The 43,945-nt window shown below is 58.0% G+C and carries 41 protein-coding genes, 2 tRNA genes and 4 pseudogenes; 19 read left to right on the forward strand and 28 right to left on the reverse strand.

Annotation, left to right across the window (positions count from 1 at the left end):
* Positions 1–82: 82 nt before the first annotated feature.
* The 7 genes from trmA to def form a co-directional block, all read right to left on the reverse strand.
* Entirely contained in the window at positions 83–1,180 is a 1,098-nt protein-coding gene (gene trmA, locus HMPREF9371_RS04605) for a tRNA (uridine(54)-C5)-methyltransferase TrmA (protein ID WP_009118773.1), read from the reverse strand.
* A 117-nt stretch (positions 1,181–1,297) separates the two neighbouring features.
* Positions 1,298–2,572 (reverse strand): sigma-54-dependent transcriptional regulator, encoded by a 1,275-nt coding sequence (locus HMPREF9371_RS04610; RefSeq protein WP_009118774.1) that lies wholly within the window; start codon positions 2,570–2,572, stop codon positions 1,298–1,300.
* Positions 2,559–4,667, reverse strand: coding sequence for a HAMP domain-containing histidine kinase (locus HMPREF9371_RS04615; RefSeq protein WP_040660805.1), 2,109 nt, complete (start codon positions 4,665–4,667; stop codon positions 2,559–2,561). Before HMPREF9371_RS04615 ends, HMPREF9371_RS04610 begins: the two co-directional genes overlap by 14 nt.
* 13 nt (positions 4,668–4,680) lie before the next feature.
* Entirely contained in the window at positions 4,681–5,220 is a 540-nt protein-coding gene (locus HMPREF9371_RS04620) for a DUF4390 domain-containing protein (protein ID WP_232203075.1), read from the reverse strand.
* A 103-nt stretch (positions 5,221–5,323) separates the two neighbouring features.
* Entirely contained in the window at positions 5,324–6,583 is a 1,260-nt protein-coding gene (rsmB, locus tag HMPREF9371_RS04625) for a 16S rRNA (cytosine(967)-C(5))-methyltransferase RsmB (RefSeq protein ID WP_009118777.1), read from the reverse strand.
* Positions 6,580–7,512 (reverse strand): methionyl-tRNA formyltransferase, encoded by a 933-nt coding sequence (gene fmt / locus HMPREF9371_RS04630; protein ID WP_009118778.1) that lies wholly within the window; start codon positions 7,510–7,512, stop codon positions 6,580–6,582. The genes rsmB and fmt overlap by 4 nt, the downstream gene beginning before the upstream one ends.
* A 22-nt stretch (positions 7,513–7,534) precedes the next feature.
* A complete protein-coding gene (gene def / locus HMPREF9371_RS04635) occupies positions 7,535–8,038 on the reverse strand; it encodes a peptide deformylase (RefSeq protein ID WP_009118779.1) in 504 nt (167 codons plus the stop codon).
* 187 nt (positions 8,039–8,225) lie between these two features.
* Between def and HMPREF9371_RS04640 the strand changes: the two genes are divergently transcribed.
* The gene (locus tag HMPREF9371_RS04640) at positions 8,226–9,479 is read left to right on the forward strand and encodes a LysM peptidoglycan-binding domain-containing protein (RefSeq protein WP_009118780.1); all 1,254 of its coding nucleotides are present in this window, start codon (positions 8,226–8,228) and stop codon (positions 9,477–9,479) included.
* 133 nt (positions 9,480–9,612) lie between these two features.
* On the opposite strand, the pseudogene HMPREF9371_RS13865 reads toward HMPREF9371_RS04640, so the two are convergent.
* The 3 genes and pseudogenes from HMPREF9371_RS13865 to HMPREF9371_RS04650 all read right to left on the reverse strand — a co-directional run.
* Positions 9,613–9,840, reverse strand: a pseudogene (locus HMPREF9371_RS13865) (hypothetical protein); the annotation flags it as partial.
* Between the two features lie 187 nt (positions 9,841–10,027).
* A complete protein-coding gene (locus tag HMPREF9371_RS04645; protein WP_009118782.1) occupies positions 10,028–11,437 on the reverse strand; it encodes a dihydrolipoyl dehydrogenase in 1,410 nt (469 codons plus the stop codon).
* Positions 11,438–11,609: 172 nt separating this feature from the next.
* Entirely contained in the window at positions 11,610–12,356 is a 747-nt protein-coding gene (locus HMPREF9371_RS04650) for a glutathione peroxidase (RefSeq protein WP_009118784.1), read from the reverse strand.
* A gap of 256 nt (positions 12,357–12,612) precedes the next feature.
* Between HMPREF9371_RS04650 and HMPREF9371_RS04655 the strand changes: the two genes are divergently transcribed.
* The 4 genes from HMPREF9371_RS04655 (at position 12,613) to ubiD (ending at position 16,219) form a co-directional block, all read left to right on the forward strand.
* Positions 12,613–13,182 carry a disulfide bond formation protein B gene (locus HMPREF9371_RS04655; RefSeq protein ID WP_009118785.1) on the forward strand — a complete coding sequence of 190 codons (570 nt, stop codon included), beginning with the start codon at positions 12,613–12,615 and terminating at the stop codon, positions 13,180–13,182.
* 10 nt (positions 13,183–13,192) lie between these two features.
* Entirely contained in the window at positions 13,193–13,771 is a 579-nt protein-coding gene (gene pth / locus HMPREF9371_RS04660) for an aminoacyl-tRNA hydrolase (protein WP_009118786.1), read from the forward strand.
* Between the two features lie 117 nt (positions 13,772–13,888).
* Complete coding sequence (locus HMPREF9371_RS04665; RefSeq protein WP_040660170.1) at positions 13,889–14,593, forward strand: hypothetical protein; 705 nt, start codon at positions 13,889–13,891, stop codon at positions 14,591–14,593.
* A gap of 147 nt (positions 14,594–14,740) precedes the next feature.
* Complete coding sequence (ubiD, locus tag HMPREF9371_RS04670) at positions 14,741–16,219, forward strand: 4-hydroxy-3-polyprenylbenzoate decarboxylase (RefSeq protein WP_009118788.1); 1,479 nt, start codon at positions 14,741–14,743, stop codon at positions 16,217–16,219.
* An 87-nt stretch (positions 16,220–16,306) separates the two neighbouring features.
* Here ubiD and HMPREF9371_RS13220 read toward each other — a convergent pair.
* Positions 16,307–16,488, reverse strand: a pseudogene (locus tag HMPREF9371_RS13220) (ATP-dependent exonuclease).
* A 267-nt stretch (positions 16,489–16,755) separates the two neighbouring features.
* Between HMPREF9371_RS13220 and HMPREF9371_RS04675 the strand changes: the two are divergent.
* From HMPREF9371_RS04675 to capA, 3 genes are all read left to right on the forward strand, one after another.
* Positions 16,756–18,117, forward strand: a complete 1,362-nt coding sequence (locus HMPREF9371_RS04675; RefSeq protein ID WP_009118790.1) for a purine-cytosine permease family protein — start codon at positions 16,756–16,758, stop codon at positions 18,115–18,117.
* 100 nt (positions 18,118–18,217) lie between these two features.
* The gene (capB, locus tag HMPREF9371_RS04680) at positions 18,218–19,957 is read left to right on the forward strand and encodes a caprolactamase subunit beta (RefSeq protein WP_009118791.1); all 1,740 of its coding nucleotides are present in this window, start codon (positions 18,218–18,220) and stop codon (positions 19,955–19,957) included.
* A 126-nt stretch (positions 19,958–20,083) separates the two neighbouring features.
* Complete coding sequence (gene capA, locus HMPREF9371_RS04685; protein ID WP_009118792.1) at positions 20,084–22,165, forward strand: caprolactamase subunit alpha; 2,082 nt, start codon at positions 20,084–20,086, stop codon at positions 22,163–22,165.
* 45 nt (positions 22,166–22,210) lie between these two features.
* On the opposite strand, the pseudogene HMPREF9371_RS13225 reads toward capA, so the two are convergent.
* Positions 22,211–22,413 (reverse strand): annotated as a pseudogene (locus HMPREF9371_RS13225) (signal peptidase).
* A gap of 128 nt (positions 22,414–22,541) precedes the next feature.
* Here HMPREF9371_RS13225 and HMPREF9371_RS04690 point away from each other — a divergent pair.
* The 7 genes from HMPREF9371_RS04690 to recX all read left to right on the forward strand — a co-directional run bounded on the left by HMPREF9371_RS04690 (position 22,542) and on the right by recX (position 27,309).
* Entirely contained in the window at positions 22,542–23,507 is a 966-nt protein-coding gene (locus HMPREF9371_RS04690; protein WP_009118795.1) for an AraC family transcriptional regulator, read from the forward strand.
* 65 nt (positions 23,508–23,572) lie between these two features.
* Positions 23,573–23,764 (forward strand): lipoprotein signal peptidase, encoded by a 192-nt coding sequence (locus HMPREF9371_RS13230; RefSeq protein ID WP_232203076.1) that lies wholly within the window; start codon positions 23,573–23,575, stop codon positions 23,762–23,764.
* 92 nt (positions 23,765–23,856) lie between these two features.
* Positions 23,857–24,450, forward strand: coding sequence for a phosphoheptose isomerase (locus tag HMPREF9371_RS04695; RefSeq protein WP_009118797.1), 594 nt, complete (start codon positions 23,857–23,859; stop codon positions 24,448–24,450).
* Between the two features lie 26 nt (positions 24,451–24,476).
* Positions 24,477–25,082: a BON domain-containing protein gene (locus HMPREF9371_RS04700; protein ID WP_009118798.1), complete on the forward strand. Its 606-nt coding sequence runs from the start codon at positions 24,477–24,479 to the stop codon at positions 25,080–25,082.
* Positions 25,083–25,091: 9 nt separating this feature from the next.
* Positions 25,092–25,580, forward strand: a complete 489-nt coding sequence (locus HMPREF9371_RS04705; RefSeq protein ID WP_009118799.1) for a hypothetical protein — start codon at positions 25,092–25,094, stop codon at positions 25,578–25,580.
* Between the two features lie 573 nt (positions 25,581–26,153).
* Positions 26,154–26,867 (forward strand): phosphoglycolate phosphatase, encoded by a 714-nt coding sequence (locus HMPREF9371_RS04715; protein WP_009118801.1) that lies wholly within the window; start codon positions 26,154–26,156, stop codon positions 26,865–26,867.
* 43 nt (positions 26,868–26,910) lie between these two features.
* Complete coding sequence (gene recX / locus HMPREF9371_RS04720; protein WP_415752578.1) at positions 26,911–27,309, forward strand: recombination regulator RecX; 399 nt, start codon at positions 26,911–26,913, stop codon at positions 27,307–27,309.
* Positions 27,310–27,678: 369 nt separating this feature from the next.
* Here the strand turns inward: recX and HMPREF9371_RS04725 are convergent, their stop codons facing one another.
* The 3 genes from HMPREF9371_RS04725 to HMPREF9371_RS04735 form a co-directional block, all read right to left on the reverse strand.
* The gene (locus tag HMPREF9371_RS04725) at positions 27,679–28,872 is read right to left on the reverse strand and encodes an amino acid aminotransferase (protein WP_009118803.1); all 1,194 of its coding nucleotides are present in this window, start codon (positions 28,870–28,872) and stop codon (positions 27,679–27,681) included.
* 136 nt (positions 28,873–29,008) lie between these two features.
* On the reverse strand, positions 29,009–29,446 hold the full coding sequence (locus tag HMPREF9371_RS04730; RefSeq protein ID WP_009118804.1) for an META domain-containing protein: 438 nt from the start codon (positions 29,444–29,446) through the stop codon (positions 29,009–29,011).
* A 56-nt stretch (positions 29,447–29,502) separates the two neighbouring features.
* Positions 29,503–30,063 carry a DUF1543 domain-containing protein gene (locus HMPREF9371_RS04735; protein WP_198003612.1) on the reverse strand — a complete coding sequence of 187 codons (561 nt, stop codon included), beginning with the start codon at positions 30,061–30,063 and terminating at the stop codon, positions 29,503–29,505.
* Between the two features lie 329 nt (positions 30,064–30,392).
* On the opposite strand from HMPREF9371_RS04735, the gene HMPREF9371_RS04740 reads away from it, so the two are divergent.
* Positions 30,393–30,968, forward strand: coding sequence for a hypothetical protein (locus HMPREF9371_RS04740; RefSeq protein ID WP_156786994.1), 576 nt, complete (start codon positions 30,393–30,395; stop codon positions 30,966–30,968).
* 3 nt (positions 30,969–30,971) lie between these two features.
* Complete coding sequence (locus tag HMPREF9371_RS04745) at positions 30,972–31,301, forward strand: YadA C-terminal domain-containing protein (protein ID WP_009118807.1); 330 nt, start codon at positions 30,972–30,974, stop codon at positions 31,299–31,301.
* A gap of 341 nt (positions 31,302–31,642) precedes the next feature.
* On the opposite strand, the pseudogene HMPREF9371_RS13240 reads toward HMPREF9371_RS04745, so the two are convergent.
* Together HMPREF9371_RS13240 and fnr are read right to left on the reverse strand one after the other, a co-directional pair.
* Positions 31,643–31,830, reverse strand: a pseudogene (locus tag HMPREF9371_RS13240) (ATP-dependent exonuclease).
* A 61-nt stretch (positions 31,831–31,891) separates the two neighbouring features.
* Entirely contained in the window at positions 31,892–32,626 is a 735-nt protein-coding gene (gene fnr / locus HMPREF9371_RS04750; RefSeq protein WP_009118808.1) for a fumarate/nitrate reduction transcriptional regulator Fnr, read from the reverse strand.
* Positions 32,627–32,856: 230 nt separating this feature from the next.
* Here fnr and hemN point away from each other — a divergent pair, with 230 nt between their 5' ends.
* Complete coding sequence (hemN, locus tag HMPREF9371_RS04755; RefSeq protein ID WP_009118810.1) at positions 32,857–34,245, forward strand: oxygen-independent coproporphyrinogen III oxidase; 1,389 nt, start codon at positions 32,857–32,859, stop codon at positions 34,243–34,245.
* Between the two features lie 91 nt (positions 34,246–34,336).
* On the opposite strand, the gene HMPREF9371_RS04760 is transcribed toward hemN, so the two are convergent.
* The 11 genes from HMPREF9371_RS04760 to HMPREF9371_RS04805 all read right to left on the reverse strand — a co-directional run bounded on the left by HMPREF9371_RS04760 (position 34,337) and on the right by HMPREF9371_RS04805 (position 42,866).
* Positions 34,337–35,539, reverse strand: a complete 1,203-nt coding sequence (locus tag HMPREF9371_RS04760; RefSeq protein WP_009118811.1) for an acetate kinase — start codon at positions 35,537–35,539, stop codon at positions 34,337–34,339.
* Positions 35,540–35,660: 121 nt separating this feature from the next.
* Positions 35,661–35,736, reverse strand: a tRNA-Ala gene (locus HMPREF9371_RS04765).
* 7 nt (positions 35,737–35,743) lie between these two features.
* A tRNA-Met gene (locus tag HMPREF9371_RS04770) sits at positions 35,744–35,820 on the reverse strand.
* Between the two features lie 310 nt (positions 35,821–36,130).
* Entirely contained in the window at positions 36,131–36,547 is a 417-nt protein-coding gene (gene dksA / locus HMPREF9371_RS04775) for an RNA polymerase-binding protein DksA (protein ID WP_009118812.1), read from the reverse strand.
* Between the two features lie 69 nt (positions 36,548–36,616).
* Positions 36,617–37,186 (reverse strand): YggT family protein, encoded by a 570-nt coding sequence (locus tag HMPREF9371_RS04780; protein WP_009118813.1) that lies wholly within the window; start codon positions 37,184–37,186, stop codon positions 36,617–36,619.
* Positions 37,183–37,989: a pyrroline-5-carboxylate reductase gene (proC, locus tag HMPREF9371_RS04785; RefSeq protein WP_009118814.1), complete on the reverse strand. Its 807-nt coding sequence runs from the start codon at positions 37,987–37,989 to the stop codon at positions 37,183–37,185. Before proC ends, HMPREF9371_RS04780 begins: the two co-directional genes overlap by 4 nt.
* A gap of 49 nt (positions 37,990–38,038) precedes the next feature.
* A complete protein-coding gene (gene murU, locus HMPREF9371_RS04790) occupies positions 38,039–38,731 on the reverse strand; it encodes an N-acetylmuramate alpha-1-phosphate uridylyltransferase MurU (RefSeq protein WP_009118815.1) in 693 nt (230 codons plus the stop codon).
* A gap of 51 nt (positions 38,732–38,782) precedes the next feature.
* The gene (locus HMPREF9371_RS13870) at positions 38,783–38,941 is read right to left on the reverse strand and encodes a lipoprotein signal peptidase (RefSeq protein WP_083813981.1); all 159 of its coding nucleotides are present in this window, start codon (positions 38,939–38,941) and stop codon (positions 38,783–38,785) included.
* A 34-nt stretch (positions 38,942–38,975) separates the two neighbouring features.
* Positions 38,976–39,878, reverse strand: a complete 903-nt coding sequence (gene rarD, locus HMPREF9371_RS04795) for an EamA family transporter RarD (protein WP_009118817.1) — start codon at positions 39,876–39,878, stop codon at positions 38,976–38,978.
* Between the two features lie 255 nt (positions 39,879–40,133).
* Positions 40,134–41,369, reverse strand: coding sequence for a PilT/PilU family type 4a pilus ATPase (locus HMPREF9371_RS04800; RefSeq protein WP_415752587.1), 1,236 nt, complete (start codon positions 41,367–41,369; stop codon positions 40,134–40,136).
* 456 nt (positions 41,370–41,825) lie between these two features.
* On the reverse strand, positions 41,826–42,866 hold the full coding sequence (locus HMPREF9371_RS04805) for a type IV pilus twitching motility protein PilT (protein ID WP_156786995.1): 1,041 nt from the start codon (positions 42,864–42,866) through the stop codon (positions 41,826–41,828).
* 171 nt (positions 42,867–43,037) lie between these two features.
* On the opposite strand from HMPREF9371_RS04805, the gene HMPREF9371_RS04810 reads away from it, so the two are divergent.
* Positions 43,038–43,733, forward strand: a complete 696-nt coding sequence (locus tag HMPREF9371_RS04810; RefSeq protein ID WP_040660178.1) for a YggS family pyridoxal phosphate-dependent enzyme — start codon at positions 43,038–43,040, stop codon at positions 43,731–43,733.
* The last annotated feature ends 212 nt before the right edge of the window (positions 43,734–43,945 follow it).

Raw genomic sequence — 43,945 nt, forward strand, 5'->3', positions numbered from 1 at the left:
GAGCAGCGCACAACGCAGAAATGCGCCGCAGATGGGGGTTTTGCAAAGGTCTCAGGCTACCTGAAAGCCAAAACTAATACCCTTAACGCTTCTTCAACAGCAATCCACTCTCGATATGCGGGGTAAACGGAAACTGGTCGAACAAAGCCGCGCGTTCAACACGGTGGCTGGGCAGCAAGACATCCAGATTGGCGCGCAAGGTGTCGGGATTGCAGGACACATAAATAATGTGCTCAAAGCGGCTCAATAAAACCAGCGTATCGGCGTCAATGCCGGCGCGTGGCGGATCAACAAACACAGTGGAAAAACGGTAATCGGCCAACTCGATGCCCTGCTCTTTCAAGCGGCGGAATGTCCGCTGCCCTTGCCAGGCCTCGGTAAACTCTTCTGCCGACAAGCGGGCTAGCCGGATATTGTCGATATCGTTGGCCGCCATATTCCATTGCGCGGCCTGCACCGATGTTTTCGACACCTCGGTGGCCAACACCCGATTAAAATGGCGCGACAAGGGCAAGGTAAAATTGCCGTTGCCGCAGTAGAGTTCCAATAAATCACCACCCAAATCCTGTGCGGCCGAGCACGCCCACGCCAACATCAGGCGGCACATCTGTGCATTGGGCTGGGTAAAGCCGCCTTCGGGCTGGCGGTATTGCCATTGCCGCCCCTCCACTTCCAACACTTCGGTCACAAAATCCTGCGCCAACACCACCTTCTGCCCGCGACTGCGGCCGATGATCATGATGCCCAGCGCCTGTTGCAAGGCAGTGGCGGCAACCTGCCAAGACTCATCCAGTTTTTTGTGGTAAATCATGCTGACCAGCATCTCGCCGCTTAAAGTGGCGAGAAATTCGCATTGATACCAGCGGTTTTTCAACACCGGCACCTTTTTTACTGCCTCCAGCAAACGCGGCATCAGGTGGTTAATGGCTTCGGCTGCCGGCGGAAAATCCTGCAGACGGATCAGCGAAGCCGCCCCGGCTTTCTGGCCGGGTGCAAACATGGCATAACTGATTTCTTCGCCTTCATGCCAAATACGGAACTCTGCCCGCATCCGATAGTGCTGTTCGGGCGAGGCGTGCACGGCCCAATCCGGCATGGCAATGCCTGCAAACAATTCCTGCAGGCGGGCGGTTTTCTCGGCAAGTTGCGCCGCATAGCGCGGGCTGTGATGGGTGTTCATGAGCAGAAGGTTATCTCAGATTAAACAATACGGTTAATAAATCTTTCCGGCAAAAAATACAGCAGGCTACCTGAAAGCTTTCAGGTAGCCTGAGCGCCAAGCGCAGCAAGCGGCATCTTATTTGCCGGCATTGCGGCGGTTGAATTGGATGCCGAGCTGTTTGAGCTTGCGGTAGAGATGGGTACGCTCCAAACCCACTTTCTGGGCCACACGGCTCATATTGTAGTCTTCTTGCGCAATGTGGTATTCGAAATAGCGCCGTTCCAAATCTTCACGCAATTCGCGCAACGGCAGATCAAAATTGAAACCGCCCACCATCTCGGTCGGCTGATTCAGCGTGAACTGCTTGAGCACGGTTTGCACGGCATCCACACCGATTTCGTTTTTATCGGCGGTTAAGGTGATGCTTTTCACCACGCTGCGCAACTGCTCGAAATTGCCCGGCCAGTCGTATTGGCGCAGGGCATTGAGGGCGGCGGTGTTGAAACGCACCGACGACGCCACCTCACTGCCGGCGGAGAGCTCGTTGATGATCTGGCCGACTAAAAACACAATGTCATCGGGTTGGCTGCGCAGCGGCGGAATCGACACCATCAGCGCGGAAAGTTGGTTGAGCAGGCGGCTGTCCTGCTCGGGCTGCACCAACAGCTCCTGCAAAGGCTGGCTGCAGGCGCAGACGATGCGCACATGGTAGCGTTCGGCCTTGCCCAACATAAACAGAATGCCCTGCTGCACGGTTTTGCCGTACTGGGCGATGTCGCCCAAATACAGCACGCCGTTGCCGGCTTTTTGCAGCAGTTCGATGGGGGTGCTGCTGATTTGTTCGATTTTACCGGGCTCTACCCACGGTGTGTTGCCGTTGTGGAAGTAGCGGGCCACCATTTCAAACGGCGAACCGGGCTCGCCGGTCAGCAAAACGGGCGATTGAGTGCGGGCGGCGCGCTCCAACTGCTGGTTGAGCGCTTTGATTACCTCGCTGTTGCCCAGCTTATCCAGCGACATACTGGAAGCAGCCTGCACTTCGCCGTGTTTCAGAGCCCGTTCCACTGTGGCCAACAATTTTTGCAGGGCAATCGGTTTTTCCAAAAAATCCAAGGCGCCGATTTTGGTGGCCTCGACTGCGGTGTCAATGCTGGCGTGACCGCTCATCATCACCACCGGCATATTGAGCTGGCCGGATTTGGCCCATTCTTTCAGCAGGGTGATGCCGTCGCAGTCGGGCATCCAGATATCGAGCAGCACCATGGCCGGCCGGGTTTGGTTGCGCAGCTGGCGGGCCTCCTCGGCGTTCTCGGCCAAAGTCACCGTATAGCCTTCGTCTTGAAGGATTTCAGACAGCAAATCGCGGATGCCGACTTCATCGTCTACAATCAAAATATCACTGCTGCGCATCGTTCTCCACCAATAGGGGTAAGGTTATTTTCACACACGCTCCGCCGTCGCGGCGGTTGGACAGGCTGATCCGGCCGTTGTGTTCTTCCACGATTTTTTTTACCACCGGCAAACCCAGCCCGGTACCGGAAGGCTTGTCGGTCACATAGGGATCAAAAGCATGGTGCAGCATATGCTCGCTGAAGCTTTTTCCGTTGTTCAACACGGTCAGGACAATTTTGCCTTCTTCTTCCTGCGTGTCGATCTGTACTTCCGGCCGTTCGGCTTCGGCAGCGGCTTCGACGGCATTTTTGAAAATATTGTGCAGCACCTGCCGTATGGCGCCGGTATCCGCTTCAATATCGGCCTTTATATTACTCAAATTGGCTTGAAATGTACAACCCGCGCCCTCGTAGAGCAGCAGCAGCTCTTCAATCAAGCGGTGCAGATCGAGTTTTTCCAGATTCAGTTTCGGTGCTTTGGCGTAATTGCGGAAAGCTTCCACCATGTCTTTCATGGCGGCTACCTGATTGACGATGGTATCGGTGGCGCGCACCAGCATGGCGGCATCTTTGTCGGCCAGTTTGTCGGCCAGCTTCCACGCCAGACGCTCGGCTGAGAGCTGGATGGGCGTGAGCGGATTGCGGATTTCATGCGCCAGCCGCTGCGCCACCTCACCCCACGCCGCTTCTTTTTGGGCGCGTACCAAAGCCGTGACGTCGTCGAACACCAGCACCGTACCGGAACCGTTATCTTCCGGCAGCCGGGTGGCTTTACCCAATAAAATCCGGGCTTCGTCGGCTGAAGTATAAGGAATCTGCACGGCTTGATCGGCATCCACCGTATCCAGAATGGTGAGCAGCACCTCACCAACCAAAGCACGTTCGATACCCTGCTTGTGCCAAGCATGCACATCACTGCCCATCCAGCCCGACACGGCCTGCCCCAATATCTGCTCTGCGCTGTCGTTGCAGGTTTTCAGGTAGCCTGCTTCATCGAGCGTGACCACGCCGCTGGTTAAGCTGGACAGCACACATTCCAAATAATGCCGTGCCGCCTCCTGCTCACTGCGCGCCACATCCAATTGGGCCGTCATGTGGTTGAACAAAGTGGTCAGCCGGCCCAATTCGTCATTGCGGTACACCTTCTGCATCTGCGTGTAATCACCCTGCGCCACCGCACGTGCGCCGGAAGCGAGCGCCAGAATCGGCGCCACGAAGCGCTGGGCAAAATACAGCGCAATCACCAACGCCAATAAAATTGCCAGCAGGGTGGCCACCAATAAGGTAAACAGGAAAAACGTCTGCAGCCCTTCTTTGGCATAGCTCACTTCGGCATAGCGGGCGCGAGCAGACTCGATCAGGGTCACGTCATCCGCCACCTGCTCGGGCACCGGCTGGCGGAAAAACAGCACATACCTCTGGCCGTGGATTTCCGGCAAGGCCAGCCAGCCCTGCGCATACAGCACATTGCGGATGCTCTCCAAATTACGCACCGAGCCGTTTTGACGGATGGCCGCCAAAACTTCCTGACTCAGGCGCGGCGGCATCAAGTCACTTTGGCGGCGGAATTCGGCCGCCAATTCACGGGTAGCGGCGTCATACAGGGCCAGCTGGCTGAAAGCCTGCTCTTTGTCCACATACTGCAAAGCCGCCCGCGCATCCTGCTGCAAAGACATTTCGCCGATTAAGGCTACCTGAATACTGCCGGCCCGACGCACCGAAGTATCCAAAGACAAATCCAGCGCCGATTTGCTCAAACTCAGGCTGCGGGCCAGCGCTTCTTCGGTTTCGTTGCCGAACCAAGAATTGATGCTGTGGGAAATAAACTGTGCCGACACGCCGAATAAAAACAAGCCCGGTAACACCGCCACCAGCATAAACATCAGCGCCAGCCGGGTGGCAATCTGCGAGCCGAACACCCGCTTGCGCCGATTGCGCCACAATTTCCACAGCTGAACCAATAATACCGACAATAGAGACAACAGCAACAAGCCGCTGAGCCCCAGCACCCACCAAAAATACTGCGACAACTTGCTGCCATGTCCGGTGGCCAGGGCCAACACATACAGGGCCAAAGTTCCCAATACCGCCACCACCATTAAAAATCGGCGCATCTTTTCGGCCACCTCAGCGGGTATTGACGGTGAGTTTCTGCCAACCGGAATCCAGCTGCCAGTTTTTGGAGGTCACGCCGTTAATTTGGAAGGGGCGCGGCAAATCGCTGATGCTGAGGCTGAGGCGCACATCGGCGGCCACTTCTTCCGCTTTGACATCCGACAAGGCACCCTTGTTCAGCACCTGCCAGTTGGCCACCGCACCCACGGCGCGCAAAGCGTTTTGCAGGCTGCCGTACTCGGTGGAAAAAGTGCCTACGGTCACGCGGTAGCCGTCGGTCAGCGGATGGTAAGTGAGTTTGTAATTGATGGTTTGCGCCGAACCCACCAGTTGGCTGAGACGCGAACGGTAGGCCGCCCAAGTGGGCGACTGCAAACGGTAGCTGAGTTCGAAATTGAGCGGCACGCCTTGTTTTAAGGCTACCTGAAGCTGATCGGGCAGGTCGGTTTGAAAACGGCTGTTGATGGAAAGCTGCCCGTTTTGGGTTAAAGACGCAGTAGCGCGGGAGGCGTTGATGCCTTCTGCCGAAGCCGAGGCTGCGGCTAAGGCCAAACACAACGCCGCCAACCCCGCTCCGAAACCACGCCGGCGGCAGGCACATTCAGCCTGTCTGCCGTCCGGCAGGCGCGGCAAACGCAGCAGGGCGGGCCGTATTTCAACCCACTTTGTCGAGAAGTGCGTAATAAAAGCCATCTTGTCGGTCATTCGGTAACAGGGTCTCGCTGCGCCGGCACACCGCATCGGCATGCCCTTGTAGAAAATGCTGCAGCTGGCCGTCGTTTTCTTCATGAAACAGCGAGCAGGTGGCCAGCAGCATCCGTCCGCCCGGCTTCACCAGCTGCCAGAGCCGGTCGAGCAACAGCGTCTGCTGTGCGGCGGTTTTTGCCGCATCTTGCGGACGGCGCAACCATTTGATGTCAGGGTGGCGCCGCACCACGCCGGAAGCGGTGCACGGCACATCGGCCAACACGGCGTCAAAAGGAGGGCCATCATAACACGAAGCCCACGCCGCTGCGTCGGCCGCTTCAGTGTGCGCCTGCAGACCCAGGCGCTGCAAATTGTCACGCACCCGCTGCAAGCGGTAGGCATCAATATCCAAAGCAGTCAAACGGCAATCGGCCCATTCCAACAGATGCCCGCTTTTGCCGCCCGGCGCGGCGCAGGCATCCAATACCCTCTCGCCATCGTGCACATCCAGCCATTCGGCGGCCTGCTGCGCCCCCCAATCCTGCACCGAGACCACACCCTCGGCAAACAGAGGCAGAGCGTCCACTGGCACCGCCTCGGCCAACATCAGCGCATGGCTGCCCAACACCGTGCCGTCCATGCCGTGTTCGCGCAACACGTTCAGGTAGCCTTCCGCATCCATACGGCGGCGGTTGATCCGCAAAGTCATCGGCGGATGGCGGTTGAACGCAGCGGCAATATTATGCCAATGCTTCGGATAATCGGCACGCAAGCGCTGCAACCACCACGCCGTCAAATTATACTTGCCGACTTCATTGCCGGCCGCGGCACGCAGCAGCGCTTCGCGCTCGCGCAAAAAACGGCGCAGCAAGGCGTTACACAAAGATTTGTACTGCCCTTTGCCGATACGCGAAGCCGCCCGCACCGCCTCATTCACCACCGCATATTCGGCGTTGCGGCTGTAAGCCAGCTGATACAGCGCCACCAACATCAGACTGCGGATATCGGAACGCTGTAAAGGCTTATTCAGCATACTGTCCAACACCGCATTGAGGCTACCTGAAAAGCGCTGCACACCGAAAGCCAGGTCTTGCAAAGCGCCGCGCTCCTGCGCCGTCAGGCCGGGATGCTCGCGACGGATATCGGCCAGCACATCAGACAAATTGCGGCCGTCTTTCACCGCCTGCACCGTTTGCGCGGCCAAAGTCTGCACCGAAGACAAACTCATACATCCACTCCGAAGCGGCTGCCCGCCGTCAACTGGCGGCCGGCGGCAAAAGCAGCCGCACTCATGCGCTTGCCGCCGGCCGGCTGCACGGTTTGCAGGCATAAAGCGCCTTCGCCGCAGGCCACCACAATGCCGTTGCCGTCCGTACGCAAGATGGCGCCGGGTTCGCCCTTGCCTTCGGCCGGTGCGGCCGCCCAGATTTTCATCGGCTTGCCGCCATAATCCAGCCACGCGCCCGGCACCGGATTAAAGGCGCGGATTTTGCGCTCAATCACCACGACCGGCTGCGTCCAATCTACTTCAGCCTCGGCTTTGCTTAATTTTTGCGCATAAGTAACCCCTTCTTCCGGCTGGGCTTGCGCCACTCGGGTCTGGTAATGTTGCAAATCGGCAACAATCGCAGCCGCCCCGATCGACATCAAGGCATCGTGCACATTTTCAGCCGTATCGCCGGCTCCAATCACATAGGGATGGCGGCTCAGCACCGCACCGGTATCCAAGCCCGCATCCATCTGCATGATGCAGACGCCGGTTTCGGCATCGCCCGCCTCAATCGCCCGCTGTATCGGCGCCGCTCCGCGCCAGCGCGGCAGCAAAGACGCATGGATGTTCAAACAGCCGTAACGCGGAATATCCAACACCGCCTGCGGCAGAATCAAACCGTAAGCGGCCACCACCATCACATCGGCTTCGCACTCGCGCAGCATCTGCCAAGCGGCTTCGTCACGCAAAGTCGGCGGCTGCTCTACCCGCAATCCCAAGGCCAACGCCGCTTCTTTTACCGGCGAAGGCTGCAGCTGCATGCCGCGCCCTTTGGGGCGGTCGGGCTGGGTCAGCACCAGCGGAATCTCAAAACCAGCCTCGGCAATCGTCTTCAGGGCAGCGGCGGCAAAATCCGGCGTACCGGCAAAAATCACTTTACGAATCATGCTTTCAGGTAGCCTTCCACGCTCACAAGGTATGCTTTTCCATTTTGCGCATTTTGGTTTTGATGCGGTCTTGTTTCAGACGGGACAAATATTCCACAAACACTTTACCGTTTAAATGATCGATTTCGTGCTGAATGCAAATGGCCAGCAAACCGTCTGCCTGCAGGGTGTATTTTTCGCCGTGCTCGTTGAGGGCTTCCACCGTCACGTTTTCCGCACGGGTCACCTTATCGTAAATACCGGGTACCGACAAACAGCCTTCCTCATACACGGTTTCGCCGTTCTTCTCGATGATCATCGGGTTAATCAGCACGCGCAACTGACTGCGGTCCTCCGACAAGTCCATCACGATTACCCGCTCGTGCACGTTTACCTGCGTGGCGGCCAAACCGATGCCGCGCGCCTCATACATGGTTTCCGCCATATCGGCCACCAGCCGGCGGATGCGGTCGTCCACCTCCGCCACCGGCTTGGCCACCGTGTGCAGGCGTTCGTCGGGATAATGCAAAATATTCAGTAAAGCCATTTGCTGCTACTCTCAATCAATGTGTGGGTTGTTTGGCCTCTCAGCCCTAAAAACTCGGCTTATTTCGGGCGGGATACTGGCGTAACCGCCCTAAAATGTTCTATGATTCTGTTAATTTCAGCTACAACAACGTAAATAAAGCGTTATTCGAAAAATCCGACTTTTCAAAATCAAAGGGAAACATCTTATGCAAAAACGTATTATAACCCTGCTTTGCGCCATTGGCTTAACCGTTTCTCCGCTGATTGCCGGCGCCCAGCAAATCCGCCTGCGCGCCGACGCGCCTGCCCGCTATACCGTCCGCCAGGGCGATACTTTGTGGGGCATTTCCGGCAAATACCTGCAACGCCCGTGGCAATGGCGCCAACTGTGGGGCGCCAACCGCAGCAGCATACGTAATCCGCATCTGATTTATCCCGGCCAAGTGCTGGTGCTGAGCTACGTCAACGGCCAACCCCGCTTGGGCGTGGAAGGCGGCATCCCCACCATCAAACTGCAGCCGCGTATGCGCGAAACCTCCTCAGGTTACGGTATCTCCACCATCAACATGAACTACTACCGCATGTTCATGCGCCACCCGCAGGTCATCCCGCAAATGGACACCAAAGACGCCCCGCGCCTCATCGCCGGGCCGGGAAACAAAACCATGTACTCTTTGGGTGACCGTGTGTACGCACACGGCGTGAGTGAACCGGGCGAATACTTGGTGTACCGCCCCGTCAAAGACATCCGCGATCCCGACACCGGCAAATACTTAGGCCAACAAGTGGTGTTCACCGGCAAACTGGCCACGCTGCCGGTGACCAACAGCGCGCTCGACGCCCGCTCGGAACAGGATGCCGAACAACTTCCCGACAACGAATACTACACCCGCCTGCACCCCTTGGTACGCATCCCCACCCAAACCGCCCAAGCCCTGCAGATCCGCGAGCAAGTAGCCGAAATCCGCAAAGGCGATTTTCTACTGCGCTATAACGGCGAAGAAGATGCCTTCAATATGATGCCCCATGCACCGGCTCAGCCGATTCGCGCCAAAATCGTGAACATCTTGGAAGGCGTGAGCGAAGCCGGCCAATTCAGCACCATTACCCTCAACAAAGGCTCGGCAGACGGCTTAAACAAAGGCACCGTATTGAGCATTTACAGCCAACGCCGCCAAGTCCGCGTGGACAGCAGCGACCGCCCCACCGGCAAATTCGTCAGCATTCCTTCCGAGGAGCTGGGCTTGGCCATGGTGTACAGCGTGGGCGAGCATGTGTCATCCGCCATTATTCTGGAATCCACCAGCAATGCGTCTGTGGGCGACTTAGTGGCCGAACCCGGCCGCGATTTGGACAACATGAGCAACGATACCCGCCATGTGCCGAACACTCCTCAAGGCCCGTACAACTACGAACACCATCAGTTCGATATCCGCAGCAATATCGATCCGACCCGCTAAACACATGGGCTTTTTGTGAGCCAAAGGCTACCTGAAACCGCTTCAGGTAGCCTTTATTGATGCGCCACCCAAGCAAAACAAGCGCCGCCTGCTTGTCATGCTTTCCAACAATCGTCAGTTTGGATAAGCAAACCTGAGACCTTTGCAAAACCCCCAGATGTGGATGCAGTTCAAGGCGTAGCAGCACAGCGAGCGTGAACGCCAGGAATCCCCGTGGGACAGACATATCATATAGATAGGCAAGCGAGCGAGCAGCGCACAACGCAGAAATGCGCCGCAGATGCGGGTTTTGCAAAGGTCTCAACCTATTGATCAAACAGGCTTGGCTTTGCAAAACGCTATCTGCGGCACACTTCTGCATTGTGCGTTTCTGCCCCGAGTACCGCTCACTCGCTTAGCCTTGTATGTAATAGGTCTGTCCTACGGAGATTGCTAGCGTTCACACTCACCGCACTACTACGTTTTGAACTGCATCCGCACCTGGGCTTTTTGAAAAGTCTCAGGCTACCTGAAGCCTTTCAGGTAGCCTGTTTTTTGATTGGGCAGGTTTACGCCAATTTGGCTGCCACATCGCGCAAAGCGGTGCGGACACCTTCTTCAATCACCGGATGATAGAACGGCATATCCAGCATTTGGCCGATGGTCATTTCCTGCTGGTGCGCCCACGCCAACAAATGGGCCAAGTGCTCGGCGGAAGGACCGATGCCTTCGGCGCCGAGGAAACGGCCGCTGGCACGATCGGCATAGACGCGCAAATGCCCCTGGTTCACCAGCATCACGCGGCTGCGGCCTTGATTGTGGAACGATACCTCGCCCACTGCTATGGATTGGGCAAAATCCTCTCCATATTGCTGCTCCAGTTGGGCGAATTTGGCACCCACGGTCATGATTTGCGGACTGGTAAACACCACGCCGATCAGGCTGCGGCGCAAACCGGGGCGGATGTCTGGATAGCGGCCGGCATTGTCGCCGGCAATCTTGCCTTGGTCGGCCGCTTCGTGCAGAAGGGGAATTTGGTTGGAAGCATCGCCGGCAATGAAAATATGCGGGATGCTGGTCTGCATGGTCAGCGGGTCGGCTTCAGGCACGCCTTGTTGGTCGGTTTGGATGTCCAAAACGTCCAAGCCAATCTGGTCCACATTGGGGCGGCGGCCAACCGCAGCCAGCAGATAATCGGCCGTCAGCACGCCGCTCTCGCCGTCTTGCGTCCAAGCCACTTCCACCTGCCCCGCTTCATTCAGGCACACTTCGGTTTCTGCATTCAGGTGCAACACCAGCTCTTGGCCGAAAATATCACGTGCTTTCTCGAGCACCACGGGGTCGGAAATGCCGCCCAAAGAGCCGCGCATGCCGAAAATCTCGACGCGCACGCCCAAGCGGCTCAGTGCCTGCCCCAACTCCAAGCCGATCACGCCCGGGCCGAAAACGGCCACGCTCTCAGGCAGGGTATCCCATGAAAAAACGTCGTCGTTCACAATCAGACGATCGCCCAAGGCTTGCCACTGGGGCAGAATCAAGGGGCGGGAACCGGTGGCAATCACAATCCGCTCGGCACGGATTTGGGTGTGATCATCCACCTGCACAGTGTGCTCGTCGATGAAGCGCGCTTTGCCCAAGATACGGCGCTCGGCCGGCCATTCTTCCACATCGCTCAACACGAAGCCGACAAAACGGTCGCGCTCTGATTTGACGCGCGCCATCACAGCCTCGCCGTTAATGCGGATGCTGTCTTGATCCAGCGTCACGCCGAAAGGCTCGGTGTGGCGGGCGTGATGGGCGGCCTCGGCGGCGGCAATCATCAGTTTGGACGGCATGCAGCCGACGCGGGCGCAAGTGGTGCCGAAATGGTGGTCTTCGAGCAGATAAACGTTTTCGGTGTGCTGGCGCGCGTTACGGAAGGCGCTCATGCCGGCCGTGCCGCCGCCAATCACCACCACATCGGCATTCAGTTGTTTCATTATGGTTTCCTTAAAAATAAAAACAGGGTTTCGATAAAATGGATAAGCGTTTCAGGTAGCCTGTTTGCTCCGGCACAGACTGGTACAAACTCAAGCAGGCTACCTGAAAAGCCTGAAGGGAATTAAAGAGCCGCTTATCCAGCGGCTCCCATGGGTGTGTGTTTATGGTGTATTAGGCAAAGTATTTTTCCAGCTCTTCGCTGCCGCCGATGTATTTACCGCCGATGAATACTTGCGGAGCGGAAGTTTTGCCGGTAATGGCGCGTACGGAAGTGGTGCTGGCGTCTTTGCCCAACACGATTTCTTCGTAAGCGAGGCCTTTTTCTGCCAGCAGTTCTTTGGCTTTGGCGCAATATTGGCAGCCGGGCTTGGTGAAGATGGCCACAGACTCTTGTGCTTTCCAGTTCGGATCAATGTGTTTCAGCATGGTGTCGGCATCAGACACTTCGAAGGGGTCGCCTTCTTTTACCGGCTCGATGAATACTTCTTCAATCTTGCCGTCTTTTACCAACATGGAGTAGCGCCAAGAGCGGTCGCCGAAGCCCAACTGGTCTTTGCTCACCAACATGCCCATGCCTTTGGTGAATTCGCCGTTGCCGTCGGGCACGACTACGATGTTTTCGGCTTCTTGGTCGGCCAACCAAGCGTTCATCACGAACGTATCATTTACCGAAATGCACGCAATGGTGTCTACGCCGCGGGCGTAAAACTCTTTAGCCAGCTCGTTATAGCGCGGCAGGTGGGTGGAAGAACAGGTGGGGGTAAAGGCGCCGGGCAAGGAGAAAACGGCTACGGTTTTGCCTTTGAACAGATCGGCGGTGGAAACGTCTTTCCAAGCATCGCCTTGGCGGGTGTGGAACACCACGTCGGGCACATTTTGACCAACCAGTTCGTCACGGGTTTTGATGTTGACTGACATAAATCTCTCCTTAGCTAAGAGAAGGTTTGAAAATTAAAGATAAATTAAACCTGCGCAGTATAGCGGCTGCTGACGGATTTGTATAATTTACAGTTCAAATAACACAAATTGATTTGCACTATTAACGATTCCAACAGTTTTCCCACTCCTGCCGGCTGCCTGTGCAGCAAGGGGACTGACTGGCCGCAACAAGCCATCAAGCGTCCTGCGCCTGTTTCCAGCTTGGGCAAATCGGGAGATTTTCAAGTCGGCTCCGATGAGAGAATACGGTTTCACATTCCCCACCCTCTCGGTTTACAATTCAGGCTACCTGAAAGGAGCGGCACGCATGAACGTGTATCGGAAAATTTTATTGTCTGTGGCAGCTTTGGCTGCTTTTTGTACGGCCTTCTCCCTGTGGATGCAGTACGGCTTCGGCTTCGATCCTTGTGTCATGTGCATTGTGCAACGCATGGCCATTTTATTTGCCGGCCTGGCGGCCTTCGTTTTGGCCTGGCTGCCGCAACGCCGAATGTGGGCGCGCCTTGCCGCCGCCGTCGGCGTCAGCATCCCCGCTGCGTGGGCGGCTTGGACGGCCGTGCAACAACTGCACCTGCAAAGCCTGCCGCCGGCGCAACAACCTTCCTGTGGCGCCCCTTGGACTTTCCGCCTGCAAAACGCGCCTTTGTTTGATTGGTACGAACCGCTGATTCGCGGTTTCGGACAATGCGGGGTGATAGAAAAATTTCTGGGCGTACCGTTTCCCTGGTGGTCTCTGCTCGCCTGCACCGCCATGCTGGCCGCAGTATGGGGCGGCTTGTGGTACAACCGACGTTTTGAACAATAATGGTTGATCTATGAATGTCATCAAATTGGTGGTGGGCCTCGGCAATCCCGGCCCGGAATACGCCGACACCCGCCACAACGCCGGCTTTTGGCTGGCGGACGAACTGGCCTGGCAATGGAAAGCCGCCTTCAAAGAAGAAAAAAAGTTTTTCGGTGAAACCGCACGCGCCAAGCTGCCCGACGGCGAAGTGTGGCTGCTGAAACCGAATACCTATATGAACCGCTCCGGCCAAGCCGTGCAGGCCCTGGCCCAATTTTATAAGATTGCGCCGCAGGAAATTCTGGTGCTGCACGACGAATTGGACATCGCACCCGGGCGCATCAAATTTAAACTCGGCGGCGGCAACGGCGGCCACAACGGCCTGAAAGACATTCAAGCCAAGCTGGGCAGCGCCGATTTCTACCGCCTACGCCTCGGCATCGGCCACCCGGGCGAGCGCAACGAAGTGGTGAACTACGTTTTGAAAAAACCGCGCGCCGAAGAGCGCGAGCTGATTGATGCCGCCGTGCGCCGTTCGGCAGAAAACATGGGGCTGATCCTCAGCGGCGACTTTGCCGCCGCACAACGGCAGCTGCATTCGGCCGCCTGACGGCGGATACCGCCGCTGCTCATCCGCTTAATCCGCTTCACACACGCTTGAAAATACATCAAAATCAGCCTTCACCCGACAAACCGGATTTTAAGGATTAAGAACAAGGAGAAGAAAATGAGCACCATGCTGAAAACCGTATATGGCTTGGCCGTTGCTTTGGCCGCCGCCCCGGCGCTGGCCGGCCCCGCGCAAACATACCAAGTCAAAGACCCGTATCAGCAGCAGCACTTGGAAATTAGAGGCAACCGTTTCGACATCAACACCGTTGGCGCCAACAGCAACCTCTGTCAAATTGACGGCCGCTTCCAGCGGCAAGGCAACCGGGCGGTTTTCAAAGACGGCGAGGGCTGTGAAGTCCTCTTCCGTTTTGAGCGCGACCGCGTGACGGTGGACAGCCCCACCGAAGCCGCCGCCACCGCCTGCCGCCACAATTATTGCGGCCATAACGTTATTTTTACCGGTGAATACAGCCGCCTGCCCGCCGCCTGCACCGATCAAGGCATCAAAAACAGCGAACAGCGCTTTCAGGTAGCCTATCGTGCCGGCCGCTTTGCCGAAGCGGCTCGGATTCAGCAACACAGCCTGAACCGCTGCGAAGACTTTATGTGGTTCATCGACCGGATGAGCGCCCGCAACAATTTGGCAGCGGCACACAAAAATGCCGGTGACCAAGCCGCCTGCCGCCGCGCCTTGGCCCCCTTTGTTGCCGACCCGGCGAAAGGCCCCGACATCGAATTCAATCTCTCCACTATTTGGCGCGAAGATTTCGACCGCCAACTGCAAGCGGCGCAATCCCACTGGCAGCAATGCCAACCCTAGCCACCGTTTAACGGGCAAGGTCCGGCACCCTGCCCGCACGGCCAACACCATACCGACGGGCCGCCGACAACGGTTTCCCGTTTCCGGCAGGCGGCATCCCAAGCGCCTCCTGCCGGCTTTTCAGGTAGCCCCATCCACCAAAACATCATGAAATACCAAGACCTCAGAGACTTTATCGCCATGCTTGAGCGCGAAGGCCAACTCAAGCGCATTGGCCGACCGGTGTCGCCGCATCTGCAAATGACCGAAATCGCCGACCGCGTGTTGCGCGCCGAAGGCCCGGCCTTGCTGTTCGAGCAGCCGGTGCGCCCAGACGGCTCTCGCTATGATTTTCCCGTGCTGGCCAATCTGTTCGGCACGCCCGAACGGGTAGCAATGGGCATGGGTGCGGCGGATGTTTCGCAATTGCGCGAAATCGGCAAAACGCTGGCTTATCTGAAAGAGCCGGAGCCACCCAAGGGCATAAAAGACGCCTTTGCCAAACTGCCGCTGCTGAAAGACATTTGGAGCATGGCGCCGCATGTGGTGAAAAAAGCGCCGTGCCAGGAAATCGTGATCGAAGGCGACGACGTCGATTTAAACACCCTGCCGATTCAGCATTGTTGGCCGGAAGACGTGGCGCCCTTGGTCACCTGGGGGCTGACCGTGACCCGCGGCCCGCATAAAAAACGCCAGAATCTGGGCATTTACCGCCAACAGTTAATCGGCAAAAACAAGCTGATCATGCGCTGGCTGGCGCATCGCGGCGGTGCACTGGATTTTCAGGCGCATAAAAAAGCCCACCCCGGCGTGCCCTATCCGGTGGCGGTGGTGTTGGGCTGCGACCCGGCCACCATTTTAGGCGCGGTGACGCCGGTGCCGGATACCTTGAGCGAATACCAGTTTGCCGGATTGCTGCGCGGCTCGCGCACCGAATTGGTGAAATGCATCGGCAGCGATTTGCAGGTGCCCGCGCGTGCCGAAATCGTGCTCGAAGGCGTGATCCACCCCGACGAAACCGCACTGGAAGGGCCGTATGGCGACCACACCGGCTATTACAACGAGCAGGACTGGTTTCCGGTGTTGACGGTGGAACGCATCACCATGCGCGAAAATGCCGTGTACCACAGCACTTATACCGGCAAACCGCCCGACGAGCCGGCCGTGCTGGGCGTGGCCTTGAACGAGGTGTTCGTGCCGCTGCTGCAAAAGCAGTTTCCCGAAATCGTCGATTTCTACCTGCCGCCCGAAGGCTGCTCTTACCGCATGGCGGTGGTCAGCATCAAAAAACAATACGCCGGCCACGCCAAGCGGGTGATGATGGGCTGCTGGAGCTTTCTGCGCCAGTTTATGTACACCAAATTCATCGTGGTGGTGGACGACGATGTGGATTGCCGCGACTGGAAAGAGGTGATTTGGGCCATCACCACCCGCATGGACCCCGTGCGCGATACGGTGCTGGTGGAAAACACGCCCATCGATTACCTCGATTTCGCCAGCCCGGTTTCCGGCCTCGGCGGCAAAATGGGCTTGGACGCCACCAACAAATGGCCGGGCGAAACCCAACGCGAATGGGGCCGCGTGATCCAGCGCGACCCGGCTACCGTAGCGGCGGTGGACGCCATGTGGAGCGAATTGGGCCTCTGATTCCCGCCGCCTGCCAACAGGCTACCTGAAAACATTTGGCTGCGCAGAAACTGCGTTGCCCGTTTTCAGGTAGCCTGTTTTGCGTTTCTATGCTTTATCGGAAGCCTGAGACCTTTGCAAAACCCTCAGAAGTGGATGCAGTTCAAGGCGTAGCAGCGCAGCGAACGTGAACGCCAGGAATCCCTGTGGGGCAGACATATTATCTAGATAGGCAAGCGAGCGAGCAGTACCCATAGGGCATAAACGTACAACGCAGAAATGCGCCGCAGATGGGGGTTTTAAAAAGGTCTCGGGCTACCTGAAACCCTTCCCCTTTTCGCTTTTTCTTTTCCGCAGTGCAGCACAAGTTGCACGCTGGGCACAATTTTCCTGCACTCTGGTACAAGTCAGTCTCGAGCCTTCGCTTTAATCTGCGCCCCTAGCGGAGCTTCCCCGCCACATCACAACCCTTCCGTTTTCTACATCGGAATCCGCCCACCGCCCGAGCCGCTTCGGCAAACGGCAGACAATCCAAACCACTATAAAGGAGAAACCCCATGGCCGGTGTGATGCAAAACCCCCAACCCCAAGCGGCCGACGATGCCGTTTCGGATGTTTCCACCGAAATCGTCAGCGAACACGACCGCGCTTCCAAAGGCTCGCTCACCATGGCCTGGTGGGCGGTGTGCAGCGCGGTGTTTTTCATTGTGGTCGGCATTGCCATGGCGCGCGCCTACGGCACCATGAATGCCATCATCGGCCTGTTGGTGACCGTGGTGTGTTACAGCGTCATCACCGCTGTGCTCACCCGCTACGCCATCCACACCGGCTTGTCGGTGGGGCTGTTTTCGCGGGTGTTGTTCGGCGCCAAAGGCGCGGCGCTGGCGACGCTGATTTTCTTTGCCACCGCCATTTACTACGCCGTGTTTGAAGGCGCGGTGATTGCGGTGGCGCTCAATCATATGTATCCGGGCATTTCCTACACCGTCGCCGCGCTGATTGTGGTGCTCTACAGCGTGCCCTTGGTGTTCGGCAGCGTGCAAAACTGGCTCGACAAATTCAACGGCGTGCTGCTGCCGTTTTATGTGCTCGGCCTGTTGGGCGCGGTGGCGCTGGCCACTTCCAAATACGGCTACAGCAACGACTGGCTGTCGATGGGCCCGGCCGATGCCTCGCCCTGGGGCTGGTGGAATGTGTGCGTGTATTACATGGGCGTGTGGGTGATCACCATGTTTGCCTTCGACTATGCGCGTTTCGGCAAAAAAGAAGATGTCCAATACCACACCCTCATCAACTTCGGCGCGCCGTTTTACCTGGTGGCCTTCGTGCTCAGCGGCCTGGCCGGCATCTATCTGGTGAGCATTATTCCGCACGGCGAAGAATTGTCGGAAGTGACCATTGCCTTCAGCCTCATCGAGCTGATGGGCATCTTCGGCCTGATCTTTGTGTGGATCACCCAAACCCGCATCAACACCGCCAACTATTTTGTGGCCACCACCAATATGCAGGCCTTCTTCAAAGACACGCTGCGCCTGAACTGGAGCAAGATGGTGTGGGCGATTGTGGTGGGCGTGGTGGTGTTTTTGCTGATGCTGGTGGACGTGTTTGCCTATCTGTTGCAGGCCCTGGCCTATCAAGGCATTTTCGTGGTGGCCTGGGTGGCGATTGCGCTGACCCACATCCTGCACCCGCGCCGCACTCAAATTTTCGGCGAAGTGCCGCAAATCCGCAGCGCCAAACTGCCCGCCTTCGAGCGCAGCGGCCTGGCGGCCTGGTTCGGCGCCACCATCGTCGGCGTGATTCTGATGAACATCGGCGGCGTGTGGACCAACTGGTATGCCACCGTCACCTTCTTCACCGCCGCCATCCTCTATGCGCTGCTGATGCCCAAACACAAACAAAACGTGATTGCCGATTAATTCCCTTCACAGGCTACCTGAAAGCCTTTCGCAGTTTTCAGGCAGCCCGCAACCCCCACCGATGGATTCCGTTTCATCATTCAATAACGAGGAGTAAACCATGAGCCACATCGATCCCATCACCCTATCCGTGGTGCGCGGCGCGCTGGAAACCGCCCAGCGCGAAATGACGCTCACCCTGGAGCGCACCGCCCGTTCCAGCGTGTTCAATCTGGCGCACGATTACAGCAATGCCCTGTTCGACCACCTGCCGGAAATGATTCTGCAAGGGCAGGACATCCCCATTCACTTAGGCTCACTGATGCCGGCCATGAAAGCGGTGGCCGAATATTTCGGCGACGACATCCACGAGGGCGACGTGATTTACCACAACGACCCGGTGATGAAAGGCAGCCACATTCTCGACTGCTGCATGTACAAACCAGTGTTCTACGAAGGCAAGCTGGTGTTTTGGGCGGTGTGCAAAGGCCACGTCACCGACATCGGCGGCCCGGTGCCCGCCGGCTACAACCCCGACGCCAAAGAAATCTACGCCGAAGGCCTGCGCATTCCGCCGGTGAAACTGTGGGACAAAGGCAAACGCCGCGACGACGTGATTAATCTCTTACACAGCAATATGCGCGCCCGCCACAACCAGGAAGGCGACTTGAACGCCCAATACGGCGCCTGCCGCGTGGGCGAGCGCAATATGATCCGCCTGCTCGACAAATACGGCGTGGAAACCGTGCAGGCGGCGATTGCCGAACTGAAAAACATGGCCGACCGCCACATGCGCTCGCTGATTGCCTCCATTCCCGACGGCAGCTACCGCGGCGAAGCGGTGCTGGAAGATTCCGGCCACGGCATGGGCGACCTCACCATTACCGCCGACATCACCATCAAAGACGACAATGTGCACATCGCCATTTCCAGCCCGCCGCAAGTGCCCTATTTCATCAACTCCTACGAAGGTAACTCCATGTCGGGCGTGCTGCTGGGCCTGATGATGTTCGCCCAAGTGCCGCCTCCCTACAACGAAGGCCTCTACCGCTGCGTCACCGTAGACATGGGCCCCAAAGGCACGCTGTGCAACGCCAAAGAGCCGGCGCCGCACGTCAACTGCACCACCACGCCGATGGAAACCCTTACCGACGCCGTGCGCAAAGCCTTTGAGGCCGCCGCGCCCGAGCGCATCAGCGCCTCCTGGGGCCACGCTTCCGGCATCAACATCGCCGGCATCAACCCGGACACCGGCGAGCAATATGTGACCATGGTGTTGGCCTCCATCATCTCCGGCGCCGGCGCCACCCAAGTGATGGACGGCTGGCATGCCTGCGGCCCGCTGTGCTGCTTCGGCGCCTTGAGTTCCGGCGACATCGAATTGCTGGAATACCAATACCCGATTCTGATCCACAAATACGGCCTCACCCCCGACTCCGGCGGCGCCGGCCGCTACCGAGGCGGCTGCGGCACGGTGTGGGAAGTGGAGCCGCTCAACCACACCATGACCGTGATCGCCTTCGGCGAAGGCCGCCAGATTCCCACCATGGGCGCGGCAGGAGCGCAAGACGGGCTGCCCGAGCGCAAACTCGGCCGCCTCGAAATCGACCTGCCCGACGGCAGCACCGCCGTACACATCCAAAACACGCTCACCACCATCGAGCCCGGCCAACGCGCGCGCAACTACAACCCCGGCGGCGGCGGCTACGGCCACCCGCATCAGCGCCCGGCCGCCGATGTGGCGCTGGATGTGAAACGCGGCATCGTGTCCGCCGAAGCAGCCGAGACCGAATACGGCGTGGTGCTGAATGCCGACTTCAGCGTGGACGAAGCCGCCACCGCCGCCCGTCGCGCCGCCTGACGCCGCTCCCTAGGGCGGGCATCTCTGCCCGCCTAAGCAATACACCGGTTTTCAGGTAGCCCATCTTCAGCACAGGCTACCTGAAAGCCCCCAAAAATTGAAAACCAATCATACAAAGGAAACACCATGAAAAACGAATTCCGACTGGGCGTGGACGCCGGCGGCACCTTCACCGATTTCGTGCTGGCCGAGCGCGACGGCAGCATCCATCTGTTCAAAGCCCCCTCCACCCCCGAAGACGGCACCTTGGCGATTGCCGCCGGCCTGGCGCAGATGGCGGAAAAATTCAACCGCCCGGTGGAAGACATCATCCAAAACTGCGACTTCTGCATCAACGGCACCACCGTGGCCCTCAACGCCCTGATTCAGCTCAAAGGCGTGAAAGTGGGCCTGCTCGCCACCGCCGGCCATGAAGACAGCATCGAAATCCGTCTCGGCCACAAAGAAGAAGGCTACCGCTACGACGCCAGCTATCCGCCCGCACCGCAATTGGCGCCGCGCGAACTGCGCTTCCCGGTGCGCGGCCGCATCCTCGCCGACGGCAGCGAGCGCGAACCCTTAAACGAAGACGACATCCTCAAAGCCATCGAAGCCTTCAAACGCGAAGGCGTGGAAGCCGTGGCCATTTCCTTTGTGTGGTCAATCAAAAACCCCGCCCACGAACAACGCGCCAAAGCCTTGATTCAACAGCACCTGCCCGATGTGTTCGTCTGCTGCGGCAGCGAAGTGTATCCGCAAATCCGCGAATACACCCGCACCTCCACCACCTTGGTCAACGCCTACCTCAGTCCGGTGATGGCCGCCTATGTGCGCAAAATCGACCAATACTTCAAAGACCTGGGCGCAGCGCAACCGGTGCGCTACTTCCAGTCCAACGGCGGCCTGGCGGTAGGCGACATCATGCGCGAACGCGCGGTGAACGCCATCAACTCCGGCCCCGCCTCCGCACCGCAAGCCGGCCTGTTCATCGCCGCCCCCTTCGGCATCGACAACGTGATTACCGTGGACATGGGCGGCACCTCCTTCGACATCACCCTGGCCAAAGGCGGCCAAACCAGCCTCAACCGCGACATCGACTTCTTGCGCAACCGCATCGGCGTGCCTATGATCCATGTGGAAACCCTGGGCGCGGGCGGCGGCTCGATTGCCCACGTCAACACCTTCGGCATGCTTGAAGTCGGCCCGCAGAGCGCCGGCGCCACCCCCGGCCCCGCCTGCTACGGCAAAGGCGGCACCCGCCCCACCGTCACCGATGCCAACCTCGCCCTGGGCTACCTGAAGCCGAATGCCGTGCTCGGCAAAAGCGTGACCCTCGATGCCGACAAAGCCCACCGTGCGATTAAAGAGCACATCGCCGACCCGCTCAACATCGACACCGCCCACGCCGCCTACGGCATCAGCGCCATCGTCAATCAAAACATGGCCAACGGCATCCGCCGCATCACCATCGAGCAAGGCTACGACCCGCGCGATTTCGCCCTCATCTGCGCCGGCGGCGCCGCCGGCATGCACATCATTCCGCTGGCCGAAGAAATGGGCATCAAACAGGTGCTGGTGCCCAAATTCGCCTCCTGCTTGTGCGCCTTCGGCCAGATTATTTCCGATGTGAAATATACCTATTTGGCCACCGAAGCCATGCTGGTGGCGCCCGACGCCGACTTTACCTCGCTCAACGCCACCCTGGAACGCATGGAGGCCGAAGGCATCAAACGCCTGAAAGAAGACGGCTTTAGCGATGCCGACATCGTCATCGAGCGCAGCATGGAAATGCGCTATCTGGGTCAAATCCACGAATGCACGGTGCAAGTGCCCAACGGCAACATCGACGCCGACTTGGCTCTGGAGATTCTCGATGCCTTCCACCGCCGCCACGAGGCGCTGTTCACCTATTCCGAAGCCGACAGCCCCGTGGAGCTGGTGAACGTGGAAGTCACCGTGCGCGGCTGCGTGGAGAAACCGCAAATTCCGCATATTCCCAGCGCCGCCACCGGCGTGGAAGACGCACTCACCGAGCACCGCAACATGATCTTCGACGGCAGCCACCACTGGATCAACAGCCCGGTGTACGACGGCACCCGCATCGGCGCCGGCCACACCGTACACGGCCCGGCCCTGATTGAAGAACCCACCACCACCATCGTCATCAAACCCGGCTGGCAGGCCTATCTGCACGAATCCGGCACCTATTTGCTGACACCGGAGGAATAATTATTCCGCGCCAAGCCAGCAACAGCCTTTCAGGTAGCCTTCGGGCTAGCTGAAAGGCTGAGACCTTTGCAAAACCTCCAGATGTGGATGCAGTTCAAGGCGTAGCAGCGCAGCGAGCGCAGACATATCACACGATAGGCAAGTGAGCGAGCAGCGCACAACGCAGAAATGCGCCGCAGATGGGGGTTTTGCAAAGGTCTCAGGCTGAACGCCGTATACCAATCCCGGCAAACATTCCTATCGCCCAAAACCAAATTTTTTTGAATTTTTAACTAAAAAAGTCCGGTAAACATCATTTTTTAAAACGGTTTTTACCTGTTCAAAATTAAATGTTATATTTGCCAACACAAAAACAATAGCGTCAGAGGCAAAACCGATGAGCACCCACCACCAGCATTTCTCCACCCTCAACCTGCCCCCCGGCCGCAACAGTTGTCGCGCCTGGCAGGAAACCGTGTGCCGCACCCTGTTCGACCTCGACATCAGCAGCAGCCGGCCACACTTCAGCGGCTCGCTGGAAAGCAAACGCATCGGCCGCCTCGATGTGGCCCGCATCAGAGCCGACCCCGCGGTTTACACCCGCACCCGCGCCCATCTCGACCGCGCCACCGAAGAAGAATTTCTCATCACCCTCAACACCCACAACTCGGTTACCTTCCGCCAGCTCGGCCGCGACACTGTGTGCGGGAGCGGTAATTTTCTGCTCGAACTCTCCCACGAACCCTACGATTTCATCGCCCGCCAAAGCATGGATGTGCACGTTTTCAAAGTGCCCAAATCCCTGCTGAAAGAATACATCCGCCAGCCCGAACGCTATTGCGCGCTCGATTTCGACGGCCACAGCGGCATCGGCCTGCTGTTCCGACGCTACGCCCTCAACGCCGTGGCCATGCTCTCCGATCTCAACGGCGCCGATGCCGATATGGTGGAAAAACAATTGCTCGAACTGTTCGCCCGCGCAGTGGAAAAAGACGCCCGCGTGCTGGCTTCCGCCGACTCCGCCGTGCGCGCCGCCCACCTTTTGCGCATCGAGCAATACGCCAACGCGCGTTTGGACCGCAGCGACCTCTCGCCCGAGCAAACCGCCGCCGCCTGCCAGATTTCCGTGCGCTACCTGCACCTCTTATTCAAAGACACCGGCACCACCTTCTCCGACTGGCTGCGCAGCCGCCGTCTGGAAACCGCACGCCACCGCCTGCTGCAACCGCATTTCAACGGCACGCTCGCCCAATTGGCTTACAGCCTCGGCTTCACCGACCAATCCCACTTCTCCAAAGCCTACCGCCGCCACTTCGGCGAAAGCCCGCGCGACACCCTCAACGGCCGCAACAACGCCGTTTAAGCCCGCCGTCACCCCGCTTACCCGCTTCATCGGACAAAATACTGGCAGCAGGCAAAATAAAACCTTTGCCACACCGGCCAACCTTACCGCTCAAACTCAGGCTGAGACCTTTGCAAAACCCCCATCTGCGGCGCATTTCTGCGTTGTGCGCTGCTCGCTCGCTTGCCTATCTAGATGATATGTCTGCGCTCGTTGCGCTGCTACGCCTTGAACTGCATCCACATCTGGGGGTTTTGCAAAGGTCTCAGGCTACCTGAAAAGCCCGCCGATTGTTCAATCCACCATATCCCGCTACAATAGCCCCCGTTTTTCCGCCTGCCGTTTTCCCATTATTTTTCAGGTAGCCTTTATGAATCCAGCCGCCGAACGTGTACTGCAACACTTTCAGGAAAGTATTGCCGCCAAGCAGCAAGCCGCCGAATTGCTGGCCGAACCGGTGGCCGCCGCGGCCGGCCTAATGCTGCAATCCCTAATGGAAGACGGCAAAATTCTGGCCTGCGGCAACGGTGGTTCCGCCGCCGACGCCCAACACTTCGCCGCCGAAATGACCGGCCGTTTCGAACGCGAACGCATGGGCTTGGCCGCCATCGCCATCACCACCGACACCTCCGCGCTGACCGCCATCGGCAACGACTACGATTTCAAGCGCATCTTTTCCAAACAAGTGTCCGCCCTAGGCCGCCCCGGCGACGTACTGCTCGCCATTTCCACCTCCGGCCATTCCGCCAACATCATCGCCGCCATCGAAGCCGCCCACGAGCAAGACATGCGCGTGGTGGCCCTAACCGGCCGCGACGGCGGCAAAATCGCCGGCCTGCTGCGGGAAAACGACATCCTGCTAAACGTGCCGCACCAACGCACCGCCCGCATTCAGGAAATCCACATTCTCATCATCCACGCCCTGTGCGACCACATCGACAACGCCATCTTGGAAGGCCTGTAAACCGCTTCTCCGACAAGGAAAACCGTATGAAACCTTATGCCCGCGCCTTACTGCTGTCCGCCGCCCTCGCCACCACCCTGTCCGGCTGCGCCGCCGCCCTGCTCGGCGGCGGGGCGCTGGGCGTGATGTCCGCCACCGAACGCCGCAGCACCGGCGCCCAAGCCGACGACCAAGTGATGGAACTGCGTGTGCAGGAAAGCGCCCTCAAGCACCTGCGCGCCAATAACAGCGTGCCCGGCTTCGAGCCCCGCCTGTCGGTAGTCAGCTTCAACCGCCACGTCCTGCTGATGGGCTTGGTGTCCAACGAGGCCGATAAAGCTTTTGTCGAGCGCGTGGCCCGCGCCGAACAAAATGCGGCGCAGGTTTACAACCATATTCAGGTAGCCCAAGCCCACCGCAGCTTCGGCGACGTCAGCAACGATTCCTGGATCACCTCCAAAGTCCGCACCACCCTGTTGGGCACCGCCGGCATTCCCTCCAACCAAGTCAAAGTGGTCACTTACAACGGCATTACTTATGTCATGGGCATCCTGACGCCGGCCGAGCAGCAGCTGGTCAGCCAGACCGTCAGCACCACCGCAGGCGTGCGCCAAGTGGTGACGCTCTACGAAACCTTTGTTCCCAACCGATAAGGACATCTCATGACCGACAACACTCCGCCCAAGCCCGCCAAAAAACGCGGCCTGTTCGGCAAGGTCATGTTCGGCCTGCTGCTGCTGACCGCCATTGTGGTGGCGGTACTGGTATTTCTGGCCTGGCAGGCATTGAGCCACCCCGGCACACCCGCCGGCGGAGCCGCCTCCGACCCGAATAACGGCAGCGTAGAAATCTGGCAGCCCAACGGCGCGGTTTCCGCCAGCCAAGTATATGTGCCGGTCACCGGCAACCTGCCGCCCGCCGCCAGCGAAGCGGTGCCGGAAACAGAAGCACAAACCGCCCCCGGCCCGGCAGGCCGCACAGAGGCTCCGCAGGCCAAAACACCGGCTACCGAAGTGCCGATTCCTCCGGTCAATACCCAACCGGCCGAAACGGAAATCAAACCAGTCAACCCTCCGCCCGCCCAACCGCCCCGCCCCGCCCCGCGCCGACAGCCGGGCAACCCGGAAAATCCGGTGGACAATCTGTTTTAAACTTTAAACACCCAACCGATCGATCAGGCTATCTGAAGACCTGATCGATTGACATAACTTTCTACAATCCCATACCTCGTATTATCCTGCACATCTTTGATCAGTGCTGTCACGGCTAAACCGCAGCCGTTGCCCCAAAGTGCAACAAGATTCGACAGCTCGCGCGTATTTATCTCTTCCCTGTGTAGTGGTGTCGCGTATATCAATCTCAAACCACAATACTGCTGCGACACCCTTTAACGACAGACAGGCCGAGGCCTTTGCAAAATCCCCAGATGTGGATGCAGCTTGACTGCACCCACATCTGGAGGTTTGTAAAGGCCTTGGCTCTCTGAAAATGAGAATCGACTTTATGATTGAAAGACTGTGCCTTTATACCCTCATCTACGGCCCATTTCTGCATGGTGCGTTGATGCCTTAGGGGTACTGCCCACCCGCTTGCCTATCATGTGATATGTCTATCCCACAGGGATTTCTGACGTTCACGCTCACTGTGCAGCTACGCCACAAACCGCATCTATATCTGTAGGTTTTTAAAAGATTTCATTCTGCTAATTCAAGAAAGTGTTGGAAATGACGAAAGCAAAAAACATCCGTGCCGTGGCGTTTGATTTGGACGGCACGTTGGTAGATTCGATAGCCGATTTGGCGGCGGCGGCCAATGCGGTGCGCAGCGGCGAAGGTTTGCCGCTGTTGGATGATGCCACTTTGGCTTCTTTTGTGGGGGACGGCATCGGCGTACTGGTGCACCGTACGCTGAGCGGGAATCGGGACGGTGTGGCAGACGAGGTGCAATGGCAGCGTGGTTTGGCGGTGTTTGTGAATTATTATTCGCGGCACCTGAGCGTATTCAGCCGGCCGTATGCCGGGGCGGTGACTGCTTTGGGTTTGCTGAAAAGCCTGGGGCTGCCGCTGGCGGTGGTGACCAATAAAAGCGAAGTGCTGGCGGTGGCGTTGTTGCGCCAGTTGGGTTTGGCCGATGAATTCAGCCTGATTGTGGGCGGCGATACCTTGCCGGAGCGCAAACCGTCGGCACTGCCTTTGCTGCATACTGCCGAGGTGTTGGGGGTGTCGCCTCAGGAATTGGCCATGGTGGGCGATTCGACCAACGATGTTTTGGCGGCCAAGGCGGCAGGCTGTTTCAGCATCGGCGTGCGGCACGGTTATGCCGATATGGATGCCTTGGCTGCCGATGAAGCCACACGGCCGAATTGGATAGCAGACGATTTGCCGGCGATCTACGATTATCTGGTCCCTGTTTTGAAAGCGGCCCGTGAAGCCGGTTAAGTCGCTGCGCGCCAGGGCGTTGGCTTATTTGTCTCGGCGGGAAATGTCGAAGGCCGAATTGAGGCGTAAGCTGTTGCCGTATGCCGAGGAAACGGAAGAGGTAGATGCCTTACTGCAGGAGTTGGCTGAGCGGCATTGGCAGTCGGACAGCCGTTATGCCGAGAGTTATGTGCACGGCAAAAGCAGTCGTTACGGCCGCTTGAGGCTGGCAAAAAGTTTGAGCCAACAAGGCGTGGATGAGGAAACCATTGCGGCGGTGTTGCCGGAACCGGATGCGGAGCGGCGAACGGCCTGCGAGGTGTTGCGCAAAAAATGCAAAGTGCCGCCGGCCACACCGCAAGAATATGCTCGTGCCCAGCGCTTTTTGGCCTACCGCGGTTTCTCCGGCGAGCACATCCGCTATGCCTTGCAGCATGCCTGGAGTGAAGAGGACAGGGAATAGGCCGCTCCGGCGGCTTGGATCAGGACTGACGGGGCCTTTGCTCCCCAGATGCGGATGCCGTTCAAGGCGCCACTGCACAACGGGCGTGAACGCCAGGAATCCCCGAGAGAGAGACATCAAGATAGCTCAGCAAGTGGAACGGGCAGTACGCCTTGGGCATAAACGCACCATGCAGAAATGCGCCGCAGATGGTGGTTGCAAAAACTCCAGTCAATGCGTTTAGCGATCATCGCTTGCTCGGTTTGCTGGAAGTAAAACGCCCATATGAAATCCCCTAAATACCTGGATTGGCATTTAGGGGATACGGGGCGGTTTCATAAAGGTTTCAACTTGTCGGCCGCAGCAGGGCTGGGGAGCCGCAGTGCCGCCTTATTTCAATACTTCGGCAATCGCATTGGCCACGTAATCCACGTTTTTGCTGTTGAGGCCGGCCACGCACATGCGGCCGTTGTCCACCATATACACGGCAAACTCGCTTTGCAGGCGGGCCACCTGTTCGGGGGTGAGGCCGGTGAAGCTGAACATGCCGCGCTGTTTGGTGAAATAGCTGAAATCGCGGCCGGGCACTTTGGCGCTCAACACGTCTTGCAGTTTTTGGCGCATGGCGCGGATGCGGTCGCGCATTTCGTACACTTCACCCACCCATTGTGCAAACAGTTCGCCGTCGTTCATGACGCTGTCCACCACATAGGCGCCGTGGGCGGCGGGGCTGGAGTAAATGCGGCGCACGGTGAATTTCAGCTGGCCCAACACCAGTTTGGCTTCTTCTGCGGTGGGGCAGACCACGCTCAGGCCGCCCACACGTTCGCCGTAGAGCGACAGGTTTTTGGAGAAGGAGTTGCTCACAAACACGGTCAGGCCCATGGCCACCGCTTGACGGATGGCATAGGCATCGCTTTCCATGTCGTCGCCGAAACCTTGGTAGGCGATGTCCATAAACGGAATCAGCTTTTTGGCTTTGACGATGGCCAGCAACTCATCCCATTGTTCGCAGCTCAGATCCACGCCGGTGGGGTTGTGGCAGCAGGGGTGCAGCAACACCACGTCGTTTTCGTTGAGGGTGTTGAAGAAGGCCTTCATCTCTTCGAATTTCACGCCGATGGTGGCCGGGTCGTAATAGGGGTATTTGCCCACTTCAAAACCTGCGCCCTCGAAAATGCTGATGTGGTTGCCCCAAGTCGGGTTGCTCACGTAGCACTTGGCTTGCGGAAACCATTGGTGGATAAAGTCGGCGCCCACTTTCAGCGCGCCGGAGCCGCCCAAAGCTTCTATGGTGGCCACGCGGCCTTCGGCCACGGCTTGGCTGTTGTCGCCGAACAGCAGTTTTTGGCAGGCGCTGCGGTAGCCGGCCAAACCTTCCATCGGCAAGTAGCCGCGCGGACGCTGTTCTTCGGCAATCGCGGCTTCTACTGTTTTCACGCATTCGAGTACGGGCAGGCGGCCGTCTTCGTCATAATAAACGCCCACGCCGAGATTCACTTTCTCGCTGCGCGGGTCTTGGGCGTATTTTTCCATCAAACCGAGGATGGGGTCGCCGGGATAAAATTCGACGTGTTGGAACATGGTGGCAATCCTTTTCAATAAGGCATAAACGGGAAAATGTGCGGGCGGTATTGTACGCCTCCGGCGCGGTTTCAGGTAGCCTTGCGCACAGGAAAACGCCCCGCCTGCGGGCAGACAGGCGGGGCCTCAGAGGGTCTTATTCGGCCACGGCTGCCAAAACGGGTTTGCCGCTGGCATCGATCAATTCCAGCTGTTGTCCCTGGCGACGGTAGCCGCGCGTTTGCGCCAGCACGGCGGCGGCGTCATGGTCAAGCTGCATGGCCTCCGGTTCGCACATTTTCAGTGTGCTGGCCGCCGGCCCGAACACCAAACCGCCCTTGGGCAGAGTAAACGTGCCGAACAGATTGTTGCAGCCCAGATTGAGGGCGTAACGGCCTTGCGCCGCATCCAACCACAAGGTGCCCTGTCCGACGGCGAGGTTTTTTCCGTTTATATGCGATACCCGCCAATTGCCGTTCAGGCCGTCTGCCTGGGTGTTGGCGGCCGATGACGGAGCCGCAGCGGCGCCGTCCGGATGGGCTTGGGTGCAAGCCGCCAATAAAGCGGCAGCGGCAAAAATAGCGATTGCTTTCATCAAAATCCTCCTGGATAGGGGTACACAAAATCAGGGTGGTGCGCCGGATGGCGCACTCAACGGCATTGGGCAAATTTGTTGCGGTTCAGGTAGCCGATGTGCCATTCGTCCGGCTGCCCGTCTGGTGCAGGGCGGATGTGCAGCGCATAACGCTGTTTGTCCTGTTGCGCCAGCACTTCGCCGATATTGTGGATTTCGTCCACGTCCACACCGTGCTTGTCGTCCACATGAGACACCGCGCCGGCGAAATCGAAATCGCGGTAGAAATCGCTGCGTTTGGCCTCGGCAATCGCCGCTTGGCTGCTGGGCGCCACAATCAGCATTTTGTGGTGGTACTCCTCAAATTCACCCGGCCGGTAGCCGCCCAAATTGATAAAAAACAGCTGATTGCTATCTGCCCGCGCCTGTTCGCGCGGCACCACACGCACGGCATGACCGCCCACCTGGCTCACTTCGCGCCAGCAGTCGATGTGCCAATTGCCGGCCGCTTCCGGCCATGCGGTCTCAAAAGCCGGAATCAAATCAGCCGGGTGCTCGGCAATGCCGAAAAACACATCGTGCTGCTCAATCAAGCGGCCTTTCGGCGTGGCGCCCAATTTCAGCATAAACAGTTTCATGGCTTGTGCTCCATCTTGCCTTTCCATCGCCTGAAGTCCCAACATCCGTTTGCGGATCATGCTTCAGGTATGGCCTACTCTACACCCATCCGGCCCGGCCGGCGTAAAAATTTTGTTTGTGCCAGCTGTTTTTTACCGTTGAGGGGCTAAGCCCCTTTTTTATATTGGCAAACAATGATGTAAATTTTATTGAAGCCAAATAAGGGGGCCAACTTGTCAGAAAATGCGGATAGGCTGCGTCACAAACGCCGTTGGCAAGCTGCTTGCCAACGGCCATCTTTTTCTATTTCTATGATCGATTTCCCATTACTCAACTGACGAAAACCAAAATGACTCGAACAAATATCCTACGCCCCCTGACTGTGATGATTACCGCTGCCGTATTCGGCCTGACCCACGTTTCCGCTTTTGCCGATGAAGCCGAGCTGCGCCGCGACATCGAGCAAAACCGCCACGCTATCGAAAATCAAGCGAAAAAACTGGATGAGTTCGACAAAGTACTCAAAAACCACGGTGACCGCATCAAAGAAATTTCGGACACAGCGGATACCAATGCCCAAACCGCCCTGCAAGCACACATCCTGGCCTCGCAAAATGAGCAATTAGCCCGACACCAACAAGAAACCCTTTTGGCTTTGGGTAAGGCGGATCAGCAAATCAACAATCAACTCAAGCAGCAAGCCGAACACATCCGCGCCCACGACACGGCGCTCGAACAAGCGAAACAACAAAACCAACAAACACAAGAACAGGTGGCCCGACACAGCGCAAATCTGAGCCGGATCGATCAAAAACTCGAGCGTCAAGCCGAAAATCTGACTGGTCAGGCGCAAAGTTTGGAGCAGCTCAAACAACGCACCGAGAGCCAAGCAAACCAAGTGCGGCAAAACCAACAAGCCATCTAAGCTTTGCAGCAGAGTGTACCGAGCCATGAAAAACTGGCCCAAATCGACCGCAATGCGGAACGGATCGGCCAATTGTCGCAACGCCTCAATGATTTGGATCGGGCAGTGCAACGCGGTCTGGCCGCACAAGCCGCACTGAGCGGTTTATTCCAGCCTTACGGCGTCGGCAAGGTCAACCTCTCGGCCGCCTTGGGCGGCTACCGCTCGCAAACGGCCGTGGCCGTAGGTGCGGGCTACCGTTTCAATGAGATGTTGGCTGCCAAAACCGGGGTGGCGTTTAATGTCCGGGGCGGCGGCGTAAGTTACAACCTCGGCGTTAATTTGGAGTGGTAAACATCCTGTGCGGCGGGGGCGGATACCGAACTGCCGCCGCACATCACCAAACCAAACCTTAACCGCATGAAACCTTTTAATTTCCCAAAAGACTGAGGACTTTGCAAAATCTCCAGGTGCGGATACCGTTCAAGGCGTAGCAGCGCAGCGAGTGTGCACCCAAGAATCCGGCGAGCGGACAGTACCTCTAAGGCATAAACGCTCAACGCAGAAATACATCGCAGGTAGGAGTTTTGCAAAAGTCTCAGGCTGTTCTGAATCTTGACTGGAGGAGTATTTCAAGATTCCGTTTGTCTTCATCGCTTGTCAACACCATAAATTCAGGCTACCTGAAATCCGTTTCAAGTAGCCTGAGACCTTTGCAAAACCCCCAGATGTGGATGCAGTTCAAGGCGTAGCAGCGCAGCGAACGTGAACGCTAGGCATCCCCGTGGGACAGACATATCATACAGATAGGCAAGCGAGTGAGCAGTACCCATAGGGCATAAACGCACAACGCAGAAATGCGCCGCAGATGGGGGTTTTGCAAAGGTTTCAGCTTTCTGTGAAACATATGCTTTCGCCAATCCATGCATGCGGCACAACCGGGTTTACTCTGCTTCTTCCGCTTCTTTTTGTTGCTTACAGCCGCCCACCAGTTTGCGCAAACTCTCCGGCTGCAGCAGGCAAATGTGCTTGTGCTCCACCGAAATCCAACCTTCCTGATTAAAGCGCGATAGGGTGCGGCTGACCGTTTCCAACTTCAACCCCAAATAACTGCCGATTTCCTCGCGCGACATACGCAAAATAAAATCGTTGGCGGCAAAACCGCGCTGCTGCAACCGCTGCGACAAATTCAGCAGAAACGCCGCCAGCCGCTCTTCCGCACGCATATTGCCCAACAGCATCATCACACCTTGGTCGCGCAGGATTTCCCGGCTGATCAGGCGGTAAAAATGCGATTGCAGTGAAGGCACGGCCACGCCCAATTCCTCCATCCGCTCGAAAGGCAGCTCGCATACTTCGCTGTCTTCCAAGGCCATCGCATCGCAAGTATGTTGCTTATGATAAATACCGTCCAAACCCACCAACTCGCCGGACATGAAAAAACCGGTAACCTGATCGCGCCCGTCAAAACTGGCGATGGTGGTTTTCATAAAACCGGTGCGCACGGCATACAGCGAATGGAACTCATCGCCGCTGCGGAACAGATATTCGCCTTTCTTCAAGCGGCGGCTTTGGCGCAACACCGAATCCAGCTGGCGCATTTCCTCCGCCATCAGTCCCACCGGCAGGCAAAGCTCCTTGAGCGAACATTTGGAGCAAACATTTTTGGTATAAGTCATCGTGTGTGTGCGGCCTTATGTAAATCTATCCCACCGGATGCAGAAGGCTTGACCGATATCAATACCCCTGCCGCCCGGCCGTTTATAGTAAGAACTTTTTGTGCAATGTGCACCCGGTTGGAAATTTTGTCTATTCTAACCATTTTTAAACACAAATCCTACCATTGATTCCGTTTATCCCTCCCCTCCTGCTCCTTAGGAGGCAACGCAATCCGACGCCGCTTAACATCATGAAACACAGCAACACCAGCCAAAACATCGTTTTCGACCGCGAACTGATCGCCTCCCTGCCCGCCAGCGGTCCCCGTTACACTTCCTACCCCACCGCAGACCGCTTTCACGCCGAATTCACCGACCAGGATTACCGCCAAGCCCTCCGCCAACGCAGCGACGACCCGCTCTCGCTTTATCTTCACATCCCGTTTTGCAACACCATCTGCTACTACTGCGGCTGCAACAAAGTCATCACCAAAGACACCGCCCGCGCCGACCGCTATTTAGGCTACCTGAAACAAGAATTTGCCCTGCAGGCGCAAAACTGGACCGGCAAACCGCCGCTGGCCCAACTGCACTTCGGCGGCGGCACCCCCACCTTCCTCAACGAAAACCAGCTTGCCTTGGTGTTCGACCTCATCCGCCAACACTTCACCCTGCTGCCCGAAGGCGAATACTCGATTGAAATCGACCCGCGCAAAGTAAGCCGCGAAACCGTTCTGTTTCTCGGCCGGCTCGGCTTCAACCGCATGAGCGTGGGCATTCAGGATTTCGACCCGCAGGTGCAGCAGGCCGTCAACCGCATCCAAAGCGAAGCAGAAACCCGCACCGTCACCGAAGCCGCCCGCGAAGCCGGATTCCGTTCGGTCAGCGTTGACCTGATTTACGGCCTACCGCACCAAAGCCCCGCCTCCATGCAGCAAACCCTGGATAAAGTGCTGGCGCTTGATCCGGACCGCCTGGCGGTCTATCACTACGCCCACCTGCCCCATCTCTTCAAACCCCAGCGCCGCATCGACACCGACGCCGTGCCCGACAGCAACACCAAGCTCGACATGTTGCAGCAAATCGTACAGCGGCTCGATCAAGCCGGCTACGTCTTCATCGGCATGGATCATTTTGCCAAACCCGGCGACGAGTTGGCCGTGGCCTTGCGCGAAGGCCGCCTGCAACGCAACTTCCAAGGTTATTCCACCCATGCCGATTGCGACCTGGTGGCCGTCGGCGTGTCGGCCATCGGCAAAATCGGCCGTACTTACAGCCAAAACGAACGCGAACTGGAAGCCTACTATGCCGCCCTCGATGCCGGCCGCCTGCCAATCATGCGCGGCTATGTTTTAACCGATGACGACCTGTTGCGCCGCCGCCTGATCCAAGACCTGATGTGCCGTTTCGGCCTCGAGTTTGCCGACTACACCGCCGAATGCGGCCGGCCGTTTGCCGACTACTTCGCCGCCGAAATGCCCGAATTGACCGGGATGGCGGCCAAAGGCCTGCTGGAGCTGGGTGCCGAAGGCCTGCGCGTGAGCGCCAAAGGCCGCTTCCTCATCCGCAACATCGCCATGGTGTTCGACCACCACCTGCGCCACCGCACCACCGCCGCCCGTTATTCGCAAACGGTATAAACTTTCTTCTGCCGCCCGCCCTCATGCAAACAGGCTACCTGAAAACTGTTCAGGTAGCCTGTTTCATCTTCTAATTGTTAATGCTGTTCACTCAAACCGCAATGCCGGCCAGCTGCGCGGTATCCTGCGCAATCATCAATTCTTCATTGGTCGGCACCACCATCGCCAGCGGCGCGGAGCCGCTTTGGCTGATGATGCCGCCCTGGCCGAAGCGGGCCGCCAAATTCGCCTCTTCATCCACCGTCAAGCCCATAAAGCCCAAATAGCCGATCACTTTCGCACGGATTTGGTCGGAGTTTTCGCCAATCCCGCCGGTAAACACCAAAGCGTCCAAACCGCCTGCCGCCACGCTCATGCCGGCCACATATTTGGCCAAGCGGTAGGCGAAAATTTCCAAAGCCAGTTTGGCGCCTTCATGCCCTTTCGCCGCCTCTTGTTCCAGCGTGCGGCAGTCGTTGGACAATTCGGAAATACCGAGCAGGCCGCTTTTTTTGTTCAGCAAATCGGTAACCGCCGCCATGTCCATGCCCGCATTTTCGTTTAAGAACAGAAACACGGAAGGATCGATATCGCCGCTGCGCGTGCCCATGACCAAACCTTCTAAAGGCGTGAGGCCCATACTGGTATCGCAGGAACGGCCGTCGCGCACGGCGGCAATCGACGCGCCGTTGCCCAGGTGGGCGATCACCAGGCGCAAACCCTGCTCGCTACGGCCCAGTTGGCGGGCCGCCTCTGCTGCCACAAAGCGGTAGCTGGTGCCGTGCGCGCCATAACGGCGCAAACCGTAATCGCGGTACAGCGCCCGCGGCACGGCATAGGTGTAGGCATGCTCGGGCATGCTTTGATGGAAGGCGGTATCGAATACCGCCACATGCGGCACTTGGTTGAAAATGCTTTGCGCGGCGCGGATACCCAGCAGGTGGGCGGGGTTGTGCAGCGGCGCCAACATAATGCAGGCCTCAATGCCGGCAATCACTTCATCGTCAATCAAACAAGAAGCTTTAAAGCGCTCGCCGCCGTGCACCACCCGGTGCCCCACCGCGCCGATGCGGCCGTCCAAACCGCGATCTTTCAATTCGGCCATCAGGGCGGCCACGGCTCCAGTGTGCGTGGGATCGTCGGCCAGGCTGACGCTGCGCTTGCCGCCGTCTGCCTTGAATGTGATGACCGCATCCGGCAGGTTGATTTTCTCGGCCAAACAGCTGAGCAACACCTCGCCATTATGGTTGTCCAACACGGCGCCCTTCACTGAAGAGCTGCCGCAGTTTAAAACCAAAATCAGTTGTTGAGACATGACACTCCCTTAGTTACATCCATGAATTTCTGATGAAGCGGCAGAACGCAGGCCCTCTCCGCCCCAAACAATGGGAACAAAAAAACCGGCTGTTGAAGCAGCCGGTTTTTTTCTTTAATTCTGGTGGAGGTAAGCGGGATCGAACCGCTGACCTCTTGCATGCCATGCAAGCGCTCTACCAACTGAGCTATACCCCCTAAATTTTGGTGGCGAATCAGGGACTCGAACCCCGGACACAAGGATTATGATTCCTCTGCTCTAACCGACTGAGCTAATTCGCCGCTCTGTTTGAAGCCGCGAATTATACGGATTTTTAAAAACCTGTCAAACCCCGACAAGCCATTTATTTTTTGTTTGTTGATTTGTATAACAATAAAACCCGTTCGCTTACCGAATCAACCAACATGATTGAGGCCTTGGCCAAATCTCCAGATGCGGATGCGGTTCAAAGCATAGCAGCGCACAACACAGAAATGCACCGCAACGGGGATGGAGCAAAGGTCTCGGGCTACCTGAAACCGCCATCACGCCACAGCATACAAAGCATTCCGGCCTGTCTGCGGTTTGCAAACAGGCCGGAACGAAAACCCATCAATCGGCAAACTGTTTTTTCATCTGCTCGCGCCGCTCTTGCGCCTCCACCGACAAGGTGGCGGTCGGCCGGGCCAGCAGTCGCTTGAGGCCGATGGGCTCGCCGGTGTCTTGGCAGAAACCGTAATCGCCCTCATCAATCTGGCGCAGGGAAGCTTGAATTTTGTTCAACAGCTTGCGCTCGCGGTCGCGGGTGCGCAGCTCCAGCACATACTCCTCTTCCTGCGTGGCGCGGTCGGCAGGATCGGGCGCCGCCTCGTGGTCTTGCAGATGGCCGGTGGTATCGGCTGCTTTCTGAATCAACTCCTCTTGCAGCTGCACCAGCAGATCACGGAAAAATGCGAGGTGATCGGCGTTCATGTAGTCGTCTTCCGGGCCGTTCCAGTTGAGGATGTCCTGTTCGGTCAGTTTCGCCATTGGTTTTCTCTCCTGTCGTAAAGGGGATTGGCTTATTTTGCGAAAGCGGGAATATAGCAGACGGGGCGATTATTGCAAGAGCAACAAGCTAAGCCGCGTCATCATCTGCGGCAGCCACCACACCACCCACCACCACAGCACCAACACCAGCACGCTGGCGGAAAAATCCCAACGACCGATGCGCAAAAAGGCAAACGGACGGCACAGCGGCAAATAAATCTGCTGCAACACCGCCATCAGGGGCGAATACGGATTGGCCAGCGACAACACCATGCGCCACACCAAACCGCCCAACAGCACATAAGCCGCCGCTTTGCTCCACGCCAACACGCTGAACAACAGATGGGCCGCCAGCAACCGCGGACTGAGCGGCACCTCAGGCAGTGCCGACACGGCTATCAAGCCATAGGCGGCCAGATAGACCAGCCAGGCGCCGAACAGGCAGGCCGTGTCCCAACGGCCCAGCGGCGGCAGGATTTTGCGCAGCGGCCGCACCAGCCAGTCGGTGCTGCGGCTGCAAAACTGCGCCAAAGGATGCAGAAAATGCAGCCGGCCGTATTGCAGCAAACAGCGGGCCAACAACAGCATGGCCAACGCATCGGCCACCCACAGCAACACCACGCTCAGCAATGTTCTCACAGCGACTCCTTAACAGCCAATTGCCGGCCCAATTCTTCGGAACGCGCCACACAGGCTTCCACGCCGGCCTGAATGGCCGAGGCTACCTGAAGCCGCTCGAAGGTGCTCAAGGCTTCATAAGTGGTGCCGCCTTTGGAGGTTACCTTCTGCTGCAACACAGCAAACTCCTCGCCGCTCTCCTCCGCCAAGGCCACCGCGCCTTTAAACGTCGCCAAACTCAGGCTGCGCGCCTCTGCAGCCGAAAACCCTTGCCCCTGAGCGGCTTGGGCCAAAGCATTCATCAAATAGAACACATAAGCCGGGCCGCTGCCGCTGATGCCGGTGATGCGGTGCAGGCCGTCTTCGTCGGGCAGCCAAACCGTCTGTCCGCTGGCCGCCATGATGCTTTCGGCCAAAGCACGGTCTTCCGCCGACGCATCTTCATCGGCAAACAGGCCGGACACGCCCTGCCCCACTTGTGCCGGCGTATTCGGCATCACCCGCACCAAACGGCGGGTGCCGCCCAGCCAAGCGCTCAAGGTGTCGCAACTCAATCCGGCCGCCACCGACAACACCAAAGCGCCGCCCACTGCCAGCCCGGCCGCCGCCGACTGCATGTCTTGCGGCTTCACTGCCAGCACCAGCACGTCTTCGCTGCCCAAGGCCGGCAAGGCCGTATCGGTGCGGATGCCGTAGCGGGCGGCCAAATCGGCCAGTTTGGCGCTGTTGTGATCCACTGCGCAAATGTCGAAACCGCCACCGCGGCACAAACCGGCGATGATGGCGGCGGCCATATTGCCGGCGCCTAGAAAATAAATGCTCATCCAAATTCCTCCTTGAAGGTGTTCAGCTAGCCTGCCGTTCGGCAAAAGGCTACCAAGCCGCCGTGATGGCCGCCGCCTGCTGCAAACGCTCGGGCGTGCCGACATCCAGCCACAAACCGCCGTGCCGTTCGCCGCGCACCTGCCCCTGCCGCATGGCCTGCCGCAGCAGAGGTGCCAGTTTGGCCGCCTGCTTGGGCGGCGTTTGCGCAAACAAGGCCGGGTGGTAGATGCCGGCGCCGCTGAAGGTCAGCGCTTCGGCGTCCGCATCGGCCTCGCTGCCGACACGGCCGTTGGCGTGCAGAAAAAAATCGCCCTGCGGATTGTGCGCAGGATTGGGCACCAGCCACAAATGGGCCAGGCAGCCGGCCGGCAAACCGGCTTTGGCGCGCACGGCATGGAAATCCAAATCGGTCAGCACATCGCCGTTGATCACCAGAAACGGGGCGTCGCCCAACAAAGGCAAGGCGGTGGCGATGCCGCCGGCGGTTTCCAAGCCCTGCTCGCCTTCCGGCGAATAGGCAATGCACACGCCGTAGCGGCTGCCGTCACCCAAACCGGCCTCGATTTCGTGGCCGAGCCAGGCATGGTTGATCACAATATCGCGCAAACCCGCCTCCGCCAAACGGCGCAGATGCCAGCCGATCAGCGGCTCGCGGCCGCAAGGCAGCATGGGTTTGGGTAAGGTGTCGGTGAGCGGGCGCATCCGTTCGCCGCGGCCGGCCGCCAGAATCATGACTTTCATGGATTATCCGTTTCCAATATTGAACAGGCTGCCCGAAAATTTTCAGGTAGCCTATTGTGTATGCCCAGCAGGCTGAGACCTTTGCAAAACCTCCAGATGTGGATGCAGTTCAAGGCGTAGCAGCGCAGCGAACGCAGACATATCATATAGATAGGCAAGTGAGCGAGCAGCGCACAACGCAGAAATGCGCCGCAGATGGGGGTTTTGCAAAGGTCTCAGGCTACCTGAAAAGCAGCCGCCGTGTTTATGCCGCGGCACCGCTGCGGACAGCGCGTTGCGGACGGCCGCCCCAAATAAACAGGCCCACGCCCACCCATACCCACACATAGCCGGCAAAGCGGTGCAGATCGAAGACTTCGTCAAACAGCGTCAGCCCCACCACAAACTGCAGAGTGGGCGAAATATACTGCACCATGCCCAGCGTGGACAAGCGGATGCGGCGCGCGCCGGCGGCAAACAGCAACAGCGGCCCCATGGTCACGGTACCACTGCCCACCACCAGCGCCAACGGCAGCGCAGGCAGTTGGGCGAACACCAAACCGCCCTGTTGGTGCTGCCACAGCAGATACAGCAGGGCAAACGGGAACAGCATCAGGCTTTCCAGCGCAAACCCCGTCAGCGCCGGCAAAGGCGAAAGTTTGCGGATCAGGCCGTAGCAGCCGAAGCTAACCGCCAAACCCAAAGCCAGCCAAGGCATCTGGCCGCCCAAGGTGGCCAGCCACACCACGCCGACGGCGGCGCAGACAATGGCCAGCTGCTGGCTGCGTTTGAGGGTTTCGCCCAGAAACAGGCGGCCGAGCAGCACGCTGATCAGCGGGGAAATAAAATAGCCCAAGCTGGCCTGCAACACCTGATGGCGGGTAATCGCATACAGATACAGCAGCCAGTTGAAGCCGAGAATAAGGGCGCAGGCGGCAAATGCGGCCAAGGTTTGCGGCCTAGCGCAGGCGGTACGCAATTCGCGCCCTTTGCGCCAAAGCAGTACGGCCAGCACCGCCAACACCGTGGCCCAAACAATCCGCTGCGCCAGCAGCTGGTCGGCACCGATGGGTTGTTGCAGCAGGGGAATCCAATAGATGGGAAACAGACCCCAAATCAGATAGCAGACGCAGGCGTAAATCAGGCCTTTGCGGTATTCCTTGTCCATGTGTGTAAGGTGGGTGTGGTGGTAAAAATAACCGCCCGAGGCGGATGGCAGATGCGGCTGCCTGCTTGATGTGTGATTCGTGCGCAGACGAACCGAACCACGGCCGCCGCCAGCATACCAATCGAAACAGGCTACCTGAAAACCCGAAAGCGGTTTCAGGTAGCCTGTTGTGCGGCGGCTTTAGGGCGTGCAGTCAAACAAGCTTGTGCAGCGATTTGTTGAGACAACATGCACAGATGCCGGACACTATACGGCCTACATCAGGTTCAAATCGCCCACCCGCTCGAAGATGTGCTCGCTGGCGCGGCCTTCTTCGTAAAGCTTGATGCGCAGGCGCAGGTCGTTGGCGGATTCGGCCTGACGCAGCGCTTCGTCGTAATCGATTTCGCCGTTGATATACAGGCGGAACAAATCTTGGTCGAAGGTTTGCATGCCGTCGTCTTCGGCACGCTCCATCAGGTCGCGGGCTTCCATGAGCTGGTTTTTGAAAATGTGGTCCTGCATAGCGGGGGTGTTGATCAACAAGTCCACGATTGCGGTACGGCCTTTGCCGCCCTTTTTCAACACCAAACGCTGGCCGATGATGCCCACCAAATTCAATGCCAAGTCCATCAGAATCTGCGGATGACGCTCTTCGGGATAGAGGTTCATGATCCGCTCAACGGTTTGGCTGGCGTTGGTGGCGTGGATGGTGAAAAAGCACAGGTGGCCGGTTTGCGCCAGCTGCAGGGCATACTCCATCGACATCTCGTTGCGCACCTCGCCCACCACCACTACGTCGGGCGCCTGACGCATCGCGCTCTGCACCGCCGCGCCCCAGCTGTGGGTATCGAGGCCGACTTCGCGCTGGGTGATGATGCTTTTAATCGGGCTGTGGATGTACTCGATCGGGTCTTCGATGGTCACGATGTGGCCGGCGGAATGCTTGTTGCGCCAGTCCAGCATCGCCGCCTGGGAAGTGGATTTACCCGAACCGGTGGCACCGGCCAAAATAATCAGGCCGCGTTTGCGCATGGCCAGCGTTTTCAAAGATTGCGGCAGCTGCAGATCGTCGATGGTCAAAATATCGGTGGTGATGCGGCGCATCACCAAACCGATGCGGCCCTGCTCATGATAAGCGTTGACACGGAAGCGGATGCCGCTTTTCGACTGCAGGGAATAGTTCAATTCCAGCTCTTTCGGAAACGCTTCTTTTTGCTCATCGTTAAAAGTGGAATACACAATCTGGGCGGCTTCGTCTTCCGTCAGCGGCTTGAGCGGTACCGGAATCAGGGTGCCGTCGATTTTGAAGGACGGCGGGAAATTGCTGCTGATGAAAATATCCGAAGCATTGCGTTTTAAAGATTCCTCGGCCATTTTTTCCAACAGCGGGTGCAATTGGGCGCGTTCGCGCAGCAAACCTTCCACCTTAGGGGCGGCTTTGGGTGCGGCGGCCTGCGGCTTGGCCGGCGCCACCGCAACTTTTTGCTGCCCACCGGCCGCAGCCGCCACCGCTGCGGCTGCCGGCACCGCGGCAGATACAAGGGTCTCGGCGGCTTTGACAGGCGGCGGTTCGGAATGTTCATCGAGCACCACGGTCACCACCTCGGACATCATGGTGTGTTGAACGGCGGCGGGCGCAACCGGAACAGGCTCGGCAGGCGTCTGCGTTTCGATTACCGGCAAGTCCGGCACCGTCAGCGCAGCGGTGGCCTTAGGCAGCGGCGGGATGTCGGGAACGGCTTGCCTCTCCGCCAAAGAAGCCTCCCATGCAGGGGTTTCCACAACTTCGAAAGTGATGCCGTCATCGTCATGGAAATCGAAAGACACTTCGCTGGAAGCAACCGGCTGCGGCTCGGGCGGCGCCTCTCCCTGATAACGGCTGACCATATCCGACAGCAAGCTGGCCACATCCCGTTCGTTTTGTTGTTCGTTCGACATGATATTTTCCCTTGTTGAATTGGCGGATTAAGAGAGCTGGTCGGGGTTTTGCGCCTTGCTGCGGGCGGTTTCCAAGCTGATGGTGCCGCGTTTGACCAAGCTTTGCAAAGCTTGATCCAAGGTCTGCATGCCGTGGGACTGGCCGGTTTGCAATGTGGAGCCGATCTGGGCGATTTTGTTTTCGCGGATCAGGTTGCGCACCGCCGGGGTGGAAATCAGAATTTCATGGGCCGCCACCCGGCCTTTGCCGTCACGGGTTTTGAGCAGGGTTTGCGAAATCACCGCCCGCAGGGATTCCGACAACATGGAGCGTACCATTTCTTTCTCTCCGGCCGGGAAAACGTCGATGATACGGTCAACGGTTTTGGCCGCACCGGTGGTGTGCAGGGTGCCGAATACCAAGTGGCCCGTTTCGGCAGCGGTCAGCGCCAGGCCGATGGTTTCCGGGTCGCGCATCTCACCCACCAGAATGATGTCCGGGTCTTCACGCAGGGCGGAGCGCAAGGCATTGGCGAAGCTGTGGGTGTGTTGGTGCAGTTCGCGCTGGTTGACCAACGATTTTTTGCTGACGTGCACAAACTCGATCGGATCTTCGATGGTCAGGATGTGGCTGGCCTGATTGCTGTTGACGTAGTCGATCATCGCCGCCAGCGTGGTGGATTTGCCCGAACCGGTGGGGCCGGTTACCAGCACCAAACCGCGCGGGGTATCGGAAATCTTTTTGAACACGGAAGGCGCGTTCAGTTCTTCCAGCGTGAGCACGCGGCTGGGAATGGTACGGAAAACGGCTGCCGGACCGCGCTCGGTGTTGAAGGCATTGACACGGAAACGCGAAACATTGGGCAGCTCGAAGGAGAAGTCGGTTTCCAGATTTTGCTGGTAATTTTTGCGCTGGTGGTCATTCATGATGGAAGCAATCATATTGCCCACCTCTTCAGCATTCATTTCCGGCAGGTTGATGCGGCGCACGTCGCCATGCACGCGGATCATGGGCGGCAGGCCGGCGGAAAGGTGTAAGTCTGAGGCTTTGTTTTTTACGCTGAAAGCCAGCAGGTCGGTAATCTGCATCTTGCTCAAGCTCCCTTTTTGATGAAAATCATTATGGTAAAAATATGTAGTATTTCGTATGCTCGTTTATTGTAAATACATCGACTCGGTTTGATAAAGGAAAAAGTTTGTTTTCCGGAAAATTTTTCAGTAAGGTGTCGTTTACAGCCGATTCACGCGAAAGACAAAGCCATGAACACGCTCTGCGAACGCCTTACGGCGGTGCGCCGCCAGTTGGCCGAAACCGCTGCCGCCAAGCAACGCCCATTGCCCGAGTTGGTGGCGGTGAGCAAAACATTTCCCGCCGCCGATATCCGTGCCCTTTATGCGGCCGGCCAACGCCACTTCGGCGAAAACTATCTGCAAGAATTTGAAGGCAAGGTAAAGGAATTGGCCGACCTGCCCGATCTGCAATGGCACATCATCGGCCACATCCAGTCGAACAAAAGCCGGATTGCGGCCGAATATGCGGCTTGGGTGCACACGGTGGACCGCGAAAAAATCGCCCGCCGCCTGAGCGAACAGCGGCCGGCGCATCTGCCGCCTTTGCAGGTATTGATTGAAGTGAACATCGGCGGGGAAGCCGGCAAACACGGCATTGCCCCGGATGAGGATAGACTGGCCGCACTGGCCTTTCAGGTAGCCTCACTGCCGCGCCTGCAATTGCGCGGCCTGATGTGCGTGGCGCGCACCGGTAGCGGGCCGGAAGAGTTGACACAACAGTTCTCCCGCATGGGCGAACTGCTGTCCATGTTGCAGCAACGCGGTTTGGCGTTGGACGTGTTGTCGATGGGCATGTCCGCCGATTTGGACTGCGCCGTGGCCTGCGGCGCCACCCACGTGCGCATCGGCAGCGCGATTTTCGGACAACGCCACACGGCGGCCTGACCATCTCAGACCAAACTGCCGGCTCCAAACAGGCCGCCGAGACCTTTGCAAAATATCTCCCAATCCCCTAAATTTCCTCCCAGGACATTTAGGGGATTTTTCATGAGCACCTTCTTTCAGCAAACCGCCCAAGCCATGATTGCCAAACACATCGACCGCTTTCCCCTATTGAAACTCGAGCAGGTGATTGATTGGCAGCCGGAGACCTTTGC

The sequence above is a fragment of the Neisseria shayeganii 871 genome (genome assembly GCF_000226875.1).
Taxonomy (GTDB): Bacteria; Pseudomonadota; Gammaproteobacteria; order Burkholderiales; family Neisseriaceae; genus Eikenella; species Eikenella shayeganii.

Bases quoted from the DNA above. Each gene is read 5' to 3' on its own strand.
- trmA (WP_009118773.1), bottom strand. From the start codon at position 1,180: ATGAACACCCATCACAGCCCGCGCTATGCGGCGCAACTTGCCGAGAAA.
- HMPREF9371_RS04610 (WP_009118774.1), bottom strand. From the start codon at position 2,572: ATGCGCAGCAGTGATATTTTGATTGTAGACGATGAAGTCGGCATCCGC.
- HMPREF9371_RS04615 (WP_040660805.1), bottom strand. From the start codon at position 4,667: ATGCGCCGATTTTTAATGGTGGTGGCGGTATTGGGAACTTTGGCCCTG.
- rsmB (WP_009118777.1), bottom strand. From the start codon at position 6,583: ATGAGTTTGTCTTCGGTGCAGACTTTGGCCGCGCAAACGGTGCAGGCG.
- fmt (WP_009118778.1), bottom strand. From the start codon at position 7,512: ATGATTCGTAAAGTGATTTTTGCCGGTACGCCGGATTTTGCCGCCGCT.
- def (WP_009118779.1), bottom strand. From the start codon at position 8,038: ATGGCTTTACTGAATATTTTGCATTATCCCGACGAACGCCTGCACACG.
- HMPREF9371_RS04640 (WP_009118780.1), top strand. From the start codon at position 8,226: ATGCAAAAACGTATTATAACCCTGCTTTGCGCCATTGGCTTAACCGTT.
- HMPREF9371_RS04645 (WP_009118782.1), bottom strand. From the start codon at position 11,437: ATGAAACAACTGAATGCCGATGTGGTGGTGATTGGCGGCGGCACGGCC.
- HMPREF9371_RS04650 (WP_009118784.1), bottom strand. From the start codon at position 12,356: ATGTCAGTCAACATCAAAACCCGTGACGAACTGGTTGGTCAAAATGTG.
- HMPREF9371_RS04655 (WP_009118785.1), top strand. From the start codon at position 12,613: ATGAGAGAATACGGTTTCACATTCCCCACCCTCTCGGTTTACAATTCA.
- pth (WP_009118786.1), top strand. From the start codon at position 13,193: ATGAATGTCATCAAATTGGTGGTGGGCCTCGGCAATCCCGGCCCGGAA.
- HMPREF9371_RS04665 (WP_040660170.1), top strand. From the start codon at position 13,889: ATGAGCACCATGCTGAAAACCGTATATGGCTTGGCCGTTGCTTTGGCC.
- ubiD (WP_009118788.1), top strand. From the start codon at position 14,741: ATGAAATACCAAGACCTCAGAGACTTTATCGCCATGCTTGAGCGCGAA.
- HMPREF9371_RS04675 (WP_009118790.1), top strand. From the start codon at position 16,756: ATGGCCGGTGTGATGCAAAACCCCCAACCCCAAGCGGCCGACGATGCC.
- capB (WP_009118791.1), top strand. From the start codon at position 18,218: ATGAGCCACATCGATCCCATCACCCTATCCGTGGTGCGCGGCGCGCTG.
- capA (WP_009118792.1), top strand. From the start codon at position 20,084: ATGAAAAACGAATTCCGACTGGGCGTGGACGCCGGCGGCACCTTCACC.
- HMPREF9371_RS04690 (WP_009118795.1), top strand. From the start codon at position 22,542: ATGAGCACCCACCACCAGCATTTCTCCACCCTCAACCTGCCCCCCGGC.
- HMPREF9371_RS04695 (WP_009118797.1), top strand. From the start codon at position 23,857: ATGAATCCAGCCGCCGAACGTGTACTGCAACACTTTCAGGAAAGTATT.
- HMPREF9371_RS04700 (WP_009118798.1), top strand. From the start codon at position 24,477: ATGAAACCTTATGCCCGCGCCTTACTGCTGTCCGCCGCCCTCGCCACC.
- HMPREF9371_RS04705 (WP_009118799.1), top strand. From the start codon at position 25,092: ATGACCGACAACACTCCGCCCAAGCCCGCCAAAAAACGCGGCCTGTTC.
- HMPREF9371_RS04715 (WP_009118801.1), top strand. From the start codon at position 26,154: ATGACGAAAGCAAAAAACATCCGTGCCGTGGCGTTTGATTTGGACGGC.
- recX (WP_415752578.1), top strand. From the start codon at position 26,911: ATGTCGAAGGCCGAATTGAGGCGTAAGCTGTTGCCGTATGCCGAGGAA.
- HMPREF9371_RS04725 (WP_009118803.1), bottom strand. From the start codon at position 28,872: ATGTTCCAACACGTCGAATTTTATCCCGGCGACCCCATCCTCGGTTTG.
- HMPREF9371_RS04730 (WP_009118804.1), bottom strand. From the start codon at position 29,446: ATGAAAGCAATCGCTATTTTTGCCGCTGCCGCTTTATTGGCGGCTTGC.
- HMPREF9371_RS04735 (WP_198003612.1), bottom strand. From the start codon at position 30,063: ATGAAACTGTTTATGCTGAAATTGGGCGCCACGCCGAAAGGCCGCTTG.
- HMPREF9371_RS04740 (WP_156786994.1), top strand. From the start codon at position 30,393: ATGACTCGAACAAATATCCTACGCCCCCTGACTGTGATGATTACCGCT.
- fnr (WP_009118808.1), bottom strand. From the start codon at position 32,626: ATGACTTATACCAAAAATGTTTGCTCCAAATGTTCGCTCAAGGAGCTT.
- hemN (WP_009118810.1), top strand. From the start codon at position 32,857: ATGAAACACAGCAACACCAGCCAAAACATCGTTTTCGACCGCGAACTG.
- HMPREF9371_RS04760 (WP_009118811.1), bottom strand. From the start codon at position 35,539: ATGTCTCAACAACTGATTTTGGTTTTAAACTGCGGCAGCTCTTCAGTG.
- dksA (WP_009118812.1), bottom strand. From the start codon at position 36,547: ATGGCGAAACTGACCGAACAGGACATCCTCAACTGGAACGGCCCGGAA.
- proC (WP_009118814.1), bottom strand. From the start codon at position 37,989: ATGAGCATTTATTTTCTAGGCGCCGGCAATATGGCCGCCGCCATCATC.
- murU (WP_009118815.1), bottom strand. From the start codon at position 38,731: ATGAAAGTCATGATTCTGGCGGCCGGCCGCGGCGAACGGATGCGCCCG.
- rarD (WP_009118817.1), bottom strand. From the start codon at position 39,878: ATGGACAAGGAATACCGCAAAGGCCTGATTTACGCCTGCGTCTGCTAT.
- HMPREF9371_RS04805 (WP_156786995.1), bottom strand. From the start codon at position 42,866: ATGCAGATTACCGACCTGCTGGCTTTCAGCGTAAAAAACAAAGCCTCA.
- HMPREF9371_RS04810 (WP_040660178.1), top strand. From the start codon at position 43,038: ATGAACACGCTCTGCGAACGCCTTACGGCGGTGCGCCGCCAGTTGGCC.